Consider the following 55842-nt stretch of genomic DNA (forward strand, 5'->3'; position numbering starts at 1 on the left):
GTCGTCGCGCTATCGACTGGGCAGCCGCATGGCCGTCAACGGCGCCTATCGCGAGGGCTGAGATATCGCGGGCAAAAAAAAAGCGCCTTTCGCAAGGCGCTTTTTTTATCGATATGGTCGGGGTAAGGGGATTCGAACTCCTGACATCCTGCTCCCAAAGCAGGCGCGCTACCGGACTGCGCTATACCCCGGTACAAAAAAGGCACCCCGAGAGGCGCCTTTTCTGATGCCTGCCGGTGTTAATCGGCGGGACTTCTTTAAGATCTGACCCGGCGAACCGAAATCAAAAATGGTGGGTCGTGTGGGACTCGAACCTACGACCAATTGGTTAAAAGCCAACTGCTCTACCAACTGAGCTAACGACCCAAAAATGGTCGGGGTAAGGGGATTCGAACTCCTGACATCCTGCTCCCAAAGCAGGCGCGCTACCGGACTGCGCTATACCCCGATTTGAAAAGTGGCTCCGTGACCAGGACTCGAACCTGGGACCCAATGATTAACAGTCATTTGCTCTACCGACTGAGCTATCACGGAACTATCTATTTCAGGTGCTGCTATTTCGGTGCTGCTATTTCATTTACCGCATTTGCTGCTTTCTTCAGCCTTCCCGCATCGCTGCGTTAGTGCCTCTGAGGCGCGCTATTCTACAATCTTCGCAACCTCTGTCAACCCTTAAATTGCTTTCAAGACACTGATTTGCAACTTTTTTTCAGTTTGCCGATGAAACGTGGCATTCCGTGGGTGACTGACAGCGGGGCGCACTTTACAAGCAGACGGATGGAAATGCAAGCGGGTGTTTCACAACGGCAAACCGGCCTGGCGGTCTCTCGGGGGCTTCGCCTCCTCCCACATGGGGTCGTGGCAGGGGGCGCAGACCCCGAGAGGCCGCCAGGCCGGTTGAAGGTGCAACCATCAGAAAAACGTAATCTCGTCACCCTCGACCGAACCGGTCACCGTACTGCCCGGCATGAACCTGCCCGACAGGATCAACTGCGCCAGCGGGTTCTCGATCCAGCGCTGGATGGCGCGCTTGAGCGGCCGGGCGCCGTACACTGGGTCGTAGCCGACGGCGATCAACTTGTCCATGGCCTCGTCGCTGAGCACCAGGTTCAGCTCGCGCTCGGTCAGGCGGCTGCGCAGGCGGCCCAGCTGGATCTGGGTGATGCCAGCAATCTGATCACGGGCCAGCGGCTCGAAGATCACCACCTCGTCGATACGGTTGACGAATTCCGGCCGGAAGTGCGAACCCACTGCGTCCATCACCGCCGCGCGCTGCGCTTCGCGATCGCCTGCCAGCTCCTGGATGCGTGCCGAGCCCAGGTTGGAGGTCATCACGATCACTGTGTTGCGAAAGTCCACCGTACGCCCGTGGCTGTCGGTCAGGCGGCCGTCTTCGAGCACCTGCAGCAGCACGTTGAACACATCCGGGTGAGCCTTCTCCACCTCGTCGAGCAGCACCACGGAGTAAGGCTTGCGGCGTACCGCCTCGGTCAGGTAACCGCCTTCTTCATAACCGACATAACCCGGTGGGGCACCGATCAGCCGCGCCACGGAATGTTTCTCCATGAACTCGGACATGTCGATGCGCACCATGGCCTCTTCGGTGTCGAACAGGAATTCGGCCAGGGCCTTGCACAGCTCGGTCTTGCCGACCCCGGTCGGGCCGAGGAACATGAACGAGCCGCTGGGCCGGTTCGGGTCCGACAGGCCGGCACGGGAACGCCGAACAGCGTTGGCTACAGCGATAACCGCCTCGTTCTGGCCGATCACGCGCTGGTGCAGCAGGCTTTCCATCTTCAGCAGCTTGTCGCGCTCGCCTTCGAGCATCTTCGACACGGGGATGCCGGTCCACTTGGACACCACCTCGGCGATTTCTTCCTCGGTGACCTTGCTGCGCAGCAACTGGTTTTCGGTCTTGCCGTGCTGGTCGACCATCTGCAGGCTGCGCTCCAGGTCCGGGATCACCCCGTACTGCAGCTCGGCCATGCGGCTGAGGTCGCCACGCCGGCGGGCCGCTTCCAGCTCCTGGCGCGATTGCTCGATCTTCTGCTGGATCTGCGCCGAGCCCTGCACTTCGGCTTTTTCCGAGGTCCAGATTTCTTCCAGGTCGGAGTACTCGCGCTCCAGCCGGGCGATTTCTTCCTGGAGTTTTTCCAGGCGTTTCATCGCCGCTTCATCGTCTTCCTTCTTCAGCGCCTGGGATTCCACCTTCAGTTGAATCAGGCGCCGTTCCAGACGATCGAGCACTTCGGGCTTGGAGTCGATTTCCATGCGGATACGGCTGGCCGCTTCGTCGATCAGGTCGATGGCCTTGTCCGGCAGTTGCCGGTCGGTGATGTAGCGATGGCTGAGCTTGGCGGCGGCGATGATTGCGCCGTCGGTAATGGCCACCTTGTGGTGCACCTCATAGCGTTCCTTGAGGCCGCGCAGGATGGCGATGGTGTCTTCCTCGCTCGGCTCCTCCACCAGCACTTTCTGGAAGCGCCGCTCCAGCGCCGCATCCTTCTCGATGTACTGGCGGTATTCGTTCAGCGTGGTGGCGCCGACGCAATGCAGCTCGCCGCGGGCCAGGGCCGGCTTGAGCATGTTGCCAGCGTCCATCGAACCTTCGCCCTTGCCGGCGCCGACCATGGTGTGCAGTTCGTCGATGAACAGGATGATCTGCCCTTCCTGCTTGGACAGCTCATTGAGCAGGGCCTTCAGACGCTCCTCGAACTCGCCGCGAAACTTCGCCCCGGCGATCAGTGCGCCCATGTCCAGCGACAGCAGGCGCTTGCCGCGCAGGCCGTCCGGCACTTCGCCATTGATGATGCGCTGGGCCAGGCCTTCGGCGATGGCGGTCTTGCCCACGCCAGGTTCGCCGATCAGTACCGGATTGTTCTTGGTGCGCCGTTGCAGCACCTGGATGGTCCGGCGAATTTCGTCGTCGCGGCCGATCACCGGGTCGAGCTTGCCTTCCTCGGCGCGCTTGGTCAGGTCGACGGTGTATTTCTCCAGGGCCTTGCGCGACTCTTCATGATTGGAGTCGTTGACCGCCTCGCCACCGCGCAGGTTGTTGATGGCGTTTTCCAGGGCCTTCTTGCTGACGCCATGGCCGAGCAGCAGCTTGCCCAGCTTGCTGTTCTCGTCCAGCGCCGCCAGCAGCACCAGCTCGCTGGAGATGAACTGGTCGCCCTTCTGCTGGGCCAGGCGGTCGGCCTGGTTGAGCAGGCGCGCCAGGTCCTGGGACATGTTGACGTCGCCGGTGGGGTTCTGGATCTTCGGCAGGGCGTCGAGCTCTTTGCTCAACTCCTTGCGCAGGTTGTTGACGTCGAAGCCCACCTGCATGAGCAGCGGCTTGACCGAGCCGCCCTGCTGGTCGAGCAGCGCCTGCGCCAGGTGCACGGGTTCGATGGCCGGATGGTCCATGCCCACGGCCAGGGATTGAGAATCGGATAAAGCCAACTGCAGTTTGCTGGTCAAACGGTCTATACGCATGAGTCACCTTCCTGATGGGCAGGCCGGAGCGATGAACACACCTTGATGAAGAAAACCTGCCAGAGATGGCTTATAGATGGGGGGATAAAGCGAAGATTCAAGCGAGGCAAAGTGCCAGCTTTGCCTCGGCTGGCGAAAGCGGATGTGGGAGTGGGCAACGCCCGCGAGCTCTCGATCCGGATGCTGGATCAAACCGGCCTTGCGGCCTCTCGGGGGCTTTGCCCCCTCCCACATCAAAGCGGTGCGCCGCGATCAATGTAGGAGCCGATGCATTTCGCCAGCCAGGCTCAAGATCAAACCGCCCTTGCGGCCTCTCGGGGGCTTTGCCCCCTCCCACGTCAAGGCGGTGCGCCGCGATCAATGTAGGAGCCGACGCATTTCACCAGCCAGGCTCAAGATCAAACCGCCCTTGCGGCCTCTCGGGGGCTTTGCCCCCTTCCACGTCAAGGCGGTGCGCCGCGATCAATGTAGGAGCCGGCGAAGCTGGCGAGAGGCGCGACGCATTTCGCCAGCCAGACTCAAGATCAAACTGCCCACGCGGCCTCTCGGGGGCTTTGCCCCCTTCCACGTCAGCCCTCGGCAAGATTCAGGGTAATAGCCAGACCAACGAAGCGAATCGTCCGGTGGGATTCTCGCGCCGATAGGAGAAGAACCGCTCATCCTCGATGGTGCACAACCCGCCACCATAGACCGCCGTCACACCGACCGCCGCCAGGCGAATTCGCGCCAGGGCATAGATGTCGGCGATGTATTTGCCCGGCTGTTCGCCCGCACTGAATGCCGACTCGGCTTGTGGATGGTGTGCGACGAAAGTCGCCCGCACCTCGCTTCCCACCTCGAAGTTGCGCGGGCCGATGGCCGGACCGAGCCACACCAGAATTTCCTCGGGCGCGACAGCCATGGCCTGCACCGTGGCCTCCAGCACGCCGTTGGCCAAGCCGCGCCAGCCGGCATGGGCGGCCGCCACGCGCCGGCCGGCGCGGTCGCAGAACAGTGCAGGCAGGCAGTCGGCGGTCATCGCCGTACAGGCGATGCCCGGCGTGGTTGTCCAGCAGCCGTCGGCCTCGACCACTTGGGTCGGGTCCGCCGGCACTACGTTGACCCCATGCACCTGGCTGAGCCAGGCCGGTTGCGCCTGGATGGCGGCGCACAGCCGGCGACGGTTTTCGGCAACGGCCTGGCGGTCGTCACCCACGTGGTCACCGAGGTTGAGCCCGGCATGGGCGCCGACGCTCACACCCCCGGCCCGCGTGGTCACGCAGGCCTTGACGTTGGCCGGGGCCGGCCAGTCGGGGATGAGCAAGGTCGACGACAATTGCATCAGCCGACGAACGCCTCGCGGTCCTGCTTGAGCAGCGACAGCAGCCAGACGAAATCGTCGGGCAGCGGCGTTTCCCAACCCATGCGCTCACCGGTCGTCGGATGGTCCAACTCCAGGAACCGCGCATGCAGGGCCTGGCGCGGGAAGGTCTTGAGTGCCTCGACCATGGTCGGGTTGGCGGCCGGCGGAATGCGGAAGCGCCCGCCGTAGGCCTGGTCACCGACCAACGGAAAGTTGATGTGCGACATGTGCACGCGGATCTGGTGGGTACGCCCGGTTTCCAGCTTGACGCGCACATGGGTGTGCGAACGGAAGCGCTCCAGCACGCGGTAGTGGCTGACGGCAGGCTTGCCACCTTCCATGACCGCCATGCGCTGGCGCTGCTGGCCGTGGCGGCCGATCGGCGCGTTGATCTTGCCGCCGGCGGTGACCACGCCGATGACGATGCATTCATAGATGCGGCTGACCGAGCGGCTCTGCAGCTGCTCGACCAGGCGCGTCTGCGCCTGGATGGTCTTGGCCACCACCATCAGACCGGTGGTGTCCTTGTCCAGGCGATGGACGATGCCGGCGCGCGGCACGTTGATGATGTCCGGCACATGGTGCAGCAAGGCGTTGAGCAGCGTGCCGTCGGCGTGGCCGGCAGCCGGGTGCACCACCAGGCCCGCAGGCTTGTTGATGACCAGAATCTGCTCGTCTTCATAGATGATGTCCAGGGCGATGTCCTGGGCGATCCACTCGCCCTGCGCTTCCTGCTCGGCCTTGAGCTCGAGCACGGCGCCGCCATGGACAATGTCGCGCGGACGCAGCACGCCGCCGTCCACGGTCAGGAGGCCCTCCTTGATCCAGGCGGAAAGGCGCGAGCGAGAGTGCTCGGCGAACAATAGGGCGGCGACCTGATCGAGGCGTTGACCGCCCATATCGGACGGCACCTCGGCGCGAAGTTGGATGATCTCGGACATACTCGGACTAGGCAACGGCACAGCCTTTGGTTTCAGCTGCACGCTTGTGGTTAAATACGGCGTCTTTTGCCCCGAGGGTTCCACGGGGTGCTCATCATAACAGGACGGCCACGCCCGAGACAGCGGCCGTTATAGGGACGCAAGCCGCCATGCAAGTGAAACACCTGCTGCTGATCGCCATCCTCGGACTCACCGCGGCCTGTTCGTCGAACAAAGAAAAAGTCGACGAGAACCTCAGCGAAGTCGAGCTGTACCAGCAGGCGCAGGCCGACCTGGACAACCACAACTACGGTATCGCCGTGGCCAAGCTCAAGGCTCTGGACTCGCGCTACCCCTTCGGCCGCTACGCCGACCAAGCGCAGCTGGAGCTGATCTACGCCAACTACAAGGACTCCGAGCCCGAGGCCGCGAAATCCGCTGCCGAGCGCTTTATCCGCCTGCACCCCCAGCATCCCAACGTCGACTACGCCTACTACCTCAAGGGCCTGACCTCGTTCGACCAGGACCGTGGCCTGGTGGCGCGCTTCGTGCCGCTGGACATGACCCGTCGCGACCCGGGCGCTGCCCGCGACTCGTACAACGAGTTCGCCCAGCTGACCAGCCGCTACCCCAACAGCCGCTACGCGCCGGACGCCAAGCAGCGCATGATCTACCTGCGCAACCTGCTGGCCTCCTATGAAATCCACGTGGCCGACTACTACCTGACCCGCCAGGCCTACGTCGCCGCCGCCAACCGTGGCCGCTACGTGGTGGAAAACTTCCAGGAAACCCCATCGGTCGGCGACGGCCTGGCGGTGATGGTCGAGTCCTATCAGCGTCTGCACCTGGACGACCTGGCAGCCACCAGCCTGGAAACCCTCAAGCTCAACTATCCGAACCACCCGAGCCTGAAGGATGGCCAGTTCGTGCCGCAGCAGCAGGAAGCCGACAACCGTGGCTGGCTGACACGCGCCACCCTGGGCCTGATCGAATCCAAGGATCCGCTGCCGCCGGGCGAAACCCGCGCCAACCAGGACATCCAGAAGCAGTACCAGGATGCCAAGGACAACATCCCGAAAGAATTGCTGCCACCAGATGACGGCGGTACCAACGACAAGCCAGTGGACAACCCGGACAACCAGAAGAAAGGTCGTTCGTGGCTGAGCTACATGACGTTTGGCCTGTTTGGTTGATACGCAAGGCCTGATGTTGAGCAGGGCGGCGACTGGCCGCCCTCGCGGCCGATAGTGAATCATGCCGAGATCCCCGGCAGCCCGCCAATCCCTCTTGCTCCCCGCCTAGCCCCCTCCTACACTGCCTCATCCTTTCTACCGAAGCGGGTAACCATGATTCGCCTACTGTTCTGGGTCGTTGTGATTTTTGTTGCCGTGTGGGCCTGGCGCAAATTCAAGGCACCCGCTGTGAGCACCCCTGCCCGCAGGCCGGAAAACGCCCTGCCGATGGTCCGCTGCGCCCACTGCGGCGTGCACGTGCCCGACAACAGCGCGCTGCGCCAAGGCGACCTCTGGTATTGCAGCCAGGCCCACCTGCAACAGGGCCCCACCGCCGGTGGTCGCTGACCTGTTCGGCCCGGGGGCCGCGCAAACCCGGCGAATGCTGCGCCTTTACCACCTCTACCGCCTGACCATCGGCATCGCCCTGGTGCTGCTGATTTCCAGCGAAATGGACAACAAGCTGCTGGATATCGCCAACGGCGAGCTGTTCCGCGCCGGCAGCTGGACCTACCTGATCCTCAACATCCTGGTGGTGGTACTGGGCAGCGTGCGCCGCCCGGCCCAGGTGTTCGGCCTGGCGCTGGCCGACATCCTGCTGCTGGCCGGGCTGTTCTATGCCGGCGGCGGCACGCCCAGCGGCATCGGCAACCTGATGGTGGCTTCGGTGGCCATGAGCAATGTGCTGCTGCGCGGGCGCATCGGCCTGCTGGTGGCTGCGGTAGCGACCATCGCCATCATCTACCTGAGCTTCTACCTCAACTACCTGCGCCCCACGCCGATCGGCGACTACGTGCAGGCCGGCACCCTGGGGGTGCTGTGCTTTGCCGTGTCGTTCATGGTCCAGGCCCTGACCCGCCTGCTGGTCACCAGTGAGACCCTGGCCGAGCAAAGGGCCCACGACGTCACCAACCTTGAGGAGCTCAACGCGCTGATCCTGCAGCGCATGCGCACCGGCATCATGGTCCTCGACGGCGAGTTGCGCGTGCAGATGGCCAACCAGGGCGCCGCCGGATTGATCGGCAACGACGAGCTGGTCGGACAGTTGATCGCCGAATACTCGCCGCAGCTGATCGAGCGCCTGCACCAGTGGCAGACCAACCCGACCCTGCGCCTGCAAAGCATCAAGCTCAAGCCCACCGGCCCGGCCGTGCAGGTCAGCTTCATCGCCCTGCGGGTGCGCGAACAGACCCAGACGCTGATCTTTCTCGAAGACCTCTCGCAGATCGCCCAGCAGGCCCAGCAGCTCAAGCTGGCCGCGCTGGGCCGGCTGACCGCCAGTATCGCCCACGAGATTCGCAACCCACTCGGCGCCATCAGCCATGCCGGGCAATTGCTGCACGAGTCCGAGGAACTGACCGAGCCGGACCGACGCCTCAACCAGATCATCCAGGACCAATGCAAGCGCATGAACCTGATCATCGAGAACGTGCTGCAACTCTCGCGACGGCGTCCGGCCGAGCCGGAGATGCTCGACCTGGCCCAGTGGCTGGAGCGCTTCGTCGGCGACTTCCGCGCCAGCGCGCAAGGTCGGCAACAATTGCACATGTACGTCACCGACGGCCCGCTGGAAACCCGCATGGACCCTCATCACCTGACTCAGGTGCTGGACAACCTGGTACAGAACGGCCTGCGCTACAGCGGCCAGCGCAACGGCCAGGCCCAGGTCTGGCTGAACCTGTTCGTCGAGCCGGGCAACGGCCTGCCGATCCTGGAAGTGCTGGACGACGGCCCGGGCTTTCCTGCCGACCAGTTGCAACACATCTTCGAACCGTTCTTCACCACCGAAACCAAGGGCACAGGCCTGGGCCTGTATATCTCCCGCGAGCTGTGCGAAAGCAACCAGGCCCACCTGGACTACCGCCCCCGTGAAAACGGCGGCAGTTGCATGCGCATCACCTTCGCCCACCCGCGCAGACTGAGCTGACCATGAGCCAACGGCAAAAAATCCTCATCGTCGATGACGAACCGGACATCCGCGAACTGCTGGAAATCACCCTCGGCCGCATGAAGCTGGAGACCCGTAGCGCGCGCAACTGCAAGGAAGCCCGCGACTGGCTGGCCAAGGAGCCTTTCGACCTGTGCCTGACCGACATGCGCCTGCCCGACGGCACCGGCATGGAGCTGGTGCAGCATATACAGCAGCGCCACCCCAACGTGCCGGTGGCGATGATCACTGCCTACGGCAGCCTCGACACCGCCGTCACCGCGCTCAAGGCCGGAGCGTTCGACTTCCTGACCAAGCCGGTGGATCTGGCGCGCCTGCGCGAACTGGTGGGCAGCGCGCTGCGCCTGCAGGCGGCGGCGCCAACCGGTGAGCCGTTGATCGACGAGCGCCTGCTGGGTGACTCGCCGCCCATGCTGGCCCTGCGCAAGCAGATCCTGCGCCTGGCCCGCAGCCAGGCGCCGGTGTACATCAGCGGCGAGTCGGGCAGCGGCAAGGAGCTGGTGGCGCGCCTGATCCACGAACAGGGCCCGCGCAGCGCCCTGCCCTTCGTGCCGGTCAACTGTGGCGCGATTCCTTCGGAGCTGATGGAGAGCGAATTCTTCGGCCACCGCAAGGGCAGCTTCACGGGCGCCACCGAAGACAAGCCGGGGCTGTTCCAGGCCGCCAACGGCGGCACGCTGTTTCTCGACGAAGTGGCCGACCTGCCGTTGGCCATGCAGGTCAAGCTGCTGCGGGTGATCCAGGAGAAGGCCGTGCGCGCGGTCGGCGGCCAGGCGGAGGTGGTGGTGGACGTGCGCATCCTCTGCGCCACCCATAAGGACCTCGCCGCCGAGGTGGCCGCCGGCCGTTTCCGCCAGGACCTCTACTACCGCCTCAACGTCATCGAGCTGCGCGTGCCATCACTGCGCGAGCGCCGCGAAGACGTCGAATTGCTGGCCAACCGCGTGCTGCAACGCCTGGCCCAGGGCAGCGGCCTGCCGCCGGCGCAGCTGAGTGACGAAGCGCTGGCCACCCTCAAGGGCTACCGCTTCCCGGGCAACGTGCGCGAGCTGGAAAACATGCTGGAGCGGGCCTACACCCTGTGCGAGGACGACCGCATCGAAGCCAGCGACCTGCGCCTGACCGAGTCGACCCCCAGCGGCGAAGCGGGCGAGCCGGACTTCGCCCAGATCGACAACCTCGAGGACTACCTGGAGAGCATCGAGCGCAAGCTGATCCTCCAGGCCCTGGAAGAGACTCGCTGGAACCGTACGGCGGCGGCGCAGCGTTTGAGCCTGTCGTTTCGCTCGATGCGCTATCGATTGAAGAAGCTCGGCCTGGATTGAGCGTTACGCGTTGCCCAGTCCCAACCGCACATCCGGCGCATAAGGCGCTGGATCGATGATCGGCGCCCGGCCCAGCATGAGGTCGGCAAACAACTGACACGAAGCCGGCGCCAGCACCAGCCCGTTGCGGTAATGCCCGCAGTTGAGCCACAGCCCGTCGAACGCCGTCACCGGCCCGATGAACGGAATCCCCTCCGGCGAGCCAGGCCGCAGCCCGGCCCAGTGCCGCACAGGGGTCGCCCCGGCCAGGCCCGGCAGCAGCTCGGCAGCGGAAATCTTCAGGCTCTCCAGGGCATTCAAGGTCGGCGTCTTGTCGAACCCCTCGTGCTCCAGGGTGCTGCCCACCAGAATATGCCCGTCACGCCGCGGGATGGCATAGCGCCCCTTGGCCAGCACCATGCAGGGCAGGAAATCCGCCGCGCACTGGTACAGAATCATCTGCCCCTTGACCGGCTCCACCGGCAGGCCGATACCCAGGCTTTCCAGCAACTCGCCGCTCCACGCACCGGCGGTCAGCACCACACGGTCACCGAGGATTTCCCCCCCGTGGGTGCGCACCCCGTGAATCCGCTGGCCGTCGCGCACGAAGCCGAGCACCTCGCACTGTTCTTCCAGTTGCACATTGGGCAGGGCCTGCAACGCAGCTTTCAGCGACTTGACCAGACGCGGGTTGCGCACGTTGGCGACGTCGGCCATATGGATGGCCCGGCGATAGCCCGGCCCCAGCGCCGGCACGGCGTCGTAGGTGGCCGAGATGTCCACCGCAGTCATCGGCCGGCGTTCGCGCTGTGCCCAGGCCAGCGCCTGGGCTTCATCGTCCAGGTCCAGCCAGTACAGCCCGGTGGTATGCACCTCGGGGTCGATGCCGGTCTGGGCCAGCAGTTGCGCGGCGAACTGTGGATAGAAATCCTGCGACCAATGCGCCAGGGCCGTCACCGCCGGGCTGTAGCGCCAGGGGTAGAGCGGTGAAACGATACCGCCACCGGCCCAGGAAGACTCCTGGCCCATGGCGTTGCGGTCGATGAGGGTGACCCGGGTGGGCTGGGTCGTTTGCGAAGCCAGATTGAGTGCGGTCAGCAGGCCGATGACGCCGCCGCCGACGATTATTATATGGGCTTGGGTGGGCATGGGGGTTCCGGGTAAAAACCTGGGGCTCAACGGCCCCAGCAGGTCAGGGTCGAGGCAGAACCGGAGTTGCTGCGCGCGCCGGTGTTGGTCAGGATGAAGTTGCCGCAGGTGTCACCGGCCATGATGGTGCCGGCGATCGGCGTGGCGGTCAGGGTAAAGGCCGACGCGGTGCGGGTGGAGATGATCGTGTAGTAGCTGTTGCCCACCGGGTCGGCGGTCGAGGTGTCGGCGTAGTTGCCGGACTTCGAATACTGCCGCTCCAGTGACTGCGCGGCCTGGGTCAGCAGCACGACGATTTCCGCGCGGCGGGTGGTTTTCACGTGGTTCACGTAACTGGGATAGGCGATGGCCGCAAGAACGCCGATGATCGCCACCACGATCATCAACTCGATCAGGGTGAAACCTTTGCTCGAAGTACGCATATTCGCTCTCGTCACTGTATTTGTCGCCACAGGATGCGGCCGCCGGCACCGCCGCCCTTCATGATCTGGTTGTCGATAGTACCGTCCGAAAGGCCGGCCGTCAGGCTGATGGCATCGGCCGTGGTCGAACTCCCGGCGATGGACACCACCGCTGTCAGGGTCGGGATACCGGAAGAATAGATCTTGCCGCTGGAAGCGGTATCCGAGGCGTTCACCACCTTGTCACCGTTGGTGTCCAGCACGGCGGTGGTGAGCATGCCGCCGGCCAGTGCGTCGAGCACCACCAGGCGGCCGAAGCCCTGGCTGGAACAGGGGTCGGTGGTGTCGACACCGGCCGTGGTGAACAGGATCCGACCCAGGGTGTAGTAGGCCTGGTAGATCACCCGCTCGCCGACCAGCGTGCTGTTGTAGCTGAGCGGCAGGTACCAGCCGTACTGGCTGGTGTAGTCCACCGTATTGCCGCTGGTGGTCATGTAGGTGCCACCGGTGCCGGTGAAGGTGCCGGTAATCGACTGCGCTGCCAGGTTGGCGACGCTGTAGTTGCCGGCGCCGCCGTCCTTGTCCCACACCGCATAGAAGGCCTGGGTGTAGGTGGTGGTCTTGTCGGTGGTTTCGTTGAACTTGCCGGTACCGAAATAGACCATGCGCCCGCTGCTGTTGTTGTTGACCAGCAGCGGCGGCGCGGTGATCGGCTGGTTGGCGCCGCCGGGCGCGGTGAACAGCGGCTTGCCGGAGAACGCCAGGCCCCAGGCACTGATCGAGGTGCTGCTGAGGTCGAACTTCCACATGCGGCCCTTGAGGTCGCCCGCGTAGGCCGCCTGCACGGTGCTGGTGGCGTCGAGCTTGAGTGCCACCGACGACAGGCCATTGGTGGTCTCGGTGCTGTCGACCACCAGCTTGGTGATCAGCGAGCCGTCGGCCACATTGATCACGTACAGCGCCGCCACGCCCGAATTGCTGCCATAGCCATTGGCGATGAAGGCGGCCCAGCGGCCATCGGGCAGCCGGGCGATCTGCGGCTTGGCGTAGGCGTAACCCAGGTCGTTCAACGGGTTGCTGGTGCTGGCGGTGGCCGGCGCGCTGATTTCCCACAGCGCGCCGAGGGTGTTGGTGCCGTTGAACAGCTGGATCGCCGAGAAGGTCTTGCCCCCCGCGCCGGTGCCGTTGAAGGCCACGGTCGACCAGTTGCCATTGATCTGCACGTCGGCGACCGTGGTCTGGCCGTCGTTGAGGAAGGTGTGCGCGGTGCCATTCACGTAGGACGTGCTGGCCACGGTGTAGAGCGACGCCAGGGTGCTCGACGGCAGGTAGGCGAAGATCCGCGCGCCGTTGGCCGGGTTGATCACGTCGGTGAAGCCGTCGTTGGCGTTGACGACCAGGCTGGCGTTCATGGCCGCTGCCTTGGTGGCGAGGTAGGTGGTGTAGCTGGTGTCGGTGGCCGTGTTGGAGGCGGTCTGCGCCGTGGGCGAGGCATAGGTCAGCGGCGAATTGATGATATCGCCGAGCAGCACGGTGCGGGTGCGCAGGCCGGTCTTGTTGACGCCCTTGGCCCAGTTGACCAGGTCGGTGCCGGTGATGCCGGTGGGCAGGTTGGCACTGAGGGTGGCCTGCTGGGCGGCGGTGAAGTTGCCGTACACCAGGTTGATCGCCGTGGTGCCATTCCAGGACTGGAACAGCGGCGCCGTGGAGGCCGGCACTATGGTGGTGTCGGTGGTCCAGTTCAGGGTGGTGGCGACGGTACCGTCGCTGTTGTACGGGTAGGAGCGGATGATGCCGCGCCAGTCGGTAGGGTCGTACAGGGTCTGGTAGTAGGCGGTGCCGCTGGACAGGGTCGAGGCGCTGGACGAGCCGGCGCCACCGGAGCCAGCCTTGGAACTGATGCTGCTCAGGGCCGAGTTCAGGGCGGCAGCCAGGGTCGCCGCGTCGCTGGCCTGGTAATAGGCGCCGTGGCCGTAGCTGGCGGCGTCGGACAGCATCTGCTGGGTGGTGGTGAAGCCTACCGTGTAGGTCAGCATGTTCTGTTTGGGGAAGTCGGCGGCGTCCCAGCTCTTGTTCGCCAGGTCGCTGAGGCCGGTGCGCATGTCGATGTCGTAGGCGAACTTGGCGATGTCGTCGAGGTACAGCGTGTCGCCCTCGCCGTCACCATTGAGATCATCGCCGTCGTTGGCGCTGTTGCCATCCCAGTTGGGCAGCGTGCCGGCACCGGCCACGGCCAGGGCCGGGTCACCGGTGTTGCTGTCGCTCGTGGAGCTCGGGAACGACCGGTCGTAGGTGGGCAGGCCGTCGGTGATCACCACGCCGTAGTTCTTCTGGCAGCGGTACTGGATCGGGCTGGTGTAGCGCACCCCGCTGATGCCGGGGTTGTAGTAATAGTAGGGGTACAGGCCGCGCATGTAGCGCGTGACCTCGTAGTAGGTTTCGGCCAGCGGCGTGTTGGACGTGGCGCCAAGCCCGGCGATGGAGGTCAACAGGTTGTTGTAGTTGGTGGTGGCTTGGGCAGAGGTGGTGCTGCTGGTGGCCTGCAGGTCGGACACCACCCGGGTGATGTTGCCCCCAGGCCCCGAGTCGCCGCCGCGCGGTGCGTTGTACGAGGCCAGGCCGATACGCAGCGAGCGGTTGGCGTTGACGATCGCCGTCGCCGCGTTGCGCGCCACATTGATGCGGTAGTCGTTGGGGATGCTGCCGTCGGTGTAATCCTTGGTGGTGCCGCTCATCTTGGAGATGAGATAGGAGATGTAGCGCGCCGAGATGCGTGTGTTGCCGTTACCCACCGGGTCGGGCAGCTTGAGGCAGTACAGCGTCGACGACCCCTGCACCTTGAAGGCGTTGTAGGCGCTGTTCGAGCAGTCGCCCTGGGAGAAATCGCCGACGAACAGGTTTTCGCTGGTCATGTCCAGGGCGGTGCTGTAGTTGCAGACATAGTTCCTGCCGCTGTAGCCGCAGCCATACACATACAATTGTGGCCAGGTGGTCAGCGACTGGTCGAAGTCCGAGGCGCGGATCAGGCTGTTCATGCTCCCGGAGTTGTCCACCAGCAGCATCAGGTTGGGCGTGACGGCCGCCGCACTGAGCAGCGGCGACGCGGCCGGAGTGAAGGCCGCCGCCGACTGGCCGAGGCTCAGCAGCAGCAATACCAGGCAGGCCCGCAGCCACATCCGCACAGACTCAGGTGCACTTCGCATAAACACTCTCCAGCACAGTCCTGCTGATACCCGAAATGCCCACCGCGGTGATCCGGTACAGGGTCGCGGACGCGGCGCAGTTGGCCGGCGCGTTGACCGCGTCGGAGGTGGTGCCGATGTTCTGCACGCCATAGAAGCCGTCGCCGGTGCTGTTGGCGATCCACAGCACGCCATTGGTGCCGGTGCCGGCGGACAGGGTGGTGGACGTGGAATCCGGCGGCGGCAGGCAGGCCGCCGCGCCGCTGCACTGAGTCAGCTTGTAGGTGCTCGACGCCACCGCGTTTTCACCCACCCGCAGCGTGGCCTCGGCCAGCTGGAACGAAAGGTTCTTGAGGGTCACGCTGCCGGCCATTTTCTCCTGCATGGTCGCATTCTGCATCGACGACACACCGATCAAGGTGACCAGCAGCAGAAAGATCAGGGCCACCACCAGCACCAACCCGCTTTGCTGGCGGCAGGACAGTTGTGGCTGGCGGTAATACCGACGAGACATGGCTAGTTCATCCTGTTGCGCACGGCGGCGACGACGCTGAATTGCTGTTGCCGGGCATTGGCCTTGGGGTCGAACAACGTCAGGGTCAGGCGCAGGGTGCGGATCAAGGCGGGGTTGGCAGGGGTGGCGGTGTAGCTGGTGATCACTTTGTCGGTGGCGGTGCTGGCGACGCCGAACAGCACCGTGAAGTCGACCACGTTGTCGATCAACACCGAGGTGGCGGTGCCCACCGTGGTCAGGATCTGGTGGTTGAGCAGGGTATAGACCACCTTGCGGATCGGGAAGGCAGTCTGCCCGGCGCCGGCAGCCTGCGCGCCGAGGTAGACGATGGACGAGGAGGTGCAGTTGGACAGGATGGTCCAGGTCGGGGTACCGCCGATGCTGCCGACGTCGGCGGTGATCAGGCTCAAGGTGTTGCCGGCGGTGGAGCTGGTGACCCAGGTGATCGGCAGGGCCTGGGCCGTGGTGAAGGTCGCCGCTGCGGCATTGTTGGGGGTGACCGTGTTGAGGCAGCCGAACATGCCGACCATGCGGATTTCCTGGACCATCTTGGTCAGGGCGAACCGGGCGTCTTCCTGGATCGCCGCCGCCGCGTTCTGGGTGGTGTAGGTGCTCTTGGCCGAGATGAACACCTGCAGGATGCCCAGGGTCACGATCAGGCCGAGGAACAGCGCCACCATCAGTTCGATCAGGCTGAAGCCCGACTGCGTCGTTCGGTTACGGGTCATGGGATGCTCGCATCGATGGCGACTCGGCTGGTGAGCACGAAGGACCGCCTGGAAGCAGCGGCATCGGTGCTGTTCATGGCCCGGGCATCGCTCCAGTAGACCGTGATGGTCACCACGCGACCGGTGACGGCAATCGAGCCATCACCGGTCAAGGGGTCGAAGTTGCGAATGTTCTGCGCGAAATCGTACAAATCCTGGTCCCGTGGCGAGGTGTAGTTCGATGCGCTGGGGGCACTGGTCAGGTTCGCCAGCACATAGCTGCCATTGGGGTTGGCGCGGATGCGGTCGAGCATGTCGTAGGCGACAAAGCTGGCCTGGCTGGTCATCCTGGAGCTGTCGGTGAACTTCAGCGCGTTGAGCTGGATGGCCGCGGCGCCCAGCAGCCCGACTGCAAGAATCAGGACCGAGATCAGCACTTCGATCAGCGAGAAGCCGGCCTGCCGGCCCCTCAGGGGCGCCCTCAGTTTGCGCATGCGGCCCCCAGCACGACCCGGCCGTTGAGACACACGCCAAGGGTACGAACCTGGGTGCCACGGGTGTAGGTGATGGTCACTGAAGCCACTGGGGAGTTGAGTGCGCCCAGGTTGTTGAACTCAATGTAGGCCGCTGCCCCTGCCGAAGAGGTGGCCGACACCACGGTATTGGCGCTGAGCGCGGGCATCACCCGCAGGATGCTGGCCAAGCTGGCGGTCTGGCCCATCTGCGCGTTGACGATGCCACTCCAGGCGCCACTGGCGACCGGTTGCAGGCGCACGGCAACGCCACGGGTGATGGACTCCAGGCGCGCGTAATTCAAGGCTCGGTACAACTCGCTGCTCTCGTTGTCGGCGGTGGTCTTGTTGATCATGCCGATGAACGCGGGGACGGCGATCGTGGTGAGGATGGCGACGATTGCGATCGTCACCATCAGCTCCACCAGCGTAAACCCCTTGTCACGAAACCGCATTGCAACCCTCCCCCAGGAACCGCGACTATACCTCGGCGGTTTGACCGGGCAATCCTGCCACAGGATATACGGTTGTTAAGTCCAGACCAGCGCAAAGATGGCGCTGTGACATTAAATTTGCAAGGACGAACGGTATGCGCCAGGACGGCTTTACCTTGCTTCAACTGTTGCTGGTTACCGGCCTGATCGGGCTGCTGGTGCAGCTGGCGGCGCCCGGGTTCCGGCAGTTGCTGGTCAACCAGCAGCGTCAGGTGGTGGCATTCGAATTGGCCAGCGGGCTGCGCTCGGCACGGGCGCAGGCGATCCTGCAGCAGCAGGACGTGCTGGTACAGGCCATCGACGACGACTGGGGCCTGGGCTGGTGGATGATCGTCGACAGCAGCGGCAAGGGGGTGGAGGATCCGAACAATCGGGTACTGCTGGAGCGGCGGCTCAGCGGCGCAGTGCCGGTGGTGGGCAATACCCGTCTGCTGACTCGCGCGCGGTTCATTGCCCAGGGTTGGCCGGCCTATACCGGCACGGGGCCGGGTAACGGCACCTTGCATATCTGTGAGCAGGGGGCGGCGGTGAGTCATTGGCGGGTGGTGATGGCCAACAGTGGGCGGATCAGAACCGAATCAGGTGCACGGGCCGAACAGCGCTGCGAGCCCGATGAAAAACTAGGGGGCTCTGCCCCCTCCCACACCGACTATCGCTGATGTGGGATGGGGCAAAGCCCCCCCAAGAGGCCGATTCGATTATGAGTGAAGTCAAATTAACGATTTGACCCGCAGTTCCTTGGGCATCGAGAAGGTGATGTTCTCCGGCCGGCCAGCCAGCTCATCGGCGCCGGTAGCGCCCCAGGCGTGCAGCTGCTCGATCACGCCGCGCACCAGCACTTCCGGTGCCGAGGCGCCGGCGGTGATGCCGATGCGCTGGGCACCGTCGAACCAGCTCTGCTGCAGGTCTTCGGCGCCGTCGATCAGGTAGGCCGGGGTGGCCATGCGCTCGGCCAGCTCGCGCAGGCGGTTGGAATTGGAGCTGTTAGGGCTGCCCACCACCAGTACCACGTCACACTCGTCGGCCAGCTGCTTGACCGCGTCCTGGCGGTTCTGCGTGGCGTAGCAGATGTCGTCCTTGCGCGGGCCGCCGATGGCCGGGAAACGGCTGCGCAGTGCGTCGATCACGCGACTGGTGTCGTCCATCGACAGCGTGGTCTGAGTGACGAACGCCAGGGATTCGGGGTTGCGCACCTGCAGCTTGGCAACGTCGGCCTCGTCTTCCACCAGGTAGATGGCGCCGCCATTGCTGGCGTCGTACTGACCCATGGTGCCTTCGACTTCCGGGTGGCCGGCGTGGCCAATGAGGATGCACTCGCGGCCGTCGCGGCTGTAGCGCGCCACCTCGATGTGCACCTTGGTCACCAGCGGGCAGGTCGCGTCGAACACTTTCAGGCCGCGACCGGCCGCTTCCTGGCGCACGGCCTGGGAAACGCCGTGGGCGCTGAAGATGACGATGACGTCATCGGGCACCTGGTCCAGCTCCTCGACGAAGATGGCCCCGCGCGCGCGCAGGTCTTCGACCACGAACTTGTTGTGCACCACTTCGTGGCGCACGTAGATCGGCGGGCCGAAGACTTCCAGGGCGCGGTTGACGATTTCGATCGCCCGGTCCACGCCTGCACAGAAACCACGGGGGTTGGCGAGTTTGATTTGCATGCTTGCCTCGGGGCTATTGAATAGCCGTGACCGAAATAATTTCCACTTCGAAGTTCAGGGTCTTGCCAGCCAGTGGATGGTTGAAGTCCACCGTAACCTGATTCTCGTCGAAGGCTTTGACCACGCCCGGCAGCTCGGTGTTGGCGGCATCGTTGAAGATCACCAGCAGGCCTTCGGAGAGGTCCATGCCGGTGAACTGCGAGCGCGGCATCACTTGCACGTTCTGCGGGTTGGGTTGGCCGAAAGCGTTCTCCGGCGGCACCACCACAGTCTTGCGGTCGCCGGCCTTGAAGCCGAACAGCATGGCTTCGAAGCCCGGCAACAGGTTGCCGTCGCCGACCTTGAAGGTGGCCGGCGCCTTGTCGAAGGTGCTGTCGACCGTGTCGCCGTTTTCCAGGTGCAGGGCGAAATGCAAGGTCACTTCGGTGTTCTGAGCAATACGCGCCTCAGTCATGCACGGCCTCCTGGGCTTTCTTGCCCTTGAGCATGTCCAGCGCCAGCATCACGGCGCCCACGGTAATGGCGCTGTCAGCCAGGTTGAACGCCGGGAAATACCAGACGTTGCGCCAGTGCACCAGCACGAAGTCGATCACATGGCCGAGCACCATGCGGTCGTACAGGTTGCCCAGCGCGCCACCGAGAATCAACGCCAGGGCGACCGCCAGCCAGGTGTCGCTGCGCCCCAGGCGCTTGAGCCAGACGATCAGCACCACGCTGACCACCACGGCGATGGCGGCGAAGAACCAGCGCTGCCAGCCGCCGCTGTCGGCCAGAAAGCTGAACGCCGCCCCGGTGTTGTAGGCCAGGGTCCAGCTGAACAGGTCGGGAATCACCACGATCTGCTGGTAGAGGTTCAGCGCATTCTCGAAGTACAGCTTGCTGACCTGGTCGAGGACCACCACCAGCACGCTGAGCACCAGCCAGGCCAACTGGCCACGGCCGGTACGAACGGCAACATCAGGCATAGTGACGCACCTCGCCCGGGCCGCTGATGTTGGTCACGCAGCGGTCGCAGATCTCCGGATGCTCCGGATCGCTGCCGACGGTTTCGATGAAGTGCCAGCAGCGCGCGCACTTGGCGTGGCCGGACTTGACCACCTTGAGCTTGAGCCCGCCGACCTCGGTGACCACGGCGTCTTGCGGCGCCTGCAGCAGCGGTGCAACGGCCGCCTTGGAGGTAATCAGCACGAAGCGCAGTTCGTTGCCGAGCTTGTCCAGGTCGGCTGCCAGGGCCTCTTCGGCGTACAGGGTCACTTCGGCTTGCAGGTTGCCGCCGATGGCCTTGGCCGCGCGCAGGTTTTCCAGTTCCTTGTTGACCGCAACCTTCACCGCCATGACGCGATCCCAGTAGCCGCGGTCCAGTTCGAAGCCGGCCGGCAGCTCACTGAGGCCTTCATACCAGGTGTTGAGCATCACCGATTCGTTGCGCTCGCCCGGCAGGTACTGCCACAGCTCGTCGGCGGTGAACGCCAGGATCGGTGCGATCCAGCGCACCAGCGCTTCGCTGATGTGATAAAGCGCGGTCTGGCAAGAGCGCCGCGCGGTGCTGTTGGCACCGGTGGTGTACTGGCGGTCCTTGATGATGTCCAGGTAGAAGCCGCCCAGCTCCTGCACGCAGAAATTGTGCACCTTGGAGTAGACGTTCCAGAAGCGGTACTCGCCGTAGTGCTCCTCGAGCTCGCGTTGCAACAGCAGCGCGCGGTCGACGGCCCAGCGGTCGAGGGCGATCATCTCTTGCGGCGCCAGCAGGTCGGTGGCCGGGTTGAAGCCGCTCAGGTTGGAGAGCAGGAAGCGCGCGGTGTTGCGGATGCGCCGGTAGGCGTCGGCGCTGCGCTGCAGGATGGTCTCGGAAACCGCCATCTCGCCCGAGTAGTCGGTGGCCGAGACCCACAGGCGCATGATGTCGGCGCCCAGGGTGTCGTTGACCTTCTGCGGGGCGATGACGTTGCCCAGCGACTTGGACATCTTGCGGCCGTTCTCGTCGACGGTGAAGCCGTGGGTCAGCAACTCGCGGTACGGCGCGTGGTTGTCGATGGCGCAGCCGGTCAGCAAGGAGGAGTGGAACCAGCCGCGGTGCTGGTCCGAACCTTCCAGGTACAGGTCGGCGCGCGGGCCGCTGGCATGGCCCATCGGGTGCGAGCCGCGCAGCACGTGCCAGTGGGTGGTGCCGGAGTCGAACCAGACGTCGAGGGTGTCGCTGATCTTGTCGTACTGACTGGCTTCGTCGCCCAGCAGTTCGGCGGCGTCGAGCTTGAACCAGGCTTCGATGCCTTGCTGCTCGACGCGCTGCGCCACTTCCTCCATCAGCTCGACGGTACGCGGGTGCAGCTCACCGGTGGCCTTGTGCAGGAAGAACGGGATCGGCACGCCCCAGTTGCGTTGACGCGAGATGCACCAGTCCGGACGGTTGGCGATCATCGAGTGCAGGCGCGCCTGGCCCCAGGCCGGAACGAATCTGGTCTCTTCGATGGCCTTGACTGCGCGCAGGCGCAGGGTGTCGCCAGTGACCGGCTGCTTGTCCATGCCGACGAACCACTGCGCGGTGGCGCGGTAGATCAGCGGGGTCTTGTGGCGCCAGCAGTGCATGTAGCTGTGGGTGATGACTTCGCTGTGCAGCAGCGCGCCGACTTCCGTCAGCTTGTCGAGGATCGGCTGGGTGGCCTTGAACACGAACTGGCCACCAAAGAACTCCAGCGAGTCGACGTACACGCCGTTGCTCTGCACCGGACCGATGATGTCGTCGTTGCTGCCGCCGTATTGCTTGTAGATATTGAAGTCGTCGAGGCCATAGGCTGGCGAGCTGTGGACGATACCGGTACCGGCGCCCAGCTCGACGTAGTCGGCCAGGTACACCGGCGACATACGGTCATAGAACGGGTGGCGGAAGTTGATCTGGTCCAGGGTCTTGCCGACCGTGGTGGCGATCACCGAGCCTTCGAGCTTGTAGCGGGCCAGGCACGACTCGACCAGTTCTTCGGCCAGCACCAGCAGGCGGTCACCGACGTCGACCAGGGCGTAGGTGAATTCCGGATGGACGTTGAGCGCCTGGTTGGCCGGGATGGTCCACGGGGTGGTGGTCCAGATGACCGCAGCGGCTGGCTTTTCCAGCCCCGACAGGCCAAAGGCGTCGGCCAGGCTCTGCTGGTCGGCGATCGGGAAGGCGACGTCGAGGGTCGAGGACTTCTTGTCCTGGTACTCCACCTCGGCCTCCGCCAGGGCCGAACCGCAGTCGAAGCACCAGTTGACCGGCTTCAGGCCCTTGAACACGAAGCCGCCCTTGACCATTTCCGCCAGGGCACGGATTTCACCGGCCTCGTTGACGAAGTTCATGGTCTTGTAGGGATTGGCCCAATCGCCCAGCACGCCGAGGCGGATGAATTCGGCCTTCTGACCTTCGATCTGCTCGCTGGCGTAGGCGCGGCACAGTTCGCGGGTCTTGTCGCCGCCCAGGTTCTTGCCGTGGGTGACCTCGACCTTGTGCTCGATCGGCAGGCCGTGGCAGTCCCAGCCCGGCACATAGGGGGCGTCGAACCCGGACAGGGTTTTCGAGCGGACGATCATGTCCTTGAGGATCTTGTTGACCGCATGACCGATGTGGATATTGCCGTTGGCGTAGGGCGGGCCGTCGTGCAGGACGAACTTGGGCCGATCCTTGCCGATTTCGCGCAGCTTCTGGTACAGGCCAATGCTGTCCCAGCGCTGCAGAGTTTGCGGCTCGCGCTGTGGCAGGCCGGCCTTCATCGGGAAGGCGGTGTCCGGAAGGTTTAGCGTGGCTTTGTAGTCGGTCATTTCAGGCTCTTGATTAACGGTTGGTCGTGCCAATGAGCACGAGCGGCGGCGACATCCGCATCGATCGCTGCCTTGAGCGCCTCAAGGGAGGCGAATCGCTGCTCATCGCGCAGCTTCTGGTGGAAAACCACCGTCAAACGCCGGTCGTAGAGATCCCCGGCAAAGTCCAGCAAATGCACTTCCAGGTGGGCTCGGCCATCACCTGCAACGGTTGGCCGTACGCCTATGTTGGCGACTCCCGGCCACATCTTGCCGCCGATCGGCACGCTGACCAGGTAGACCCCGGTGAACGGCACGCGGCGGCGCTTGAGCTGCACGTTGGCGGTCGGCCAACCGAGCTGGCGCGCCAGCTTCTGCCCGTGCAGCACGCGCCCGGCAATGCCGAACGGGCGGCCCAGCAGCTGCTCGGCCAGGGCGAAATCGGCCACGGCCAGCGCCTTGCGCACCTGCGTGCTGCTGACTCGCACCCCGCCCAGCTCGACGGTCTGCGCCGCCTCGACGCTGAAGCCGCGCATGGCGCCAGCCTGCAGCAGGAAATCGAAGTCACCGAGGCGGTCGCAGCCGAAGCGGAAGTCGTCGCCGACTTCCAGATGACGCACGCCGAGGCCGTCGACGAGGATGGTGTCGACGAACTCGGCGGCACTGAGCTGGCTCAGGCGGTCGTTGAACGACAGGCACAGCACCAGGTCGACGCCCTCCTCGGCCAGCAGCTCGAGCTTGTCGCGCAGCCGCGACAGGCGCGCCGGTGCGGTCAGCGGGGCGAAGTACTCGCGCGGCTGCGGCTCGAAAATCACCACGCAGGCGGGCACCGCCAACTCGGCGGCACGCTCGCGCAGCCTGGCCAGGATCGCCTGGTGGCCGCGGTGAACGCCGTCGAAATTGCCGATAGTGGCGACACAGCCCCGATGCTGGGGCCGCAGGTTGTGAAGACCTCGAACCAGCTGCATAACGCGCTTCTTGCTCATAAAGTGGTCGATTATAACCACACCCGGGCGCCGACGACAGGCGCAGCGTCACCAGCGGTAAAAACCGCCGTGCGGCTCATGTCAGGCCGCGGCGGGCGAAGTCCTTGAGGCGAAAGCCCATGGCGAACAGCAAACCGAAATACACCAGGACGCCGGCGCCCACTACCAAGCCCAGACGGCCGAAGCGCTGCAGCATGCCGCCGTCGGTCCAGGCCGGCATGACGTGCATCAGGCCCAGCAGCACCGCCGACATGGCCAGCACGGCGATCACCAGCTTGACCAGGAACGGCGTCCAGCCCGGCTGCGGCTCGAACAGGTTCTGCTGGCGCAGCTTCCAGAACAGCAGGCCGGCGTTCATGGTCGCGCCCAGGCTGATCGCCAGTGCCAGGCCAGCATGCTGCAGATGGCTGATCAGCAGCAGGTTGAACACCTGGGTCACCACCAGGGTGAACAGGCCGATCTTCACCGGGGTGCGGATGTTCTGCTGGGCGTAGAAACCGGGGGCCAGCACCTTGATCAGGATGATCCCCAGCAGCCCCACCGAGTAGGCGATCAGCGCGCGCTGGGTCATGGCGGCGTCCAGCGCGCTGAACTTGCCATACTGGAACAGCGCCACGGTCAGCGGCTCGGCGAGGATGCACAAGGCCAGCGCACAGGGCAGCACCATGACAAAACACAGGCGCAGGCCCCAGTCGAGAATCCGCGAGTACTCGTGGCGGTCCTTGTTGGCGTAGGTGCGCGCCAGGGTCGGCAGCAGGATGGTGCCCAGGGCCACGCCGAGCACCCCGGACGGCAGCTCCATCAGGCGGTCGGCGTAGTACATCCACGACACCGAGCCGGCCACCAGGAAGGAGGCGAAAATGGTGTTGATGATCAGCGAGATCTGGCTGATGGACACGCCGAGGATCGCCGGCAGCATCTGCTTCATGACCCGCAGCGCGCCGCTGTCGCGAAAGTTGATGCGCGGCAGCACCAGCATGCCGATCTTCTTCAGGTGCGGCAGCTGGTAGCACAGTTGCAACGCGCCGCCGACCACCACGGCCCAGCCCAGCGCCATCACCGGCGGATGGAAGTACGGGGTGAGGAAGAGGGCAAAGACGATCATCGACAGGTTGAGCAGGGTCGGGGTGAAGGCCGGCACCGAAAAGCGGTTCCAGGTGTTGAGGATCGCCCCGACGAAAGACGACATGGAGATCAGCAATATATAGGGGAAGGTCACCCGCAGCAGGTCGCTGGTGAGCTGGAATTTTTCCGGAGTGGTGGCGAAGCCGGGAGCCGTGGCCCAGATCACCCAAGGCGCGGCGAGCATGCCGGCAACGGTCACCAGGGTCAGGGCCAGGGTCAGCAGGCCAGCCACATAAGCGACGAAGGTGCGCGTCGCCTCCTCGCCCTTTTGCTGCTTGTATTCGGCCAGGATCGGCACGAAGGCCTGGGAGAAGGCCCCTTCGGCGAAGATCCGGCGCAGCAGGTTGGGCAGCTTGAAGGCGATGAAGAAGGCGTCGGTGGCCATGCCGGCGCCGAAGATGCGCGCCACGATGGTATCGCGGACAAAGCCCAGCACCCGCGAGATCATGGTGATGGAGCTGACTGCAGCCAGGGATTTAAGGAGGTTCATCGAAAGATTTTCATGCCTTGTGGACAAACAGCAGGCCCTGACGCGCTCAGGTATGCGATACTCCGCGCCGCATCAGCAGGCAGAGCCAAAAAGCGCGAGTTTACAGGTCGTGCGCCAGAAGTGAATCACTTCGAACGCCCGACTACCACTCAGCGGAACGTATCAACCGCCCTTGACAACAGATCAACTCATCGGCATGATTCGCGGCCTATTTTGTTTGCTATTTAAAAAGTCTTTCCGAGGAGCTCGACGGTGGCCAACTCACCTTCTGCCAAAAAACGTGCAAAACAGGCTGAGAAGCGTCGCAGCCACAACGCCAGCCTGCGTTCCATGGTCCGTACCTACATCAAGAACGTAGTGAAGGCCATCGACGCCAAGGACGCTGAAAAGGCGCAAAACGCTTACGTTCTGGCTGTGCCTGTTATCGACCGTCTGGCCGACAAAGGCATCATCCACAAGAACAAGGCTGCTCGTCATAAAAGCCGCCTGAACGGCCACATCAAGGCGCTGAACCAAGCTGCTGCAGCTTGAGCTAATCGCCTGATGTAGAAAAAACCGGCCCCAGGGCCGGTTTTTTTGTGCCTGCAGAAGTCGCGGCATAACTGTTGTCGGCCAGCGGCGGTGGGAGGGGGCAAAGCCCCCGAGAGGCCGCCAGGCCGACTTGATCTTCATCATCAACAGCCCGCAGCCACAGCCCGCCCGCCCCCTACACCGTCGCCACCCTCCCCTATTGGGGCGCAACAGCCGTCCAGGGCAGGATGGGGATCGCCGTCACCGCATTCTGCGGACTGCCCTCGATCATGCGGTCGCTGTACACCAGGTAAACCAGGGTATTGCGCTTCTTGTCGAGAAAGCGCACCACCTGCATGGTCTTGAACACCAGCGAGGTGCGCTCCTTGAACACCTCGTCGCCATCCTTGAGCTCCTCCTTGAAATGGATCGGCCCAACCTGGCGGCAGGCAATGGAAGCCTCGGCACGATCTTCGGCCAACCCCAGGCCACCCTTGACCCCGCCGGTCTTGGCCCGCGACAGGTAGCAGGTCACGCCATCGACCTTGGGATCGTCGAAGGCTTCGACGACGATGCGGTCGTTGGGCCCGAGGAACTTGAACACCGTGGAGACCTGACCGATTTCGTCGGCCCTCGCCGCCATCGGCAGAACCAACAGTGCGGCACATAGCCCTTGAATCAGTCGCATGGTTTGTATTTCCTTGGGTCAGACCAGAATCAGATTGTCGCGATGGACCAGCTCGGGCTCGGCGCTGTAGCCCAGCAGGGCCTCGATGGCATCCGAAGGCTGACCGATGATCTTCTGCGCCTCGGCAGCGCTGTAGTTGGCCAGGCCACGGGCGATCTCGCGCCCGTCAGCTGCCACACAGACGACCATCTCGCCACGGCGAAACGCGCCTTGCACCGCTTTCACACCCACCGGCAGCAGGCTCTTGCGCCCGCCCAGCAGGGCCTCGACGGCGCCGTCATCCAGGGTCAGGGTGCCACGGGTCTGCAGATGCCCGGCCAGCCACTGCTTGCGCGCCGCCAGCATGCCGCGCTCGGGCGACAGCAGCGTGCCGAGGCGCTCGCCGGCCTTGAGGCGATCCAGTACGCGCTCCAGCCGCCCGCCGACGATCACCGTGTGCGCCCCGGAACGCGCCGCCAGGCGCGCGGCGCGCAGCTTGGTCTGCATACCACCGCGACCCAGCGCACCACCGGTGCCCCCGGCCACCGCGTCCAGCGCCGGATCGTCCGCACGCGCTTCGTAAATCAGCTTGGCGTCGGGGTTATTGCGCGGATCGGCATCGAACATGCCGTCACGGTCGGTGAGGATCACCAGCAAATCGGCCTCCACCAGGTTGGCGACCAGCGCGGCCAGGGTGTCGTTGTCGCCGAAGCGGATCTCGTCGGTGACCACCGTGTCGTTTTCGTTGATGACCGGCACCACACCCAGCTCGACCAGGGTGCGCAGGGTGCTGCGCGCATTGAGGTAGCGCTTGCGGTCGGAGAGGTCGTCGTGGGTCAGGAGGATCTGCGCGGTGTGCCGGCCATGCTCGGCAAAGCTCGACTCCCAGGCTTGCACCAGACCCATCTGGCCAATGGCGGCAGCGGCCTGCAGCTCATGCATGCCACTGGGGCGCTTGGCCCAGCCGAGCCGGCTCATGCCGGCAGCCACGGCACCGGACGAGACCAGCACCAGCTCGACGCCCGCCTCGTGCAACGCCACCATCTGCTCGACCCAGACACCCATGGCCGCGCGATCCAGACCCTTGCCGTCGGCGGTCAGCAGCGCGCTGCCGATCTTCACGACCCAGCGCTGGGCACCTGTCACCTTGCTCCGCATCATTTTGCAACCTATCCCGGGGCTATCTATAGAGTAAGAACCAAAAACGCCGCGCCCTGGGGAGGGCGCGGCGTCTTATGGTACTACGGAGCCGGGATTTGCGGTGCTCCCCCGTAAAAAGCTGGAGGGCTCATGTGGGAGGGGGCGAAGCCGCTGAAGACCAACAGATCGCGGGCTGCCGCCCACTCCCACATCAAGCAAGAGCGACCCAGCGCAATCAATCACGCACGTAAATGATTTCCGGACCGTCTTCGGCGTCTTCTTCATCCCAGAAGCTGTCGCTGTCGTCGCCGATGTCATGCACGCTCTTCACGCCGCTGCGGCGCAGCGCACGCTGGTCGTCCAGGGCCTGCAGCTGGGCGCGGGCCTCGTCTTCGATGTTCTGGTCGAGCTCGGCCAGCTCTTCGCGGTAGACCGGGTCGTTGGCCAGGCGATCGAGACGATCTTCGAGGTAGCGCATGATGTCCTGGCTGAGCTTCTCGGTGCCCAGCTTGGAGATCGCCGAAATCACGTAGACCGGCCCTTCCCACTGCAAACGGTCGACGATTTCCTTGACGCGCTCGTCATGCTCCTCGTCGAGGATCTGGTCGCACTTGTTCAGCACCAGCCAGCGGTCACGCTCGGCCAGCGCCGGGCTGAATTTGACCAGCTCGTTGACGATGACTTCGGCGGCATCGGCCGGGCTGGTTTCATCCAGCGGCGCCATGTCGACCAGGTGCAACAGCAGACGGGTACGCGCCAGGTGCTTGAGGAAGCGAATGCCCAGGCCGGCGCCATCGGAAGCGCCTTCGATCAGGCCGGGAATGTCGGCCACCACAAAGCTCTTCCAACGGTCGACGCTGACCACACCGAGGTTCGGCACCAGGGTGGTGAACGGGTAGTCGGCGACTTTCGGCTTGGCTGCCGACACGGCGCGAATCAGCGTGCTCTTGCCGGCGTTCGGCAGGCCCAGCAGACCGACGTCCGCCAGCACTTTCATTTCCAGCTTGAGGTCGCGCTGCTCGCCCGGCTTGCCCGGCGTGGTCTGGCGCGGCGCGCGGTTGGTACTGGACTTGAAGCGGGTGTTCCCCAGCCCGTGCCAGCCACCTTGCACCACCATCAGTTTCTGCCCGGCCTTGGTCAGGTCGCCGATGACTTCCTGAGTGGCCGAGTCGATCACCGTGGTGCCCACCGGCACGCGCAGGATCAGGTCCTCGCCTTTTTTACCGGTGCAATCGGTGCTGCCGCCATTGGAGCCGCGCTCGGCATCGAAGTGACGGGTATAACGGTAGTCGACCAGGGTGTTGAGGTTCTCGTCGGCGACCATGTAGATCGAGCCGCCGTCACCACCGTCACCGCCGTTGGGACCACCATTTTCAATGAATTTTTCGCGGCGGAAGCTCATGCACCCGTTGCCGCCATCACCCGCCTTCACGCGGATGGACACTTCATCTACAAACTTCATAAAAAACGCCTCTCGCCCAACGGACGAGCCAAGTAAAGCCAAGACATAAGGCTCTTGCAAAAATGAGCGCGGTGGACCCCGTCAACGACACTCGCACCGCCCGCCCACTGCAAACAGCTTTGCAAGAGACTCACCCCACAAACGAAAAAGCCCCGTCGCGAGACAGGGCTTTTCCAGCGATCTCGCGATTAAGCCGCGACAACGCTCACGTAACGACGACCGAAGGCGCCTTTCACTTCAAACTTGATCACGCCTTCGACTTTGGCGAACAGGGTGTGATCTTTACCCATGCCAACACCGTAACCGGCGTGGAATTGGGTGCCGCGCTGACGCACGATGATGTTGCCCGCTTTGATAGCCTGGCCGCCATACATCTTCACGCCAAGGCGTTTGGCTTCTGAGTCGCGACCGTTACGGGTACTACCACCAGCTTTTTTGTGTGCCATGAGTCAATTCTCCTAGAGAGGATTAGGCTGAAATTAAGCCTGAATACCGGTGATTTTGATCTCGGTGTACCACTGGCGGTGGCCCATACGCTTCATGTGGTGCTTACGACGACGGAACTTGATGATGCGGACTTTATCGTGACGACCTTGGGAGATCACTTCAGCCACAACGGTAGCGCCGGCAACAACAGGAGCGCCGATGTTCACGTCGTCGCCGTTGGCAACCAACAGAACGCGGTCAAAAGTCACGGATTCGCCAGTGGCGATTTCCAGTTTTTCGATTTTCAGGTATTCACCTGGGGCGACCTTGTATTGCTTGCCACCAGTAACGATTACTGCGTACGACATGGTATTTCTCCGATAATCCTGCTCACCCAGCTCTTTATAAGTAGAGTGTCGGCTGGCATGGCTGCATGGGATGGAACGACCCAAATGCAATTGCGTAAGGCAGGTGCTGCCCAGGAAGTTCAGGGTGCGCGATTGTACGCAAGGCGCGCAGTCCTTGCAAGAGCCCCGAGTGTTGCCTTGACACACCCCAGCCTGAGACCTAGCATGCCGCGCAACCCTTTTGGAGCACCTCTCGCTGATGCAACCCCAAGCCTTCTACCGCGCGGTGGCGGACGATTTCAAAGCCGTCGACGAGATCATCAAGAAGCAGTTGACCTCGCGCGTACCGCTGGTGTCGAAAATCGGCGATTACATCACCTCGGCCGGCGGCAAGCGCCTGCGTCCTTTATTAGTATTGCTCTGCGGCAAAGCCTTGGGGCGAGAAGGCGACGACCTGCGTCTGCTGGCCGCCACCATCGAGTTTCTGCACACCGCCACCCTGCTGCACGACGACGTGGTCGATATGTCCGGCATGCGCCGTGGGCGCTCCACCGCCAATGCCATGTGGGGCAACGCGCCCAGCGTGCTGGTGGGTGACTTCCTGTATTCGCGCTCGTTCGAGATGATGGTCGAACTGGGCTCGATGCCGGTCATGCGCATCCTGTCCCAGGCTACCCGCATCATCGCCGAGGGCGAAGTGCTGCAGCTGTCCAAGGTGCGCGACGCCAGCACCAGCGAAGAAACCTACATGGAAGTCATCCGCGGCAAGACCGCGATGCTCTTCGAGGCTTCAACCCACAGCGCCGCCGCCCTGGCCGAGGCCAGCGACGAACAGCGCGAGGCCCTGCGCACCTTCGGCGATCACCTGGGCGTGGCCTTCCAACTGGTCGACGACCTGCTCGACTACCGTGGCGACGCCGAGACCCTGGGCAAGAACGTCGGCGACGACCTCGCCGAAGGCAAGCCGACCCTGCCGCTGATCTACACCATGCGCGAAGGCACCGCCGAACAGGCTGCGCTGGTGCGCCGGGCGATCCAGAAGGGCGGCATCGAAGACCTGGAGAGCATCCGCGAAGCGGTGGAAAGCTCCGGCGCGCTGGACTACACCGCCCGCCTGGCCCAGGACTACGTAGCCCGCGCCATCGAATGCCTGAGTGCACTGCCGGCCAGCGAGTATCGCGATGCGCTGATCGAACTGAGCCAGTTCGCGGTCGCGCGCGCCCATTGATCAACACGCCGGCCCGGTACTGCCGGGCCGGCGCCTGTCATTCCCCCGCCCCAGAGGACGCCTGTGAGCACCCTGCCCGCCTGCCCGAAATGCAATTCGCCCTACACCTACGAAGATGGCACCCAGCTGGTCTGCCCCGAATGCAGCCACGAATGGTCGGCCGGCGGTGAGGCCGAGGCGGCTGGCGACAGCAAGGTGATCAAGGATTCGGTCGGCAACGTGCTGACCGACGGCGACACCATCACCGTGATCAAGGACCTCAAGGTCAAGGGCTCATCCCTGGTGGTGAAGGTCGGCACCAAGGTCAAGAACATCCGCCTGGTGGATGGCGACCATGACATCGACTGCAAGATCGATGGCATCGGCGCGATGAAGCTGAAGTCGGAGTTTGTGCGCAAGGTCTGAAGCCGCCGCCGTCTTTGCGATAAAACGGGCTTGCTATTCTTTGAATAAGAATTATTCTCATTGAATGCATTCAAGGAGAATCGCCATGACCTATCTGATCGACGCCTGGCTGGACCGCCCACATCCCTACCTGCGCATTCTCAATCGCGAGACGGGCCAGGTGTGTGCGGTGCTGGAGGAAGAAGCGCTGGACGAGCTGCGCGACCAAGGGGACCTGGACATGAACGGCTTGTCGTCCAGCGAGCCGATCGTGCTCAAGGAGCTGGTGCGCAATCTGTTTCTGTTCTGCTATGCCCGGGCGTTGCGGCCGGCCAGTGAGCTGCATTGAGCAAGGTGCTCGGGAACGGTTCTGCCGGTTCCCGAGCAAGCTCGGTGTTACAGAACGTCCAGCAGTTCCACATCGAACACCAGCACGCTGTGCGGCGGGATGCTGCCCACGCCCTGAGCGCCGTAGGCCAGTTCGCTCGGCACGTACAGGCGCCATTTGCTGCCGGCGCCCATCAGTTGCAGGGCTTCGGTCCAGCCGGCGATCACACCGTTGACCGGGAATTCGGCTGGCTCGCCACGATCGTAGGAGCTGTCGAACACGGTGCCGTCGATCAGGGTGCCGTGGTAGTGGGTGCGCACGGTGTCTTCGGCGGACGGCTTGGCGCCGCTGCCTGCGGTCAGCACCTGGTACTGCAGGCCCGAGGCCAGGGTGGTGATGCCGTCGCGCTTGGCGTTGTCGGCCAGGAAGGCCTTGCCGGCGCCGGCGGCCGCTTCGGCCTTGGCCGCCGCTTCGGCCTGCATCACTTCACGAATCACCTTGAAGCTGGCCGACAGCTCTTCCTGGCTGACACGGCTGGCGTGGCCACGGAAGGCGTCGGTCAGGCCGACCAGGATGGCTTCCAGGCTGACACCCGGTGGCGGGTTGTCGCGCAGCTGGTCGCCCAGCTGGCGGCCGATACCGTAGCTGACGCGGGTTTCGTCGGTAGACAGTTGTACTTCGGACATGTCGATGCTCCGCAGTGGGGCGATGCCGAAACAGCGCACGCCCGAATCAAAAGGGCCAGCAGACTAGCACAGCCTCAATGTTTGGTCAGTTTGTCCAGGTACCCCATGGCGAATGCCGACACCACGAAGGTCATGTGGATGATCACGTACCACATCAGGTATTGCGGCTCGATGTTGCGTGCGTCCATGAACACCCGCAGCAGATGAATCGAGGAGATCGCCACGATCGACGCCGCCACTTTCATTTTCAGCGAGGTGGAGTCCATCTTGCCCAGCCAGCTGAGCTTCTCCACACCGTCGTCGATGTCCAGCTGGGAGACGAAGTTCTCGTAGCCTGAAATCATCACCATCACCAGCAGGCCGCCCACCAGCGCCATGTCGATCAGCGACAGCAACATCAGAATCAGGTCGGCTTCGCCCAGGGAGAACACGTTGGGCAGGACGTGGAACACTTCCTGGAAAAATTTCAGGGCCAGGGCCAGCAGGCCCAGCGACAGACCCACGTAGATAGGCGCCAGCAGCCAGCGCGAGGCATACATGGTTTTTTCGATCAAGCGTTCCATTGCAACTCACAGAGGTTCGGGAAGAAGACGGCGCCGTTCGCCAGGAACGGTGCGCCGGGCATTCTAGCCCCTCAACGCTCCGGTCGGAACTGAAAGTCGGCCACTTCGGGGCGCCGCTCGTGGTTGAGCTTGCGCAGTTGCGCTTGCAGGTGCAGGCACCAGATCTGCGGGTCGTCGGCCAGGCTGTAGCCATGCAGGGTCAGGCTGTCGACGATGGAATCGAGGATGTTCTGGGCGACGGACGGACCGCTGAACGGGCCTTGGGCCTTGATCGCGGTAGGTTGTTCGCCGGCCATTCCGGCGGCGAACAGTAGAGTCCACAAGCCACTATCACCTGCCAGCGGACGAATCGAGCATTCGATGCGGGTCTGCAGACCCAGGCATTGGCGTGTCAGGCAAAGGCTGCGCGGCATGGCGGATACCCTCGGTGAACTCTTGTCGGACCCCACGAGGCAAGGCCTGAGGTCCCTTCCCATCCAGCAAGCCGTGGATAGCCTATGGAGCAAAGCATAGAACAAAAGTTCGCCAGGCAAATCCCGAGGCGCCCAGTGGTCATTATGCCATCAGCGCCTCGGGTGAGCCGTCAGAGGGTTGGCTTGACCTCCGCCAGCTCCTCCACCGCGTGCTCCTTCTCGGCTTCCTTGAGCTCTTCTTCGCTGATCATCTCGGAAATGACCCGTAGCCGCTCGACCACCCGGGCGTTGACGCTGCCTTCGGGAAACTCGCCGTTCTCGTCCGGTGCGCCGGCCGGCTCGCCCACCAGCAGGCTGAGCGCCTCGTCGGCCTGGCGCACGGCATAGACGTGGAACTGGCCGTTGCGCACGGCCTGCAGCACCCGCTCGTCAAGCATCAAGGTGGCGACGTTGGCGTGGGGGATGATGGCGCCTTGCTCGCCGGTGAGGCCGCGCGCCTCACAGAGGCGGAAGAAGCCTTCGATCTTTTCGTTGACCCCGCCCACCGCCTGCACTTCGCCAAACTGGTTGATCGAGCCGGTAATGGCGAAACACTGCTTGAGCGGGGTTTTCGACAGCGCCGAAATCAGCGTGCAGACCTCGCCCAGCGAAGCACTGTCGCCGTCCACATAGCCGTAGGACTGCTCCAGGGCAATGCTCGCGGAGATCGCCAGGGGGAATTCCTGGGCATAGCGGCTGCCCAGGTAACCGGTGAGGATCATTACGCCCTTGGAGTGGATCGGCTGGCCAAGGTTGACCTCGCGCTCGATGTCGACGATGCCGCTGCCGCCCGGATACACCGTGGCGGAGATGCGCGCCGGCACGCCGAACGCCGAGTCGCCGACGTCGAGTACGGTCAGGCCGTTGCATTTGCCGATGGCCGCGCCGTCGGTGTCGATGAGGATGATGCCGGCGAGCATGTCGTCGAGGATGCGCGCCGAGACCCGCCCGGTGCGCGTGGCCTTGGCCCGCAGGGCGCGGTCGATGTGGCCGCTGTCGGTCTTTTCGTCGTTGGCCAGATGGCGAATGAAGTCCGCCTCGCTGACCAGCTGGAACAGATCGCCGATGCGCGCCGACAGGCGCTTCTGGTTTTCCGCCAGGCGTGCGCTGTAGGTCGCCAGGCGCGCCACCGCGTCGGCGGTCAAGGGCGCCATGCCCTCCTCGGAGGTCCGCGTCTTGAGCAGTTGGGCGAATTGCTCGAGGCTCTCGTCGTGCATCGGGATGTCTTCGTCGAAGTCCACCAGCACCCTGAACATCTCCTGGAAGTCCGGGTCGGCGTCCTGCAAGGCATAGTACAGCTGGCGGGCGCCGATGATGATGACCTTGACCTGCAAGGGGATCATCTGCGGCGTCAGGGTGCTGGTGGCGATGCGCCCGTACTCGCCCAGCGGCGACTCCATCTTCAGCTTGCGCGACTGCAGGGCACGCTTGAGCGCGTCCCAGACGAACGGCTCACCGAGCATCTTCTCCGCTTCGAGGATGAGAAAGCCGCCGTTGGCCTTGTGCAACGCACCCGGGCGCAGCTGGCGATAGTTGGTGTACAGCGCGCCCTGGTCGGTGCTGTATTCGATGCGGCCGAACAGGTTGTCGTATGTCGGGTGCGGCTCGAACACCACCGGCGCGCCGCCGCTGGCGTGATGGCCGACCACCAGGCTGGGCGAGTACTGCTCTTCGAGCAGCTTGCGCGCCACGGCATCGCTCTTGCTGTCGTCCACCAGCTGCTCGACCACGGTCTTGAGCAGGTACACCTGCACCGCCTGCAGGTAGCCACACACCGCGGCGTTCTCGGCGTACTTCTCCGACAGCGGCGCCAGCAAAGGCTGCAACGCCAGGGTGATGGTTTCTTCGTTGAGCTGACGCAACTGGTTGCTCGACTCGCGCTTCCACTGCGGCAGGCTGGCCAGCTCCTCGTTGAGGCGCTCCTCGAGGTCGGAGATATCGCTGTGAAAGCGCTCGCGCTCGGCTTCCGGCAGCCCGGCGAACTCGGCCTCGTCCAGCGCCTTGCCGTCGAGCATCGGGGTGAAGGCGATGTTGCTGCTGTCGCGGTACAGGGCCACGTCCTTTTCCAGCGCCAGGCGCTCGATCACGTCCAGGGCGCGGTCGTAGCGCTGGTTGAAGGCGCGATCGATGGCGCTCTTCTTCTGCTGGTAGGACGGGTGCTCGAACACGGCCGGAAAGGTCGCTACCAGGTTGTCGATGAACGCGCCGATGTCGCTGATGAACGCGTCGGCGCTGCCCGGTGGCAGCTCGAGGGCTCGCGGCTCGCGTGGCTCGTCGAAATTGTTGACGTAGACCCAGTCGGCTGGGGTCTGCAGGCGCTTGCCTTCGGCCTTGAGGTAGCGTTTGACGAAGGAAAAGCGACCGGTGCCCGGCTCGCCCATGACGAAAACGTTGTAGCCGGGGCGCGGCATCGCCACCCCGAATTGCAGCGCTTCAACCGCGCGCTCCTGGCCAAGCACACCGCGAAAAGGCTCCAGATCATTGGTGGTCGAGAAGCTGAACTGTTCAGCGGAAAAGGGGCGAGTCAGCGCCTCGGGCGCTAGACGCAGGCTGGCAGCTACAGGATCGGGCATCGGGCATCCTTACTTCAGAACATCACAAGGTTGAAGGCAGTTTCCTGCTTCGAGCTGCAAGCTGCAAGCTGCAGCGCGTTTGCAGGCCGGTCGCACAAGGGCCGCCACCCTCAGCTTAGCTGGCCCTGCGCCGGGCAAAACTTTGCCTGGCCTGCGGAACCGCCGGATCCGTTCTAAGCTCCAACCTGCGCGCCCTCTTGCAAAGCACTGGCGCGGCCTGACGCGCAGAGATGCCTCAGGTTTTCAGACCCTCGGTTCGCACACAAAGAGAAAAACGCTATGAAAAGGATTCTGCTGGGTACTTTGTTAGCCGCCGCTTCGTTCCACGCCATGGCCCAGGCGCCAGGTGGTCCGGATTGCGGCTGGGGCAACATGTTGTTCGAAGGCCAGCGCGGCACCCCTGCGCACTTTCTTGCATCGACCACCAACGGCACCTCGGGTAACGCCACCTTCGGCATGACCTCGGGCACCAACGGCTGCAACACCTCCGCGCCGCTGACCTACGGCGGCAAATCCTGGCTGGCCATGAATGGCATGATGAACGAGCTGTCCGAAGACATGGCCAAGGGCAACGGCGAAGCGCTGACCACCTACGCCGTGGTACTGGGCGTAGCCCCTGAAGACCGCGCCTACTTCGAGTCGGTCACCCACCAGCACTTCCAGCAGATCTTCACCAGCGCCGACGCAACGGCGAACGACGTGCACGCCAACACCCTGAACGTACTCAAGGGTGATGCGCGTCTGGCCAAATACGCCGCCCAGGCTTAAGCTCCCCCGCTCCATCCCGCCTCGCCAGAGGCGGGTTTCTCCAGTTGCAAGCCCCCTATTTTCTTCACCATCGGTCCAGTAGCCCACGATGCTCAAACGCCTTGCCTGCCTGGCGCTCTGTGCCAGCACCCCGCTGTACGCTGCCACCCACGTCGACGCCGGCCGTGCCGAGCAACTGGCCAACGACCCTTACTGGCTCGCCCTGGGCCATTACACCCCGGCCAAGCTGGGCGGCTGGCGCAGCTATGTCGACGACCGCAAATTCTTTCTCGCTGCCGACGGCGCGCACCACCCGGACGCCGAGCTGCGCGCCACCGTCGAGGCGCTGTACGCCCCGGCCAGTGCCGGCGAACAGCATGCCCAGTGCGTGTTCCCGGCGCGCACGCGCTGGCTCAAGGCGCAACTGGGACTGACCGACCTGCCGAGCCTGGAATGCCATAATTTCAAGCAGTGGTACTCGGACATCGCCCCCGACAGCACGGTGCTGGTGTTCCCGGCCGCCTACCTGAACAGCCCTTCATCGATGTTCGGCCACACCCTGCTGCGTATCGACCAGGCCGACGTCAAGCGCGACAAGACCGCGCTGCTGAGCTACGCCATCAACTTCGGCGCCTACATCCAGGGCAGCGACAACAGCATCCTGTACGCTTGGAAAGGCCTCGCCGGCGGCTACCCCGGGCTGTTCGCGATGGTGCCCTACCAGCAGAAGCTGGCCGAGTACAACAGCCTGGAAAACCGCGATCTCTGGGAGTACCGGCTGAACCTCACCGGCGCCGAGACCGCGCGCATGGTCGAGCACGTCTGGGAGTTGCAGGAGGTCAGGTTCGACTATTTTTTCTTCGACGAAAACTGCTCCTATCGCCTGCTCGAACTCTTGCAGGTGGCGCGCCCGGGGCTGCGCCTGACCGATCAATTCCCGCTCACGGCGATCCCCACCGACACCGTCAAGGCCGTGCAGAAGGCCGGGCTGGTCGAGCACATCGACTACCGGCCCTCGCGCGAGCGCGAACTGCTGGCCCGCGCCGATAGCCTGGCCGAGAGCGAGCAGCAATGGGTACTCAAGGTCAGCGCCGACAGCCATGTGCTGCAAACGGAGGAGTTTCGCGCCCTGCCAGCCGACCGCCAGGCGCTGATCCAGGATGCCGCCTATCGTCTGGAGCGCTATCGCGCCACCGGCCAGGAACGCGACAAGGCGCGCACCGAGCGCAGCTTCGAACTGCTGCGGGCCATCAACCGCAATCCGCCACCGCCGTTGCAAGTCGAGCGCCCAGGGCTGCCTGAGGAGGGTCACGACTCGCGTACCTGGGAGCTGGCCGGCGGCAGCCGCGACCACAAGGCATTTGGTGAATACGGCCTGCGCATGGCCTACCACGACCTCAACGACAACGCCTACGGCTTCCCGTTGGGCGCGCAGATCGAGATCCTCGACCTCAAGGTGCGTCAGTACGAAGGCAATCAGTGGCAGCTGCAGAATCTCGGCCTGGCCACCATCCGCTCGCTGACGCCGCGCACCGACCTGCTCAAACCCTGGTCCTGGCAGGTCACCGGTGGCCTGGAACGGGTGCTCGCCAAGCATGGCGACCAGACCTTGGTCAGCCATGTCAACGGTGGCGCCGGGGGCACCTGGCAGCTGGCGCCGCAACTGCTCGGCTTCGCCCTGGGCACCGTACGGGTCGAACACAACAACGACTTCGACGCCTTGGTGTCCCCGGCCGCCGGTTTCGACACCGGGCTGCTGTGGCGCAACGCCCTGGGCAACCTGAGCCTGGAGGCCAAGGGCGACTATTTCAGCAACGGCGAGGTGCGCCGCACCCTTAGCCTCAATCAGCAGTGGGAGCTGTCGCGCAACCTGGGGCTGCGCCTGAGCGCCCAGCGCGATTTCAGCGAACTGACCAGCGCGCAGAACGAGGTAATGCTCGAGCTCAAGTGGTACCACTACTGAGCTGAAGCAGGGCCGCCGCCCCGCCAGCCGGGGCAGCGCAGCTGCCAAAATGCCATGCAGTGACAGCTATCTGTCATCATTTACAGCAGGACAGAAAACCGTCATGTTCAGCCTCCAGCCTTTTCCCCTGGATGGCCCGACTCATGAAAAAACCCCTGCAACGACGTCTGCAAGCGATTCTGCCGTCGACCGCGGCGGCGGGCCGGCAGATCGCCAGCTACATGCTCGCCAACCCCCATGAGCTGCCTTTCCAGACCGCGGGCAGCCTGGCCCGCCTGCTGGGGGTCAGCGAGTCGAGCGTCGGGCGCTTCTGCCGAGCCCTCGGCTACCCGAGCTTCAAGGCCCTGAAACAGGATCTGCAGGCCGATCTCGGCGAAGGGCCGTGGCTGGTGGGCGAGCGCCTTGGAGAATACCGCCAGCAAGCTGTTGCACCGCACACGCTGGAGCTGGAAATCGCCGCCCTGGTGCGGGTTCACGAACTCAGCCAGACCGCGAGCTGGCAGGCGGTGGCCGAGCGCCTGGCGCGCACCGAGCAGGTGTTCGTCGCCGGCTTCCAGACCGAACGTGGCATCGCCAGCAGCACCGCGCACCTGCTGCAATACCTGCGCGACGGTGTGCACCTGGTCGATGGCGCCGCCGGGCACTACGCCGACGTGCTGCTGAGCGCACCCAACCGCAGCGCCTTGATCGTCTTCGAAGCGCGCCGCTATTCGCGCCATGCACTGCTGCTCTGCCACAAGGCCCGGGCCGCAGGCATTGCGGTGACCCTGGTCACCGACCCCTTTTGCGACTGGGCCGAGCAGAACGCCGACGAGGTGTTCCGGGTGCCGACCGATTTCAATCTGTTCTGGGAGTCGACCTCGGCCATGCTCTCGCTGGTCAATCTGCTGCTCAACGACGTCTGCAAGCACCTCGGAGCTGGCGCCCAGAAGCGCCTGCAGGCGGTTGCCCAGCTGCACAACGAATTCGTCGGCTACACCTCTCCCGCGTTGCCTTCACAACAATAACAACCCACTGCAAGGGGCTACCTATGCATCGGAAAATGCTTGTCGCAGGATTTCTCAGCTTGATGATCGCCGGCCCGTCGGCCCATGCCGACGTGTTGCGCATCGCCACCGAGGGCGCCTACCCGCCCTTCAATTACGTCGACGCCAAGGGCCAGCCGCAAGGCTTCGATGTGGAAATCGCCCAGGCCCTGTGCGAACGCATGAGCGTGCGCTGCACTGTGGTCGCCCAGGACTGGGACGGCATGATCCCGGCGCTGCTGGCGCGCAAGTACGATGCGATCGTCGCCTCGATGGTCGACACCCCGGAGCGGCGTCGCCAGATCGGCTTCACCCAGCGTTACTACCGCACGCCCCTATCGGTCGCGGTGGCCCATGACTCACCGCTGCGCGATGCCCAGGCTACCTTCAAGGGCCTGACGGTCGGGGCGCAATCATCCTCTACCCAGGCCATTCACGCCGAGGACGTCTACGCCAGGGCCGGCGCCAAGGTCAAGCTGTACCCCACTGCCGATGCCGCCAACGCCGACCTCGCTGCCGGCCGACTGGATGTGGTCATCGGTGACAAATTCCCCCTCAAGGCCTGGCTCGATGTGCAGGGCAAGGACTGCTGCCGCCTGCTCGGCGACGTCGACGGCACCCTTGCCAACGCCGCCATCGGGGTGCGCAAGGAGGATGCCCAGTTGCGGGAGCGCTTGAACCAGGCCATCGGCGAAATCGTCGCCGACGGGACCTACCAGAAAATCGCCGCGCAATTCTTCGACTTTGACATCTACCACTGATGGGCTGCGCATTCGCGGGGGCGTGGCTCTGCTCGGAGGAATGAGGACATGTTCGAACATCTGTTTCTGCTCGGCTTCGCCGAGGGCGGCTGGGGCCCTGCGCTGCTGGCCGGCGCCCTGCTGACCGTGGCACTGGCCTTGGCCTGCCTGCCGATTGGCTTGCCGCTGGGCCTGGCCATGGCCATGGCAGCTCGCTCGCGTCGGCGCGTGCTCAGCACGCTGGCGGCGGTCTTTTCCACAGTGTTCCGCGGCCTGCCGGAGTTGCTGACATTGCTGCTGGTGTACTACGGCTGTCAGATCGGCGCGCAAAAATTGCTGGCCTATCTGGGCTATTCCGGCGAGGTGGTGCTCAACACCTTCGTGGCCGCGATGATCGCGCTGAGCCTGGTGTTCGCCGCGTTTTCCGCCGAAGTCTGGGCCGGAGCCCTGAAAACAGTCGGCAAAGGCCAGTATCAGGCTGCGGCAGCGCTGGGCTTCGGCCCGCTCAAGAGCTTTTTCTGGGTGGTCCTGCCGCAGATGACTCGCGCCGCGCTGCCTGGCCTGTCCAACAACTGGCTGACGCTGCTCAAGGACACCTCTCTGGTGTCGACCATCTCCCTGGTCGACCTGATGCGCCAGACGCAACTGGCGGTCAGCAGCACCCGCCAGCCTCTGCTGTTCTATGCTGCCGCGTGTGTCCTTTATCTGTTGCTGGCTGCGCTGTCGGGGCGGGTGCTGGCGCGGTTGGAGCGCCATTACTCGCGACACCTGAGCGAGGGCCGGGCATGACACCGAGCAACCCTTTCATCGATCTGCAGCTCCTCGAGCGCTACGGCCCGCGCCTGCTCGAAGGCCTGTGGGTGACCGTGCAGCTGGTCAGCGTGTCATTCGTGCTGGGCGCGGTGCTGGGTACCTGCATCGCCCTGGGACGGATGTCGCGTAGCGCGGTGCTCAATCGCACGTGTGCGGCCTACATCTATTTCTTTCGCGGCTCGCCGCTGCTGGCCCAGCTGTTCCTGCTGTACTACGGGCTGGGCTCGCTGCGCGAACTGTGGCAGGACCTGGGCCTGTGGTGGCTGTTTCGCGAAGCCTGGTATTGCACCCTGCTGGCGTTCACCCTCAACAGCGCCGCCTATCAGGCCGAAATACTGCGGGGCAGCCTGCAAAGCCTTGCCCCGGGTCAGCGCGAGGCCGCCCGGGCCCTGGGCCTCGGCCCCGTGGCGACCTTTTTCAAGGTGCTGCTGCCGCAAATGGCCGTGGTCGCCATCGGCCCGCTGGGCAACGAACTGATCCTGATGATCAAGGCCAGCGCCATTGCCTCGATGGTCACCCTGTACGACCTGATGGGCGCTGCCAAGCTGGGCTTTTCGCGCAGCTTCGACTTCCAGATCTACCTATGGGCCGCCGTGCTCTACCTGGTGCTGGTGGAGTCGCTGCGCCGGCTGCTCAAGCACATCGACCAACGACTCAGCCGTCATCTGCGCTGAACAAGGAGCGCCACCATGGAGTGTCAGACCCTGATCATCGGCGCCGGCATCATCGGTGTCAGCAGCGCCCTCCATCTACAGGCCCGTGGCCGTCAGGTGCTGCTGCTTGATCGCGGACCACCCGGCAGCGGCACCAGCTACGGCAACGCCGGGCTGATCGAGCGCTCCAGCGTGGTCCCCTATGCCTTCCCGCGCGACCTGGGCAGCGTGCTGCGCTACGCCTGCAACCGCCAACCGGACGTCCGTTACAGCTGGCGCGAGCTACCGCGACTGGCACCCTGGCTCTGGCGTTACTGGCAGGCCAGCGCGCCGCGCCAGCTGGCCCAGGCCACCCGGGCCATGCAGCCCTTGATCCAGCAGTGCGTCAGCGAACACGATGCACTGGCCGCGGCAGCGGGTATGGAGCACCTGTTCAGGGCCGATGGCTGGGTGGAGATTTTCCGCGACCCGCGCGCCTGGCGGCGAGCCGAGGCCGAGGCGGCACGCCAGCATGAACATCGGCTCGCCTATCGGGTTCTCGACTCAGCGGCCCTGCGCCAGCTTGAGCCTGGCCTGAGCGGGCAGGCCATCGGCGCCGTACACTGGCTCGACCCCAAGACCGTGGCTGACCCCGGCGCCCTTACCCGCGGCTATTGCCAACTGTTCAGCGGGCGCGGCGGCGCCTTCCTGCAGGCTGATGCCCAGGCCTTGCGCCCGGAAGCGGCACGCTGGCGGCTGGAGACTTCCAGCGGCCCGGTGCACGCCGACGAAGTGGTGATCGCCATGGGCGCGCAGAGCCGGCGGCTGCTTGAGCCATTGGGTCAGGTCCTGCCCCTGCGCAGCAAGCGGGGCTATCACCTGCACTACCGCAATGCGTCCCAGCCCCCCTTGCAGCATGCGCTGTGCGATTCCCAGGCAGGCTTCGTGCTGGCGCCCATGACCCAGGGTGTGCGCCTGACCACCGGCATCGAGTTCGCCAGCGATCATGCCCCCGCCAACGAAATCCAGCTGCAGCGCTGTGAGGCCATCGCCCGAACACTGTTGCCGCTGGGGGAGCGCATTGACGCCGAGCCCTGGCTTGGCCTGCGCCCGTGTCTGCCGGACATGCGCCCGGCCCTCGGCGCCAGCCGCCATCGCGGACTCTGGCTCAACTTCGGCCATGCCCACCACGGCCTGACCCTGGGCCCGGTGTGCGGCCGGTTGCTGGCAGAGCTGATGACGGGCGAACACCCCATGACGGACCCGGCTCCCTACAACCCCCAGCGTTTCGACCAGCGCCCCGGCTGAGCGACAATTCCCTTACATCGGCTTGACCACGCGTTGACGAATGCCCACCTAGACTTGCGGTATGGCCCCTTGGAAGTAGGCCAGTGCCGAGGTCGAGACAATGAACAACAAATGGTGGTGCGCGTTTTCCCTGGTCCTGCTGGTGGGCTGTCAGTCGACCCACGAACAGATGGTGCAACAGGGTTATCCTCCGGCGTTCGCCGACGGCTATCAGGATGGCTGCACCAGCGGCCGCAACGCAGTGGGCGCCTTGGGCGACTTCGTCAAGAACGTGCCGCGCTACCTCAAGGAAAAACAGTACAGCACCGGCTGGGACGACGGCTTCAACCAGTGCCAGAGCAGTGCCCAGAACCAGGCCAGCGAGGGCTATCGCAACCGCTGGGACGACCGCGAACGCGATTGGGAACAACAGAAGACGCAGATGCAGGGACGCGCCTTCAGAGCCGATTGAGTCGCTGCCGGCGCGGGCTCGATCCCGTCAATTGAAACTCTTGGCCTGTCGGCATGGCCCAAGCCCCATGACAGGAGAATTCTTATGAGCCGTGCCTTCGTCAACGAAGACAACGCTGCCGCCCAGGCCGACCAGCCGGTCGAGCGCAGCGTCAGCCAACAACCCAACTACGTCACCGCCCAGGGCTTTGCCCAGCTGCAGGCGCGGGTTGCCGATTTGCAAGCCGAACAGACCTTGCTGCAGACCCGCGGCGACGACGGCGACAAGCAGCGCCTGGTCGACGTGCAGCGCGACCTGCGCTACTTCACCCAGCGGCTGCAAAGCGCCCAGGTGGTGGTGCTGGCCGACTCGACGAAAAAGGCGCAGATCGGCAGCTGGGTGACCTTCGCCGATGAAGACGACAAGCAGCAGCGCGTGCAGCTGGTCGGCGAGGACCAGGCCGATGTCGCCCAGGGCCTGATCAACTGGGCTTCGCCGCTGGGGCGCGCCCTGCTCGGCGCGGGGCCGGGGGATGAGGTGGTGTGGAAGCGGCCGGTGGGGGATATGGCGATCGAGGTGGTTGCCATCGGCAAGGGCTGACTTGTCCGGTAACGATTGCCTGGCCAAAAGTGGTTCAACCTTGTTCGTTACAAGGCTAAATTGCTGGTCTCCTGCGTTAGCTGGAGAGACTCCATGACGGCCGAACAGCGCTACTACTCAGGCGTAGCCGACTCCCAACCTTTCATCGATCGACGCGTGGCGGCCTGGCTGCTCTTGGGCTTGCTGATGACCGGCCAGGCGCCGATCAATGTCATCCTGCCCAGCTACGCCGCTGATCGCCGACCCCTTGGCAGGCCCGGTATCGCGACGCAGCCTTGGCCCTGAACAAAAAAAACTCGCGGGCTCGGCCCGCTCCCACCAGATGCTGCCAGGTGGGAGCGGGCCAGACCTGCGAGTTTTTCTGCTGACCGATTACGCCAGCTTCTTGTGCCGTACCCGGTGCGGCTGTGCAGCGGCTTCGCCCAGGCGCTTCTTGCGATCGGCTTCGTACTCGGTGTAGTTGCCCTCGAAGAACACCGCCTGTGAGTCGTCCTCGTAAGCCAGGATGTGGGTGGCCACACGGTCCAGGAACCAGCGATCGTGAGAGATCACAATGGCAGCGCCGGGGAAGTCCAGCAGTGCTTCTTCCAGGGAACGCAGGGTTTCCACATCGAGGTCGTTGGACGGTTCGTCGAGCAGCAGCACGTTGCCACCCTCCTTCAACGTCAACGCCAGGTGCAGACGCCCACGCTCACCACCGGAGAGGTCCTTGACGAACTTCTGCTGGTCGCCGCCCTTGAAGTTGAAGCGACCGACGTAGGTACGCGACGGAATTTCATAGTTGCCGATGCGAATCTGGTCGGAGCCGTCAGAGATCTGCTGGAACACCGTCTTGCTGCCGTCCAGGTCGTCACGGCTTTGATCCACGCAGGCCAGCTGCACGGTGTCGCCGATTTCGATGCTGCCCGAATCCGGCTGTTCCTTGCCCATGAGCATGCGGAACAGGGTCGATTTACCGGCGCCGTTGCCGCCGATCACGCCGACGATGGCGCCCTTGGGCATGGCGAACGACAGGTTGTCGATCAGCACACGGTCGCCGTAGCCCTTGCTGACGTTCTTGAACTCGATGACCTTGTCACCCAGGCGCGGGCCGGCCGGGATGTAGATCTCGTTGGTTTCCGAACGCTTCTGGAATTCCTGCGACTGCATCTCTTCGAAGCGCTGCAGACGCGCCTTGGATTTCGACTGGCGAGCCTTGGCGCCTTTGCGCACCCACTCCAGTTCTTCCTTCATGGCCTTTTCATGGGCCGATTGCTGCTTGGATTCCTGGGCCAGGCGGTCGGACTTGGCTTCGAGCCAACCCGAGTAGTTGCCTTCGTAAGGGATGCCGGCGCCGCGGTCGAGTTCGAGGATCCAACCGGCGACGTTGTCGAGGAAGTAACGGTCGTGGGTGATGGCCACCACGGTGCCCGGGAAGTCGTGCAGGAAGTGCTCCAGCCAGGCCACCGAGTCGGCGTCCAGGTGGTTGGTCGGTTCGTCGAGCAGCAGCATGTCGGGGGCCGACAGCAGCAGGCGGCACAACGCCACACGACGCTTCTCGCCACCGGACAGGTGTTCGACCTTGGCGTCCCAGGCCGGCAGGCGCAGGGCGTCGGCCGCCACTTCCAGCTGGCGCTCCAGGTTGTGCCCGTCGCTGGCCTGCAGGATGGCCTCGAGCTTGGCCTGTTCAGCCGCCAGCTTGTCGAAGTCGGCGTCAGGGTCGGCGTAGGCGGCATAGACTTCATCGAGGCGCGCCTGGGCATCCTTGATCACGCTGACCGCTTCCTCGACCACCTCACGGACGGTCTTGGCCGGGTCGAGCTGCGGCTCCTGGGGCAGGTAGCCGACATTCAGCTCGGGCATCGGGCGCGCTTCGCCATCGAACTCGGTGTCGACGCCGGCCATGATCTTGAGCAGGGTGGACTTGCCCGAACCGTTGAGGCCGAGCACGCCGATCTTGGCGCCGGGGAAGAACGACAAGGAAATGTTCTTGAGAATTTCCCGCTTCGGCGGAACAACCTTGCTCAGCCGATGCATGGTGAAAACGTATTGAGCCATGGGTAAACCTGGTGTCGTAGACAGATGAAAAAAATGCAGACCGCAAAGCTACCGGAATGCGCCTGACAGGGCAAACGGCCTACGTTTTGGGCTGGCACTTTGCTACTCTTCGCCGCAGACCGCGATGCCTTGCACAACAAATTCAAAGAAGCTGGAAACGTTGCCTAATAGATTGCCTCGTTGATTGAACCGCCGCGCAGCCCGCAGCCCTAGCTCCACGTCGGGCAGCAGCTTATAGTGCGCGGTAGCAGTACGTGCCAATGCCCTGCCACCGCCAGTCAGACCGCAGGATCTCAGCTTGACCAATCTCACCCAGCCGTCGTCTTTGCGCCCTGCGGCGGGCACGTCCGCCTCTTTGCCGCGCGCCTCGCTGAAAAATGCCCTGGCGGTGCTGGTGCTGTTTCTGCTCGCCCTGCTGCTCTGGCAACTGATCGACCAGTTCCAGCGCACCCAGGCCGACCAGCGTCAGCACAGCATAGACACCAGCGCCGAACTGGTGGATCAGGTCAACCTGAGCATGGCCCTCAACGCGCAGATGGCCCTGGGCCGCCTGCTGACCACCCCAGCCTTCCCTGGCGGCCGGGAAAAGGCCGAAGCGCTGACGCACTTGCAACAGGTACTGCCCGCCACCGATAGCCTGTTGTGGCTGACCGCCGACAACCGCATCCTCGCCGATACCCTGCCACTGACCGCCGACGAAAGCGCCATTCAGGCCTTGCTGCAACGGGCCCAGGGGCAGTCCTGGTACTACGGCAACGTCGCCGACTCACGCCTGTACCTGCTCATTCGCCAACCCGGCGAGGCCGCCAATGGCGCCTGGCTGCTGCGGCTCAAGCCGAGCTTTCTCGACGGCCTGATCCGCTTCGACACCCGAGACCCGCGCAGCCACTGGCGCCTGGAAAACCGTCTGGACAACCACTTGCTGCATCAGGACCCGGCCTCGGTCAACGCCGCGCAAGAGCAGTGGCAAAGCGTGCTGGTGTCCACCTTGAGCCATAGCGACTGGCAGGTGCACAGTTTGTTCGACGGCCGTCAGGCGCGCCTCGACCTGCTGCCGGCGCTGATCGGCAAATGCCTGCTGGGCCTGGCCTTCTCCCTGCTGCCGCTGTTCGCCTTGCTTAACCTGCGCAAACGCCAGCGCGAGTTGTACGAGGAGCGCCGGCGCTACCAGGACATCTTCGAGGGCACTGGCGTGGCCCTGTGCGTGCTCGACCTGTCGGGCCTGCGCGAACTGGTCCAGGCCCAGCCGCTGGATTCCCAGGCGGCCCTGGAAAGCTGGCTGCACGAACACCCCGAGCGCCGCGAGCAATTATTGCAGGGCCTGCGCATCACCGAGGTCAACCAGGTCGCGCTGCGCCTGCTCGCCGTCGACAGCTGCCAGGGCGCCTGGCAGCGCCTGATCGACGGCTGCCCGATGGACCCGCGCGGGGTCGGCTACCAGATCATCGACGGGCTGATGCGCAACCTGCCGCAGCTGGAGCTGGAGCTGACCCTGCCCGATGCCTTCGGCCAGGACCAGCACCTGTGGCTCACGGTGCGCTTTCCGGAAGACGCCTGGAGCTACAACGCCGTCATCCTCAATATCAACGACATCACCAGCCGCAAGCGCGTCGAGCTGTCGCTGGTGGAGCGCGAGGCGTTCTGGTCGGATGTGATCCGCACGGTGCCCGACCACCTCTACGTGCAGGACTGCGCCACCCAGCGCATGATCTTCAGCAACCATCACCTGGGCCACACCCTGGGCTACGACGATGGCCAACTGCGCGAGATGGGCGAGTACTTCTGGGAAAAACTGCTGCACGCCGACGATGCGCCGGTCTACCACAAGGCGCGCCACCATCAGCGCCAGGGCGGCTATGCGCACCCCTTGCATTGCCAACTGCGCTTTCGTGACCGTCACGGCCATTGGCATCACTTCGAGATCCGCGAGCAGGTGCTGACCCGGGAAAGGGATGGCCAGGTGTCGCGCATCATCGGCGTGGCCAAGGACGTTACCGAGCAGATCGAAGCCAGTGAATCGCTGCGCAGCAGCGAGCAGCGCTACCGGATGCTGGCCGAAAGCATCAGCGACATCATCTTCTCCACCAACAACCAGCTCACGCTCAACTACGTCAGCCACTCCGTGCAGGCCGTGCTGGGCTATGACGTGGAGTGGATCTTCGCCAATGGCTGGCAGTCGGCGATCGCCAACCCCAGCCAGTTGATCACCCTCAACCAGTTGCTCGAGCGGGTCGGCCAGGCACTGTCCAGCCCCGAGCAGTTGAACCAGCTGCGCAGCCAGGTGCAGTCGCAGGTCTTCCTGCTCGACTGCCTCAGCGCCGATGGCCGCAAGATCCCCATCGAGCTGCGCCTGGTGCTGGTGTGGGACGACAACGGTGTATTCGAGGGCATCCTCGGCGTGGGCCGCGACGTCAGCCAGCAGCGCCGCGCCGAAAAAGACCTGCGCATGGCCGCCACGGTGTTCGAGCACTCGACCTCCGCCATCCTTATCACCGACCCGGCCGGCTACATCGTCCAGGCCAACGAGGCGTTCAGCCGGGTCAGCGGCTACGCGGTGTCCCAGGTGCTGGACCAGCTGCCGACGCTGCTGACCGTCGACGATCAGCAGGAAGCCCATCTGCGCTATGTGCTCAAGCAGCTCAACCAGCGCGGCAGCTGGGAAGGCGAAGTGTGGCTCAAGCGCCGTAGTGGCGAGCACTATCCGGCCTGGGTTGGCATCACCGCAGTGCTCGACGACGAAGGCGACCTGGCCAGCTACGTATGCTTCTTCAGCGACATCAGCGAGCGCAAGGCCAGCGAGCAACGCATTCACCGCCTGGCCTACTACGACGCCCTGACCCACCTGCCCAACCGCACCCTGTTCCAGGACCGCCTGCACAACGCCCTGCAGCAGGCCGACCGGCAGAACAGCTGGGTGGTACTGATGTTCCTCGACCTCGACCGCTTCAAGCCGATCAACGACTCCCTCGGCCACGCCGCCGGTGACCGCATGCTCAAGGACATGGCCACCCGTCTGCTGGCCTGCGTCAACAACGACGACACCGTGGCGCGCATGGGCGGCGACGAGTTCACCCTGCTGCTGCAACCGCGGCCGACCCGCGAGGACGCGCTGCACGAGGCCATTCACGTCGCCGAGCAGATCCTCGGCAGCCTGGTGCGCCCGTTCGTGCTGGAAAACCGCGAGTTCTTCGTCACCGCCAGCATCGGCATTGCCCTGAGCCCGCAGGACGGCAACGAGCTCAGCCAACTGATGAAGAACGCCGACACCGCGATGTACCACGCCAAGGAGCGCGGCAAGAACAACTTCCAGTTCTACCAGGCCGACATGAACGCCAGCGCCCTGGAGCGCCTGGAGCTGGAGAGCGACCTGCGCCATGCCCTGGAGCAACAGGAGTTCATCCTCTACTACCAGCCGCAATTCAGCGGCGACGGCAAGCGCCTGACCGGCGCCGAGGCGCTGCTGCGCTGGCGCCATCCGCGCCGCGGCCTGGTCCCACCCGCCGACTTCATTCCGGTGCTCGAAGAGCTCGGCCTGGTGGTGGACGTCGGCGACTGGGTGATCAGCGAAGCCTGCCGCCAGCTCAAGGAGTGGCACGCCAACAAGGTGCGCGTACCCAAGGTATCGGTCAACATCTCGGCCCGGCAGTTCTCCGACGGCCAACTGGGTACGCGCATCGCCACCATCCTCAGCGAGATCGGCCTGTCGCCGGCCTGCCTGGAGCTGGAGCTGACCGAGAGCATCCTGATGCGCGAGGTCAACGAGGCCATGGTGATTCTCGACAGCCTGAAAAGACTCGGCCTGAGCATCGCCGTCGACGACTTCGGCACTGGCTACTCGTCGCTCAACTACCTCAAGCAGTTTCCCATCGACGTGCTCAAGATCGACCGCACCTTCGTCGACGGCCTGCCCTCGGGCGAACAGGACGCGCAGATCGCCCGCGCCATCATCGCCATGGCCCACAGCCTCAACCTGGCGGTCATCGCCGAAGGCGTGGAGACCCAGGAGCAACTGGACTTCCTGCGCGAACACGGCTGCGACGAGGTGCAGGGCTACCTGTTCGGCCGCCCGATGCCGGCCAGCCGCTTCGAGGCGCAGTTCAGCAACGATGCGTTGTTCATGCTCGATTGATCCCCTCCAGCCTGGCGCAACATCATGAACACCACTCGTCCAGGCAATGATTCCCTTTCATATGCCAGACAAAACCCATTGGGTTAGAATGCCCCCCTTTTCAACTGCCCCGATCCTTGAGGACCGCCATGTTCAGCCGTGACCTGACACTCGCCAAGTACGACGCCGATCTTTTTGCCGCCATGGAGCAGGAAGCTCAGCGCCAGGAAGAGCATATCGAGCTGATCGCCTCGGAAAACTACACCAGCCCGGCCGTCATGGAGGCACAGGGTTCGGTGCTGACCAACAAGTACGCCGAAGGCTACCCGGGCAAGCGCTACTACGGTGGCTGCGAATACGTCGACGTGGTCGAGCAGCTGGCAATCGATCGCGCCAAACAGCTGTTCGGTGCCGACTATGCCAACGTCCAGCCCCACGCCGGCTCCCAGGCCAACAGTGCGGTCTACCTGGCCCTGCTCAACGCGGGTGACACCATCCTGGGCATGAGCCTGGCCCACGGCGGGCACCTCACCCACGGCGCCAGCGTCAGCTCCTCGGGCAAGCTGTACAACGCCGTGCAGTACGGCATCGACGGCAACGGCCTGATCGACTACGACGAAGTCGAGCGCCTGGCGGTCGAGCACAAGCCGAAGATGATCGTGGCCGGTTTCTCTGCCTACTCGCAGATCCTCGACTTCGCACGCTTTCGCGCCATTGCCGACAAAGTCGGTGCCTACCTGTTCGTCGACATGGCCCACGTTGCCGGCCTGGTCGCTGCAGGGGTGTACCCGAACCCGGTGCCGTTCGCCGACGTGGTCACCACCACCACCCACAAGACCCTGCGCGGCCCGCGTGGCGGCCTGATCCTGGCAAGGGCCAACGCCAACATCGAGAAGAAACTCAACTCGGCGGTGTTCCCGGGCGCCCAGGGCGGCCCGCTGGAGCACGTGATCGCGGCCAAGGCCGTGTGCTTCAAGGAAGCGCTGCAGCCTGAGTTCAAGGCCTACCAGCAGCAAGTGGTGAAAAACGCCCAGGCCATGGCCAGCGTGTTCATCGAGCGCGGCTTCGACGTGGTTTCCGGCGGTACCGAGAACCACCTGTTCCTGCTCTCGCTGATCAAGCAGGACATCTCCGGCAAAGATGCCGACGCCGCCCTGGGCCGCGCCTTCATCACCGTCAACAAGAACTCGGTGCCCAACGACCCGCGTTCGCCGTTCGTGACCTCGGGCCTGCGTTTCGGCACCCCGGCCGTCACCACCCGTGGCTTCAAGGAAACCGACTGCCGCGAGCTGGCGGGCTGGATCTGCGACATCCTCGGCGACCTGAACAACGAAGCGGTGATCGACGCCGTGCGCGAGAAGGTCAAAGCCATCTGCGCCAAGCTGCCGGTCTACAGCTGACCGCCAACGTTGCAATGAAAAGCCTGGCTCATCGAGCCGGGCTTTTTTGTGCCCTTCAGAATTCCATTGCGATGTCCTTCACCGGCCGATGCTGGTCACCGGTGGGCCTCTACTGGATGGCCACCCATTCGGCCCCAGCAGTCTCGCTGCGGCTGAACGTGCTGCAGTGGGGCGCTGACTTGGCAGACCGGTAAGGCGGCACGCGCCATCCTGCAACGACGGCGCGGTATATGACTATGGAGCTGCGCCACCTTGCCGCCGCTAACTTGTGCCCCGTGCAATCACGCACGGATTAGCTTGCAAGGAGCATTCACATGCTGACCCACCGACAGCAGTCTTTCATCGCCACACTCAAGGAACCTGGCGACAGCGTTCATTTTCTCGGCGCGCTATTGGGTAAACCGGCCCGAGTGAAAAGGGGGGCGCTGGGCGGGGGCATATTCACCGGCGCCATCCAGCACCGAGACGATTCGCACTTTCTGGGATTCGTCGAAGGGCAGGCCGCCAAGGCGGATACACCCTTGACCCTATACTTTCGCCATCATGATGAGGGTTTTCGTCTGTACGTTCGCTCCCCTGGGCCCTACCATGGCCGGGGCATCGCCAGGGCCGACGACAATACGATAGGTGCATTCATCATAGGAGAGCGCAATCCTGGGCTCTTCCACATCGACCATTTCACGGGCGTCCCGCTGACGGTCGATCACCTGCACGCCGACATCGTGCCCGTGGTCCTGCGTGCAGACAACGGAAATCATCTGCACCTGCAACGCCTGCATGACTCACCCCATACGTACGTAGCCGCAACCGGGGGTGAGCCCATGCCTTTTCATCTGCACGTGCATGAAACCAATGCCGCGTATTTGAATGAGCCGGACGAGGTCTGACAGCACCTGAAGCCATCCGTCCTGGCGAGTTTCGCTGGCCGGGTGGCTTCACGATCATTGCACTGCGCCCTCACAGCAAGGCTTGGAAACCCGAACGAATGCTTGCTTCCGGCAACTCGTCGGCAATGAACACCATGACACTTTCGCGCTCTTCTCCCACCTGCCATTCGGCATCCCAATCGAAGCCATACAGCTTCAACACGCCTTGAAACACCAGGCGCCGATCTTCACCGGCGATGTTCAGCACGCCCTTGTAACGCAGCAACTGGCGGCCATGCTCCTCGAGCAACTGGTTCATGAACTCGCTCAGCCGATCAATATCCAGGGCTACTTCGGTGCGCAGCACCAGGCTGGAAATGCGGTCGATGCTGGCGCCTTGCGCCACGGGTCTGAGACTCAGGCCAGCGTTGAGATTAAAGCCTCGAATGTCCAGCAGCTCGCCCAGGTCGATGCGGCCATGCTCGACCACGCGGATCGGCGCCCGGCGGTTGATGCGGGTCAGGCGCTCGCTCAAGGCTTGCAAGGCCTCTGGTGTGACCAGGTCGGTCTTGCTGACCAGCAAGCGGTCGGCGAACCCGACCTGGGCCTGGGCGATGGTCTGCGCCAGATGCACCTCGGCGTGAGCGGCATCCACCAGGGTGAGGATGCCATCGAGCAAGTAACGCTCGCGCAGCTCTTCGTCGATGAAAAAGGTTTGCGCCACGGGCGCCGGGTCGGCCAGGCCGGTGCATTCGATCACCAGACGGTCGAAGGCGATCTGGCCGCTGTCGAGACGCTCGAGCAGCAGGTACAGGGCTTTGGTCAGGTCGGTGTGGATGGTGCAGCAGACACAGCCGTTGGCCAGGGTCATCACCTGCACTGGCTCGTCGCCGAGCAGCTGGGTGTCGATGCCGGCGTCGCTGAATTCGTTCTCGATGACGGCGATCTTCAGGCCATGTTCGGCCCTGAGCAGGTGACGCAGCAGGGTGGTTTTGCCAGCGCCGAGAAAGCCGCTGAGGATGGTAACGGGGATGGGCGGCAAAGGAGGCTCCAGAGAGATGTGGTGGACCCATGGGCCCCACCACAAGGTTCATACGCCGATCAACAACACTTGGGCCCACCCTTGCCGCCGTAGCGAGCCTCCTGGCGTTCGCGGAAGAACGCCTCGTAGCTCATCACCGGCTTGTCCGGGTGCTTGCCCTGCATGTGCTCGACATAGTTGTCGTAGTCCGGCATGCCCACCATCAGGCGGGCAGCCTGGCCCAGGTATTTGCCCAGCTTGCCCAGGTCGTTGAACATGCTTGCGGTCCTCCTTTATCAAGCGCCCGGAACCGCCTGGAATGGCGCTTCCTTGTCGCTGCGTTCCTTGTTGCCCCAGGCGGCGACGCCGACCTTGATGGCAAAGAACAGGATGCTGAATACCACGAACAGGAACAGCACGGTCAGCGTGGCGTTGGTGTAGGCGTTGAAGATCACGTGCTGCATCTGGTCGATGCTCTTCGCCGGGGCGATCACCTGCCCAGCCGCCAGCGCGTCGCTGTACTTCTTGGCCAGCGCCAGGAAGCCCACCGCCGGGTTGGCGTCGAACAGCTTGATGAAGCCTGCGGTGGTGGTGCAGATCAGCAGCCACACCGCCGGAATCAGCGGCACCCAGATGTAACGCTGACGCTTCATCTTGATCAGCACGACGCAGCCAAGCATCAGCGCGATACCGGCCAGCATCTGGTTGGAGATGCCGAACAGCGGCCACAGGGTGTTGACGCCGCCCAGCGGGTCGATCACGCCCTGATACAGCAGCCAGCCCCACATGGCCACGCAACCGGCGGTGGCGATCAGGTTGGCCGGCCACGACTCGGTGCGTTTGAGCGACGGTACGAAGGAGCCGAGCAGGTCCTGGAGCATGAAACGCCCGGCGCGGGTGCCGGCGTCGACTGCGGTGAGGATGAACAGCGCTTCAAACAAAATGGCGAAGTGGTACCAGAACGCCATGGAGTTTTCGCTCGGCATCACCTGATGGAGGATTTGCGCGATGCCCACCGCCAAGGTCGGCGCACCACCGGCGCGGGCCAGGATGGTGGTCTCGCCAATGCTGTGGGCGACGGTCTGCAGGGCTTCCGGGGTGATGGCGAAGCCCCAGTTGCTGACAGCGGTGGCTACCGCCACCACATCACCGCCGACCACGGCGGCCGGGCTGTTCATGGCGAAGTACACACCAGGTTCGATCACCGAGGCGGCCACCATGGCCATGATGGCCACGAACGATTCCATCAGCATCGCGCCGTAGCCGATGTAGCGGGCATGGGCTTCGTTGGCCAGCAGCTTGGGCGTGGTGCCCGAGGAGATCAGCGCGTGGAAACCGGACACCGCACCACAGGCGATGGTGATGAACAGGAACGGGAACAGCCCGCCCTTCCACACCGGCCCGGTGCCGTTGACGAATTGGGTCAGTGCCGGCATTTTCAGCTCGGGCATGGTCACCAGGATGCCGATGGCCAGGGCGATGATGGTGCCTATCTTGAGGAAGGTCGACAGGTAGTCACGGGGCGCCAGGATCAGCCATACCGGCAGCACCGCGGCGACGAAGCCGTAGCCGATCAGCATCCAGGTGATCTGGATGCCGGTAAAGGTGAAGGCCTTGGCCCAGACCGGGTCGGCCGCGACCTGGCCACCGGCCCAGATCGACAGCAGCAACAGCACCACGCCCACCAGCGAGATCTCGCCGATGCGGCCCGGGCGGATGTAGCGCATGTAGACGCCCATGAACATGGCGATCGGGATGGTCGCCAGCACCGTGAAGATGCCCCACGGGCTCTCGGCCAAGGCCTTGACCACGATCAGCGCGAGTACCGCGAGGATGATGATCATGATCAGGAAGCAGCCGAACAGGGCGATGGTGCCGGGAATCTGGCCCATTTCCTCGCGCACCATGTCGCCCAGCGAGCGACCGTTGCGACGGGTGGACAGGAACAGCACGAGGAAGTCTTGCACCGCGCCCGCCAGCACCACCCCGGCGATCAGCCACAAGGTACCTGGCAGATAGCCCATCTGCGCAGCCAGAACCGGCCCGACCAGCGGCCCTGCGCCGGCGATGGCAGCAAAGTGGTGGCCGAAGAGGATGTGTTTGTTGGTCGGCACGTAGTCCAGACCGTCGTTGTTCAGCACCGCCGGCGTAGCCCGACGTGGGTCCAGTTGCATCAC

Annotated in this window: 52 protein-coding genes and 4 tRNA genes (2 of these 56 only partly in view); 23 read left to right on the forward strand and 33 right to left on the reverse strand. The window is 64.2% G+C overall.

Annotation, left to right across the window (positions count from 1 at the left end):
- A protein-coding gene (hutC, locus tag SFA35_RS22375; protein ID WP_414058560.1) for a histidine utilization repressor crosses the window boundary here: on the forward strand, positions 1–61 show its 3' portion. Its footprint begins 674 nt before the window's first position; the window shows 61 of its 735 coding nt (coding positions 675–735); the start codon falls outside the window, past its left edge; it ends in the stop codon at positions 59–61.
- 53 nt (positions 62–114) lie between these two features.
- Here the strand turns inward: hutC and SFA35_RS22380 are convergent.
- The 7 genes from SFA35_RS22380 to rluD all read right to left on the reverse strand — a co-directional run bounded on the left by SFA35_RS22380 (position 115) and on the right by rluD (position 5760).
- A tRNA-Pro gene (locus tag SFA35_RS22380) sits at positions 115–191 on the reverse strand.
- 99 nt (positions 192–290) lie between these two features.
- Positions 291–366 (reverse strand) — tRNA-Lys (locus SFA35_RS22385).
- A 5-nt stretch (positions 367–371) separates the two neighbouring features.
- Positions 372–448: transfer RNA gene (locus SFA35_RS22390), tRNA-Pro, on the reverse strand.
- Positions 449–458: 10 nt separating this feature from the next.
- Positions 459–534 (reverse strand) — tRNA-Asn (locus tag SFA35_RS22395).
- 378 nt (positions 535–912) lie between these two features.
- Positions 913–3477 (reverse strand): ATP-dependent chaperone ClpB, encoded by a 2565-nt coding sequence (clpB, locus tag SFA35_RS22400; RefSeq protein WP_320572798.1) that lies wholly within the window; start codon positions 3475–3477, stop codon positions 913–915.
- A gap of 586 nt (positions 3478–4063) precedes the next feature.
- Positions 4064–4798 (reverse strand): peptidoglycan editing factor PgeF, encoded by a 735-nt coding sequence (gene pgeF, locus SFA35_RS22405; protein ID WP_414058432.1) that lies wholly within the window; start codon positions 4796–4798, stop codon positions 4064–4066.
- Positions 4798–5760, reverse strand: coding sequence for a 23S rRNA pseudouridine(1911/1915/1917) synthase RluD (gene rluD / locus SFA35_RS22410; RefSeq protein ID WP_320572799.1), 963 nt, complete (start codon positions 5758–5760; stop codon positions 4798–4800). Before rluD ends, pgeF begins: the two co-directional genes overlap by 1 nt.
- A gap of 149 nt (positions 5761–5909) precedes the next feature.
- Here rluD and SFA35_RS22415 point away from each other — a divergent pair, with 149 nt between their 5' ends.
- The 4 genes from SFA35_RS22415 (at position 5910) to SFA35_RS22430 (ending at position 10244) form a co-directional block, all read left to right on the forward strand.
- Entirely contained in the window at positions 5910–6932 is a 1023-nt protein-coding gene (locus SFA35_RS22415) for an outer membrane protein assembly factor BamD (RefSeq protein WP_320572800.1), read from the forward strand.
- Positions 6933–7085: 153 nt separating this feature from the next.
- Positions 7086–7319, forward strand: coding sequence for a PP0621 family protein (locus SFA35_RS22420; RefSeq protein ID WP_320572802.1), 234 nt, complete (start codon positions 7086–7088; stop codon positions 7317–7319).
- Positions 7309–8898, forward strand: a complete 1590-nt coding sequence (locus SFA35_RS22425) for a sensor histidine kinase (protein WP_414058433.1) — start codon at positions 7309–7311, stop codon at positions 8896–8898. The genes SFA35_RS22420 and SFA35_RS22425 overlap by 11 nt, the downstream gene beginning before the upstream one ends.
- Before the next feature lie 2 nt (positions 8899–8900).
- Complete coding sequence (locus tag SFA35_RS22430; protein WP_320572806.1) at positions 8901–10244, forward strand: sigma-54 dependent transcriptional regulator; 1344 nt, start codon at positions 8901–8903, stop codon at positions 10242–10244.
- A gap of 3 nt (positions 10245–10247) precedes the next feature.
- On the opposite strand, the gene thiO is transcribed toward SFA35_RS22430, so the two are convergent.
- The 7 genes from thiO to SFA35_RS22465 are packed head-to-tail and all read right to left on the reverse strand — an operon-like array spanning position 10248 to position 17143.
- A complete protein-coding gene (gene thiO, locus SFA35_RS22435; RefSeq protein ID WP_320572807.1) occupies positions 10248–11372 on the reverse strand; it encodes a glycine oxidase ThiO in 1125 nt (374 codons plus the stop codon).
- 26 nt (positions 11373–11398) lie between these two features.
- Entirely contained in the window at positions 11399–11794 is a 396-nt protein-coding gene (locus SFA35_RS22440) for a type IV pilin protein (RefSeq protein ID WP_320572808.1), read from the reverse strand.
- Between the two features lie 11 nt (positions 11795–11805).
- Positions 11806–14976: a pilus assembly protein gene (locus SFA35_RS22445; RefSeq protein WP_414058434.1), complete on the reverse strand. Its 3171-nt coding sequence runs from the start codon at positions 14974–14976 to the stop codon at positions 11806–11808.
- Positions 14960–15469 (reverse strand): PilX N-terminal domain-containing pilus assembly protein, encoded by a 510-nt coding sequence (locus SFA35_RS22450; protein ID WP_320572809.1) that lies wholly within the window; start codon positions 15467–15469, stop codon positions 14960–14962. The genes SFA35_RS22445 and SFA35_RS22450 overlap by 17 nt, the downstream gene beginning before the upstream one ends.
- Before the next feature lie 2 nt (positions 15470–15471).
- Complete coding sequence (locus SFA35_RS22455; RefSeq protein WP_320572811.1) at positions 15472–16197, reverse strand: PilW family protein; 726 nt, start codon at positions 16195–16197, stop codon at positions 15472–15474.
- Entirely contained in the window at positions 16194–16661 is a 468-nt protein-coding gene (gene pilV / locus SFA35_RS22460) for a type IV pilus modification protein PilV (protein WP_414058561.1), read from the reverse strand. Before pilV ends, SFA35_RS22455 begins: the two co-directional genes overlap by 4 nt.
- Positions 16658–17143 (reverse strand): GspH/FimT family pseudopilin, encoded by a 486-nt coding sequence (locus tag SFA35_RS22465; RefSeq protein WP_320572815.1) that lies wholly within the window; start codon positions 17141–17143, stop codon positions 16658–16660. Before SFA35_RS22465 ends, pilV begins: the two co-directional genes overlap by 4 nt.
- A 134-nt stretch (positions 17144–17277) precedes the next feature.
- Here SFA35_RS22465 and SFA35_RS22470 point away from each other — a divergent pair, with 134 nt between their 5' ends.
- Positions 17278–17841, forward strand: coding sequence for a GspH/FimT family pseudopilin (locus tag SFA35_RS22470; RefSeq protein WP_320572816.1), 564 nt, complete (start codon positions 17278–17280; stop codon positions 17839–17841).
- Between the two features lie 51 nt (positions 17842–17892).
- On the opposite strand, the gene ispH is transcribed toward SFA35_RS22470, so the two are convergent.
- The 6 genes from ispH to murJ all read right to left on the reverse strand — a co-directional run bounded on the left by ispH (position 17893) and on the right by murJ (position 25209).
- Entirely contained in the window at positions 17893–18840 is a 948-nt protein-coding gene (ispH, locus tag SFA35_RS22475; RefSeq protein WP_320572818.1) for a 4-hydroxy-3-methylbut-2-enyl diphosphate reductase, read from the reverse strand.
- Positions 18841–18853: 13 nt separating this feature from the next.
- Entirely contained in the window at positions 18854–19294 is a 441-nt protein-coding gene (locus SFA35_RS22480) for a peptidylprolyl isomerase (protein WP_320572820.1), read from the reverse strand.
- The gene (gene lspA / locus SFA35_RS22485; protein WP_320572822.1) at positions 19287–19805 is read right to left on the reverse strand and encodes a signal peptidase II; all 519 of its coding nucleotides are present in this window, start codon (positions 19803–19805) and stop codon (positions 19287–19289) included. Before lspA ends, SFA35_RS22480 begins: the two co-directional genes overlap by 8 nt.
- Positions 19798–22629, reverse strand: a complete 2832-nt coding sequence (gene ileS, locus SFA35_RS22490; protein ID WP_320572823.1) for an isoleucine--tRNA ligase — start codon at positions 22627–22629, stop codon at positions 19798–19800. Before ileS ends, lspA begins: the two co-directional genes overlap by 8 nt.
- A complete protein-coding gene (gene ribF, locus SFA35_RS22495) occupies positions 22626–23576 on the reverse strand; it encodes a bifunctional riboflavin kinase/FAD synthetase (protein ID WP_320572825.1) in 951 nt (316 codons plus the stop codon). Before ribF ends, ileS begins: the two co-directional genes overlap by 4 nt.
- Before the next feature lie 94 nt (positions 23577–23670).
- Positions 23671–25209 carry a murein biosynthesis integral membrane protein MurJ gene (murJ, locus tag SFA35_RS22500; protein WP_320572827.1) on the reverse strand — a complete coding sequence of 513 codons (1539 nt, stop codon included), beginning with the start codon at positions 25207–25209 and terminating at the stop codon, positions 23671–23673.
- A gap of 252 nt (positions 25210–25461) precedes the next feature.
- Between murJ and rpsT the strand changes: the two genes are divergently transcribed.
- Entirely contained in the window at positions 25462–25740 is a 279-nt protein-coding gene (gene rpsT / locus SFA35_RS22505) for a 30S ribosomal protein S20 (protein WP_320572829.1), read from the forward strand.
- A gap of 196 nt (positions 25741–25936) precedes the next feature.
- Here rpsT and SFA35_RS22510 read toward each other — a convergent pair whose 3' ends face one another.
- The 5 genes from SFA35_RS22510 to rplU all read right to left on the reverse strand — a co-directional run bounded on the left by SFA35_RS22510 (position 25937) and on the right by rplU (position 29782).
- A complete protein-coding gene (locus SFA35_RS22510; protein WP_320572830.1) occupies positions 25937–26407 on the reverse strand; it encodes a CreA family protein in 471 nt (156 codons plus the stop codon).
- 18 nt (positions 26408–26425) lie between these two features.
- The gene (gene proB, locus SFA35_RS22515) at positions 26426–27544 is read right to left on the reverse strand and encodes a glutamate 5-kinase (protein WP_320579190.1); all 1119 of its coding nucleotides are present in this window, start codon (positions 27542–27544) and stop codon (positions 26426–26428) included.
- Between the two features lie 217 nt (positions 27545–27761).
- On the reverse strand, positions 27762–28988 hold the full coding sequence (cgtA, locus tag SFA35_RS22520; protein ID WP_320572831.1) for an Obg family GTPase CgtA: 1227 nt from the start codon (positions 28986–28988) through the stop codon (positions 27762–27764).
- 188 nt (positions 28989–29176) lie between these two features.
- Positions 29177–29434 (reverse strand): 50S ribosomal protein L27, encoded by a 258-nt coding sequence (rpmA, locus tag SFA35_RS22525; RefSeq protein ID WP_003281574.1) that lies wholly within the window; start codon positions 29432–29434, stop codon positions 29177–29179.
- 33 nt (positions 29435–29467) lie between these two features.
- On the reverse strand, positions 29468–29782 hold the full coding sequence (gene rplU, locus SFA35_RS22530) for a 50S ribosomal protein L21 (protein ID WP_003176051.1): 315 nt from the start codon (positions 29780–29782) through the stop codon (positions 29468–29470).
- Between the two features lie 238 nt (positions 29783–30020).
- On the opposite strand from rplU, the gene SFA35_RS22535 reads away from it, so the two are divergent.
- The 3 genes from SFA35_RS22535 to SFA35_RS22545 all read left to right on the forward strand — a co-directional run bounded on the left by SFA35_RS22535 (position 30021) and on the right by SFA35_RS22545 (position 31722).
- A complete protein-coding gene (locus SFA35_RS22535; protein ID WP_320572848.1) occupies positions 30021–30989 on the forward strand; it encodes a polyprenyl synthetase family protein in 969 nt (322 codons plus the stop codon).
- A 63-nt stretch (positions 30990–31052) separates the two neighbouring features.
- Positions 31053–31394 carry a zinc ribbon domain-containing protein YjdM gene (locus SFA35_RS22540; RefSeq protein ID WP_320572850.1) on the forward strand — a complete coding sequence of 114 codons (342 nt, stop codon included), beginning with the start codon at positions 31053–31055 and terminating at the stop codon, positions 31392–31394.
- An 85-nt stretch (positions 31395–31479) separates the two neighbouring features.
- Positions 31480–31722, forward strand: coding sequence for a hypothetical protein (locus SFA35_RS22545; RefSeq protein WP_320572852.1), 243 nt, complete (start codon positions 31480–31482; stop codon positions 31720–31722).
- A gap of 47 nt (positions 31723–31769) precedes the next feature.
- Here the strand turns inward: SFA35_RS22545 and SFA35_RS22550 are convergent, their stop codons facing one another.
- From SFA35_RS22550 to SFA35_RS22565, 4 genes are all read right to left on the reverse strand, one after another.
- A complete protein-coding gene (locus SFA35_RS22550) occupies positions 31770–32387 on the reverse strand; it encodes an FKBP-type peptidyl-prolyl cis-trans isomerase (protein ID WP_320572855.1) in 618 nt (205 codons plus the stop codon).
- A 74-nt stretch (positions 32388–32461) separates the two neighbouring features.
- Positions 32462–32950, reverse strand: coding sequence for a TIGR00645 family protein (locus SFA35_RS22555; RefSeq protein WP_320572857.1), 489 nt, complete (start codon positions 32948–32950; stop codon positions 32462–32464).
- A 71-nt stretch (positions 32951–33021) separates the two neighbouring features.
- Positions 33022–33363 (reverse strand): hypothetical protein, encoded by a 342-nt coding sequence (locus tag SFA35_RS22560; protein WP_320572860.1) that lies wholly within the window; start codon positions 33361–33363, stop codon positions 33022–33024.
- A gap of 170 nt (positions 33364–33533) precedes the next feature.
- The gene (locus SFA35_RS22565; RefSeq protein ID WP_320572862.1) at positions 33534–35975 is read right to left on the reverse strand and encodes a Lon protease family protein; all 2442 of its coding nucleotides are present in this window, start codon (positions 35973–35975) and stop codon (positions 33534–33536) included.
- A 279-nt stretch (positions 35976–36254) separates the two neighbouring features.
- On the opposite strand from SFA35_RS22565, the gene SFA35_RS22570 reads away from it, so the two are divergent.
- The 10 genes from SFA35_RS22570 (at position 36255) to SFA35_RS22615 (ending at position 44518) form a co-directional block, all read left to right on the forward strand.
- A complete protein-coding gene (locus SFA35_RS22570) occupies positions 36255–36743 on the forward strand; it encodes a DUF3015 domain-containing protein (protein ID WP_320572863.1) in 489 nt (162 codons plus the stop codon).
- An 88-nt stretch (positions 36744–36831) separates the two neighbouring features.
- Positions 36832–38685, forward strand: a complete 1854-nt coding sequence (locus SFA35_RS22575; protein WP_320572864.1) for a DUF4105 domain-containing protein — start codon at positions 36832–36834, stop codon at positions 38683–38685.
- A 143-nt stretch (positions 38686–38828) separates the two neighbouring features.
- Entirely contained in the window at positions 38829–39692 is an 864-nt protein-coding gene (locus SFA35_RS22580; RefSeq protein ID WP_320572865.1) for a MurR/RpiR family transcriptional regulator, read from the forward strand.
- A gap of 35 nt (positions 39693–39727) precedes the next feature.
- The gene (locus SFA35_RS22585; RefSeq protein ID WP_414058436.1) at positions 39728–40471 is read left to right on the forward strand and encodes a transporter substrate-binding domain-containing protein; all 744 of its coding nucleotides are present in this window, start codon (positions 39728–39730) and stop codon (positions 40469–40471) included.
- A gap of 48 nt (positions 40472–40519) precedes the next feature.
- Positions 40520–41239 carry an ABC transporter permease subunit gene (locus tag SFA35_RS22590; protein WP_320572868.1) on the forward strand — a complete coding sequence of 240 codons (720 nt, stop codon included), beginning with the start codon at positions 40520–40522 and terminating at the stop codon, positions 41237–41239.
- The gene (locus SFA35_RS22595) at positions 41236–41937 is read left to right on the forward strand and encodes an ABC transporter permease subunit (protein WP_320572869.1); all 702 of its coding nucleotides are present in this window, start codon (positions 41236–41238) and stop codon (positions 41935–41937) included. The genes SFA35_RS22590 and SFA35_RS22595 overlap by 4 nt, the downstream gene beginning before the upstream one ends.
- Before the next feature lie 15 nt (positions 41938–41952).
- Positions 41953–43203 carry an FAD-binding oxidoreductase gene (locus tag SFA35_RS22600; protein ID WP_320572871.1) on the forward strand — a complete coding sequence of 417 codons (1251 nt, stop codon included), beginning with the start codon at positions 41953–41955 and terminating at the stop codon, positions 43201–43203.
- A 100-nt stretch (positions 43204–43303) separates the two neighbouring features.
- The gene (locus tag SFA35_RS22605) at positions 43304–43654 is read left to right on the forward strand and encodes a hypothetical protein (protein WP_320572873.1); all 351 of its coding nucleotides are present in this window, start codon (positions 43304–43306) and stop codon (positions 43652–43654) included.
- An 84-nt stretch (positions 43655–43738) separates the two neighbouring features.
- Positions 43739–44233 carry a GreA/GreB family elongation factor gene (locus tag SFA35_RS22610; protein WP_320572874.1) on the forward strand — a complete coding sequence of 165 codons (495 nt, stop codon included), beginning with the start codon at positions 43739–43741 and terminating at the stop codon, positions 44231–44233.
- Positions 44234–44326: 93 nt separating this feature from the next.
- A complete protein-coding gene (locus SFA35_RS22615) occupies positions 44327–44518 on the forward strand; it encodes a hypothetical protein (RefSeq protein ID WP_320572876.1) in 192 nt (63 codons plus the stop codon).
- A gap of 87 nt (positions 44519–44605) precedes the next feature.
- Here SFA35_RS22615 and ettA read toward each other — a convergent pair whose 3' ends face one another.
- Complete coding sequence (gene ettA / locus SFA35_RS22620) at positions 44606–46270, reverse strand: energy-dependent translational throttle protein EttA (protein ID WP_320572878.1); 1665 nt, start codon at positions 46268–46270, stop codon at positions 44606–44608.
- 298 nt (positions 46271–46568) lie between these two features.
- Between ettA and SFA35_RS22625 the strand changes: the two genes are divergently transcribed.
- The 3 genes from SFA35_RS22625 (at position 46569) to SFA35_RS22635 (ending at position 52665) form a co-directional block, all read left to right on the forward strand.
- A complete protein-coding gene (locus SFA35_RS22625; protein ID WP_414058437.1) occupies positions 46569–50399 on the forward strand; it encodes an EAL domain-containing protein in 3831 nt (1276 codons plus the stop codon).
- Between the two features lie 128 nt (positions 50400–50527).
- Positions 50528–51778, forward strand: a complete 1251-nt coding sequence (gene glyA, locus SFA35_RS22630) for a serine hydroxymethyltransferase (RefSeq protein ID WP_320572879.1) — start codon at positions 50528–50530, stop codon at positions 51776–51778.
- Positions 51779–52092: 314 nt separating this feature from the next.
- A complete protein-coding gene (locus SFA35_RS22635) occupies positions 52093–52665 on the forward strand; it encodes a hypothetical protein (protein ID WP_320572881.1) in 573 nt (190 codons plus the stop codon).
- Positions 52666–52735: 70 nt separating this feature from the next.
- Here the strand turns inward: SFA35_RS22635 and yjiA are convergent, their stop codons facing one another.
- The 3 genes in view from yjiA to SFA35_RS22650 are tightly spaced (at most 59 nt apart) and all read right to left on the reverse strand, a layout consistent with a single transcriptional unit that may run on beyond the window.
- A complete protein-coding gene (gene yjiA, locus SFA35_RS22640) occupies positions 52736–53686 on the reverse strand; it encodes a GTPase (protein ID WP_320572882.1) in 951 nt (316 codons plus the stop codon).
- Positions 53687–53745: 59 nt separating this feature from the next.
- The gene (locus SFA35_RS22645; RefSeq protein WP_320572884.1) at positions 53746–53943 is read right to left on the reverse strand and encodes a YbdD/YjiX family protein; all 198 of its coding nucleotides are present in this window, start codon (positions 53941–53943) and stop codon (positions 53746–53748) included.
- 18 nt (positions 53944–53961) lie between these two features.
- Positions 53962–55842 carry the 3' portion of a carbon starvation CstA family protein gene (locus tag SFA35_RS22650; protein WP_320572885.1) on the reverse strand. The gene runs 186 nt beyond the window's last position, so only the last 1881 of its 2067 coding nucleotides appear in the window; its start codon lies beyond the right edge, outside the window — the gene reads right to left on this strand; the stop codon is at positions 53962–53964.

Source organism: Pseudomonas sp. HR96, assembly GCF_034059295.1.
GTDB lineage: Bacteria > Pseudomonadota > Gammaproteobacteria > Pseudomonadales > Pseudomonadaceae > Aquipseudomonas.

Bases quoted from the DNA above. Each gene is read 5' to 3' on its own strand.
- clpB (WP_320572798.1), bottom strand. From the start codon at position 3,477: ATGCGTATAGACCGTTTGACCAGCAAACTGCAGTTGGCTTTATCCGAT.
- pgeF (WP_414058432.1), bottom strand. From the start codon at position 4,798: ATGCAATTGTCGTCGACCTTGCTCATCCCCGACTGGCCGGCCCCGGCC.
- rluD (WP_320572799.1), bottom strand. From the start codon at position 5,760: ATGTCCGAGATCATCCAACTTCGCGCCGAGGTGCCGTCCGATATGGGC.
- SFA35_RS22415 (WP_320572800.1), top strand. From the start codon at position 5,910: ATGCAAGTGAAACACCTGCTGCTGATCGCCATCCTCGGACTCACCGCG.
- SFA35_RS22420 (WP_320572802.1), top strand. From the start codon at position 7,086: ATGATTCGCCTACTGTTCTGGGTCGTTGTGATTTTTGTTGCCGTGTGG.
- SFA35_RS22430 (WP_320572806.1), top strand. From the start codon at position 8,901: ATGAGCCAACGGCAAAAAATCCTCATCGTCGATGACGAACCGGACATC.
- thiO (WP_320572807.1), bottom strand. From the start codon at position 11,372: ATGCCCACCCAAGCCCATATAATAATCGTCGGCGGCGGCGTCATCGGC.
- SFA35_RS22440 (WP_320572808.1), bottom strand. From the start codon at position 11,794: ATGCGTACTTCGAGCAAAGGTTTCACCCTGATCGAGTTGATGATCGTG.
- SFA35_RS22445 (WP_414058434.1), bottom strand. From the start codon at position 14,976: ATGCGAAGTGCACCTGAGTCTGTGCGGATGTGGCTGCGGGCCTGCCTG.
- SFA35_RS22450 (WP_320572809.1), bottom strand. From the start codon at position 15,469: ATGTCTCGTCGGTATTACCGCCAGCCACAACTGTCCTGCCGCCAGCAA.
- SFA35_RS22455 (WP_320572811.1), bottom strand. From the start codon at position 16,197: ATGACCCGTAACCGAACGACGCAGTCGGGCTTCAGCCTGATCGAACTG.
- SFA35_RS22465 (WP_320572815.1), bottom strand. From the start codon at position 17,143: ATGCGGTTTCGTGACAAGGGGTTTACGCTGGTGGAGCTGATGGTGACG.
- SFA35_RS22470 (WP_320572816.1), top strand. From the start codon at position 17,278: ATGCGCCAGGACGGCTTTACCTTGCTTCAACTGTTGCTGGTTACCGGC.
- ispH (WP_320572818.1), bottom strand. From the start codon at position 18,840: ATGCAAATCAAACTCGCCAACCCCCGTGGTTTCTGTGCAGGCGTGGAC.
- SFA35_RS22480 (WP_320572820.1), bottom strand. From the start codon at position 19,294: ATGACTGAGGCGCGTATTGCTCAGAACACCGAAGTGACCTTGCATTTC.
- lspA (WP_320572822.1), bottom strand. From the start codon at position 19,805: ATGCCTGATGTTGCCGTTCGTACCGGCCGTGGCCAGTTGGCCTGGCTG.
- ileS (WP_320572823.1), bottom strand. From the start codon at position 22,629: ATGACCGACTACAAAGCCACGCTAAACCTTCCGGACACCGCCTTCCCG.
- ribF (WP_320572825.1), bottom strand. From the start codon at position 23,576: ATGCAGCTGGTTCGAGGTCTTCACAACCTGCGGCCCCAGCATCGGGGC.
- murJ (WP_320572827.1), bottom strand. From the start codon at position 25,209: ATGAACCTCCTTAAATCCCTGGCTGCAGTCAGCTCCATCACCATGATC.
- SFA35_RS22510 (WP_320572830.1), bottom strand. From the start codon at position 26,407: ATGCGACTGATTCAAGGGCTATGTGCCGCACTGTTGGTTCTGCCGATG.
- proB (WP_320579190.1), bottom strand. From the start codon at position 27,544: ATGCGGAGCAAGGTGACAGGTGCCCAGCGCTGGGTCGTGAAGATCGGC.
- cgtA (WP_320572831.1), bottom strand. From the start codon at position 28,988: ATGAAGTTTGTAGATGAAGTGTCCATCCGCGTGAAGGCGGGTGATGGC.
- rpmA (WP_003281574.1), bottom strand. From the start codon at position 29,434: ATGGCACACAAAAAAGCTGGTGGTAGTACCCGTAACGGTCGCGACTCA.
- rplU (WP_003176051.1), bottom strand. From the start codon at position 29,782: ATGTCGTACGCAGTAATCGTTACTGGTGGCAAGCAATACAAGGTCGCC.
- SFA35_RS22535 (WP_320572848.1), top strand. From the start codon at position 30,021: ATGCAACCCCAAGCCTTCTACCGCGCGGTGGCGGACGATTTCAAAGCC.
- SFA35_RS22545 (WP_320572852.1), top strand. From the start codon at position 31,480: ATGACCTATCTGATCGACGCCTGGCTGGACCGCCCACATCCCTACCTG.
- SFA35_RS22550 (WP_320572855.1), bottom strand. From the start codon at position 32,387: ATGTCCGAAGTACAACTGTCTACCGACGAAACCCGCGTCAGCTACGGT.
- SFA35_RS22555 (WP_320572857.1), bottom strand. From the start codon at position 32,950: ATGGAACGCTTGATCGAAAAAACCATGTATGCCTCGCGCTGGCTGCTG.
- SFA35_RS22560 (WP_320572860.1), bottom strand. From the start codon at position 33,363: ATGCCGCGCAGCCTTTGCCTGACACGCCAATGCCTGGGTCTGCAGACC.
- SFA35_RS22565 (WP_320572862.1), bottom strand. From the start codon at position 35,975: ATGCCCGATCCTGTAGCTGCCAGCCTGCGTCTAGCGCCCGAGGCGCTG.
- SFA35_RS22570 (WP_320572863.1), top strand. From the start codon at position 36,255: ATGAAAAGGATTCTGCTGGGTACTTTGTTAGCCGCCGCTTCGTTCCAC.
- SFA35_RS22575 (WP_320572864.1), top strand. From the start codon at position 36,832: ATGCTCAAACGCCTTGCCTGCCTGGCGCTCTGTGCCAGCACCCCGCTG.
- SFA35_RS22580 (WP_320572865.1), top strand. From the start codon at position 38,829: ATGAAAAAACCCCTGCAACGACGTCTGCAAGCGATTCTGCCGTCGACC.
- SFA35_RS22585 (WP_414058436.1), top strand. From the start codon at position 39,728: ATGCTTGTCGCAGGATTTCTCAGCTTGATGATCGCCGGCCCGTCGGCC.
- SFA35_RS22590 (WP_320572868.1), top strand. From the start codon at position 40,520: ATGTTCGAACATCTGTTTCTGCTCGGCTTCGCCGAGGGCGGCTGGGGC.
- SFA35_RS22595 (WP_320572869.1), top strand. From the start codon at position 41,236: ATGACACCGAGCAACCCTTTCATCGATCTGCAGCTCCTCGAGCGCTAC.
- SFA35_RS22600 (WP_320572871.1), top strand. From the start codon at position 41,953: ATGGAGTGTCAGACCCTGATCATCGGCGCCGGCATCATCGGTGTCAGC.
- SFA35_RS22605 (WP_320572873.1), top strand. From the start codon at position 43,304: ATGAACAACAAATGGTGGTGCGCGTTTTCCCTGGTCCTGCTGGTGGGC.
- SFA35_RS22610 (WP_320572874.1), top strand. From the start codon at position 43,739: ATGAGCCGTGCCTTCGTCAACGAAGACAACGCTGCCGCCCAGGCCGAC.
- SFA35_RS22615 (WP_320572876.1), top strand. From the start codon at position 44,327: ATGACGGCCGAACAGCGCTACTACTCAGGCGTAGCCGACTCCCAACCT.
- ettA (WP_320572878.1), bottom strand. From the start codon at position 46,270: ATGGCTCAATACGTTTTCACCATGCATCGGCTGAGCAAGGTTGTTCCG.
- glyA (WP_320572879.1), top strand. From the start codon at position 50,528: ATGTTCAGCCGTGACCTGACACTCGCCAAGTACGACGCCGATCTTTTT.
- SFA35_RS22635 (WP_320572881.1), top strand. From the start codon at position 52,093: ATGCTGACCCACCGACAGCAGTCTTTCATCGCCACACTCAAGGAACCT.
- SFA35_RS22645 (WP_320572884.1), bottom strand. From the start codon at position 53,943: ATGTTCAACGACCTGGGCAAGCTGGGCAAATACCTGGGCCAGGCTGCC.